51 protein-coding genes (2 of these 51 cut by a window edge) are annotated in these 57671 nt (G+C 42.7%); 31 read left to right on the top strand and 20 right to left on the bottom strand.

Features of this window, described 5'->3' with window-relative positions; all coding sequences use genetic code 11:
• The 4 genes in view from IRJ18_RS14125 to IRJ18_RS14110 are tightly spaced (each overlapping or abutting the next) and all read right to left on the bottom strand, a layout consistent with a single transcriptional unit that may run on beyond the window.
• Positions 1-415, bottom strand: partial view of a hypothetical protein gene (locus IRJ18_RS14125; protein WP_194106968.1) — the 5' portion only. Its footprint begins 200 nt before the window's first position; 415 of the gene's 615 nt are visible here — the first part of the coding sequence; its start codon is at positions 413-415; its stop codon lies beyond the left edge, outside the window.
• On the bottom strand, positions 412-1677 hold the full coding sequence (bioA, locus tag IRJ18_RS14120; RefSeq protein ID WP_194106967.1) for an adenosylmethionine--8-amino-7-oxononanoate transaminase: 1266 nt from the start codon (positions 1675-1677) through the stop codon (positions 412-414). Before bioA ends, IRJ18_RS14125 begins: the two co-directional genes overlap by 4 nt.
• Positions 1674-2114: an NUDIX domain-containing protein gene (locus IRJ18_RS14115; protein ID WP_194106966.1), complete on the bottom strand. Its 441-nt coding sequence runs from the start codon at positions 2112-2114 to the stop codon at positions 1674-1676. Before IRJ18_RS14115 ends, bioA begins: the two co-directional genes overlap by 4 nt.
• A complete protein-coding gene (locus tag IRJ18_RS14110; protein ID WP_194106965.1) occupies positions 2114-3088 on the bottom strand; it encodes a cation diffusion facilitator family transporter in 975 nt (324 codons plus the stop codon). Before IRJ18_RS14110 ends, IRJ18_RS14115 begins: the two co-directional genes overlap by 1 nt.
• A 469-nt stretch (positions 3089-3557) precedes the next feature.
• Here IRJ18_RS14110 and IRJ18_RS14105 point away from each other — a divergent pair, with 469 nt between their 5' ends.
• From IRJ18_RS14105 to IRJ18_RS14015, 19 genes are all read left to right on the top strand, one after another.
• Positions 3558-4817 (top strand): c-type cytochrome, encoded by a 1260-nt coding sequence (locus IRJ18_RS14105; protein WP_194106964.1) that lies wholly within the window; start codon positions 3558-3560, stop codon positions 4815-4817.
• Between the two features lie 43 nt (positions 4818-4860).
• Positions 4861-7917: a TAT-variant-translocated molybdopterin oxidoreductase gene (locus IRJ18_RS14100; protein ID WP_194106963.1), complete on the top strand. Its 3057-nt coding sequence runs from the start codon at positions 4861-4863 to the stop codon at positions 7915-7917.
• A gap of 23 nt (positions 7918-7940) precedes the next feature.
• Positions 7941-9413, top strand: coding sequence for an NrfD/PsrC family molybdoenzyme membrane anchor subunit (gene nrfD, locus IRJ18_RS14095; RefSeq protein WP_194106962.1), 1473 nt, complete (start codon positions 7941-7943; stop codon positions 9411-9413).
• Positions 9414-9420: 7 nt separating this feature from the next.
• Positions 9421-9957, top strand: a complete 537-nt coding sequence (locus tag IRJ18_RS14090) for a DUF3341 domain-containing protein (protein WP_194106961.1) — start codon at positions 9421-9423, stop codon at positions 9955-9957.
• Positions 9941-10525, top strand: a complete 585-nt coding sequence (locus IRJ18_RS14085) for a c-type cytochrome (RefSeq protein WP_194106960.1) — start codon at positions 9941-9943, stop codon at positions 10523-10525. The genes IRJ18_RS14090 and IRJ18_RS14085 overlap by 17 nt, the downstream gene beginning before the upstream one ends.
• 13 nt (positions 10526-10538) lie before the next feature.
• Positions 10539-11804, top strand: a complete 1266-nt coding sequence (locus tag IRJ18_RS14080) for a quinol:cytochrome C oxidoreductase (protein ID WP_194106959.1) — start codon at positions 10539-10541, stop codon at positions 11802-11804.
• A gap of 44 nt (positions 11805-11848) precedes the next feature.
• On the top strand, positions 11849-13054 hold the full coding sequence (locus IRJ18_RS14075; RefSeq protein ID WP_194106958.1) for a cytochrome c oxidase subunit II: 1206 nt from the start codon (positions 11849-11851) through the stop codon (positions 13052-13054).
• A 17-nt stretch (positions 13055-13071) separates the two neighbouring features.
• A complete protein-coding gene (locus IRJ18_RS14070; protein WP_194106957.1) occupies positions 13072-14961 on the top strand; it encodes a cytochrome c oxidase subunit I in 1890 nt (629 codons plus the stop codon).
• A gap of 87 nt (positions 14962-15048) precedes the next feature.
• On the top strand, positions 15049-16110 hold the full coding sequence (locus IRJ18_RS14065; protein ID WP_194106956.1) for a COX15/CtaA family protein: 1062 nt from the start codon (positions 15049-15051) through the stop codon (positions 16108-16110).
• A complete protein-coding gene (gene cyoE / locus IRJ18_RS14060) occupies positions 16107-17000 on the top strand; it encodes a heme o synthase (protein ID WP_194106955.1) in 894 nt (297 codons plus the stop codon). Before IRJ18_RS14065 ends, cyoE begins: the two co-directional genes overlap by 4 nt.
• On the top strand, positions 17000-17584 hold the full coding sequence (locus IRJ18_RS14055) for a cytochrome c oxidase subunit 3 (RefSeq protein ID WP_228072867.1): 585 nt from the start codon (positions 17000-17002) through the stop codon (positions 17582-17584). Before cyoE ends, IRJ18_RS14055 begins: the two co-directional genes overlap by 1 nt.
• A gap of 21 nt (positions 17585-17605) precedes the next feature.
• Positions 17606-18322 carry a cytochrome c oxidase subunit 3 gene (locus tag IRJ18_RS14050; RefSeq protein WP_194106954.1) on the top strand — a complete coding sequence of 239 codons (717 nt, stop codon included), beginning with the start codon at positions 17606-17608 and terminating at the stop codon, positions 18320-18322.
• Positions 18323-18345: 23 nt separating this feature from the next.
• Positions 18346-18684, top strand: coding sequence for a cytochrome C oxidase subunit IV family protein (locus IRJ18_RS14045; protein ID WP_194106953.1), 339 nt, complete (start codon positions 18346-18348; stop codon positions 18682-18684).
• Positions 18685-18686: 2 nt separating this feature from the next.
• A complete protein-coding gene (locus tag IRJ18_RS14040) occupies positions 18687-19379 on the top strand; it encodes an SCO family protein (protein WP_194106952.1) in 693 nt (230 codons plus the stop codon).
• Positions 19380-19495: 116 nt separating this feature from the next.
• Positions 19496-20077, top strand: coding sequence for a DUF420 domain-containing protein (locus IRJ18_RS14035; protein ID WP_194106951.1), 582 nt, complete (start codon positions 19496-19498; stop codon positions 20075-20077).
• Positions 20078-20093: 16 nt separating this feature from the next.
• On the top strand, positions 20094-20369 hold the full coding sequence (locus tag IRJ18_RS14030) for a hypothetical protein (RefSeq protein WP_194106950.1): 276 nt from the start codon (positions 20094-20096) through the stop codon (positions 20367-20369).
• Between the two features lie 39 nt (positions 20370-20408).
• On the top strand, positions 20409-20816 hold the full coding sequence (locus IRJ18_RS14025) for a DUF983 domain-containing protein (protein WP_194106949.1): 408 nt from the start codon (positions 20409-20411) through the stop codon (positions 20814-20816).
• Complete coding sequence (locus tag IRJ18_RS14020) at positions 20794-21456, top strand: DUF2461 domain-containing protein (protein WP_194106948.1); 663 nt, start codon at positions 20794-20796, stop codon at positions 21454-21456. Before IRJ18_RS14025 ends, IRJ18_RS14020 begins: the two co-directional genes overlap by 23 nt.
• Positions 21457-21477: 21 nt before the next feature.
• Positions 21478-22326, top strand: a complete 849-nt coding sequence (locus tag IRJ18_RS14015) for an OmpA/MotB family protein (protein ID WP_194106947.1) — start codon at positions 21478-21480, stop codon at positions 22324-22326.
• A gap of 90 nt (positions 22327-22416) precedes the next feature.
• Here IRJ18_RS14015 and rfbC read toward each other — a convergent pair whose 3' ends face one another.
• The 3 genes from rfbC to IRJ18_RS14000 are packed head-to-tail and all read right to left on the bottom strand — an operon-like array spanning position 22417 to position 25106.
• Positions 22417-22965: a dTDP-4-dehydrorhamnose 3,5-epimerase gene (gene rfbC / locus IRJ18_RS14010; RefSeq protein ID WP_194106946.1), complete on the bottom strand. Its 549-nt coding sequence runs from the start codon at positions 22963-22965 to the stop codon at positions 22417-22419.
• Positions 22962-23270: a DUF4286 family protein gene (locus tag IRJ18_RS14005; protein ID WP_194106945.1), complete on the bottom strand. Its 309-nt coding sequence runs from the start codon at positions 23268-23270 to the stop codon at positions 22962-22964. Before IRJ18_RS14005 ends, rfbC begins: the two co-directional genes overlap by 4 nt.
• Positions 23271-23291: 21 nt before the next feature.
• Complete coding sequence (locus IRJ18_RS14000) at positions 23292-25106, bottom strand: tetratricopeptide repeat protein (protein WP_194106944.1); 1815 nt, start codon at positions 25104-25106, stop codon at positions 23292-23294.
• Positions 25107-25254: 148 nt separating this feature from the next.
• Between IRJ18_RS14000 and IRJ18_RS21225 the strand changes: the two genes are divergently transcribed.
• From IRJ18_RS21225 to IRJ18_RS13985, 3 genes are read left to right on the top strand one after another with little or no spacing between them, the layout of a single operon-like run.
• Positions 25255-27156, top strand: a complete 1902-nt coding sequence (locus tag IRJ18_RS21225) for a S9 family peptidase (protein WP_194106943.1) — start codon at positions 25255-25257, stop codon at positions 27154-27156.
• An 11-nt stretch (positions 27157-27167) separates the two neighbouring features.
• Entirely contained in the window at positions 27168-28811 is a 1644-nt protein-coding gene (locus IRJ18_RS13990; RefSeq protein WP_194106942.1) for a sensor histidine kinase, read from the top strand.
• 3 nt (positions 28812-28814) lie between these two features.
• The gene (locus IRJ18_RS13985) at positions 28815-29501 is read left to right on the top strand and encodes a response regulator transcription factor (RefSeq protein WP_194106941.1); all 687 of its coding nucleotides are present in this window, start codon (positions 28815-28817) and stop codon (positions 29499-29501) included.
• 91 nt (positions 29502-29592) lie between these two features.
• On the opposite strand, the gene IRJ18_RS13980 is transcribed toward IRJ18_RS13985, so the two are convergent.
• The 6 genes from IRJ18_RS13980 to IRJ18_RS13955 form a co-directional block, all read right to left on the bottom strand.
• On the bottom strand, positions 29593-30210 hold the full coding sequence (locus IRJ18_RS13980) for a class I SAM-dependent methyltransferase (protein ID WP_194106940.1): 618 nt from the start codon (positions 30208-30210) through the stop codon (positions 29593-29595).
• 1 nt (position 30211) lies between these two features.
• Positions 30212-31093, bottom strand: coding sequence for a UbiA family prenyltransferase (locus tag IRJ18_RS13975; RefSeq protein ID WP_228072865.1), 882 nt, complete (start codon positions 31091-31093; stop codon positions 30212-30214).
• 29 nt (positions 31094-31122) lie between these two features.
• Complete coding sequence (locus IRJ18_RS13970) at positions 31123-32412, bottom strand: metallophosphoesterase (protein WP_194106939.1); 1290 nt, start codon at positions 32410-32412, stop codon at positions 31123-31125.
• A 15-nt stretch (positions 32413-32427) separates the two neighbouring features.
• Positions 32428-33936: a sigma 54-interacting transcriptional regulator gene (locus IRJ18_RS13965; RefSeq protein WP_194106938.1), complete on the bottom strand. Its 1509-nt coding sequence runs from the start codon at positions 33934-33936 to the stop codon at positions 32428-32430.
• Between the two features lie 88 nt (positions 33937-34024).
• Positions 34025-35122, bottom strand: coding sequence for a vWA domain-containing protein (locus IRJ18_RS13960; protein WP_194106937.1), 1098 nt, complete (start codon positions 35120-35122; stop codon positions 34025-34027).
• Positions 35123-35287: 165 nt separating this feature from the next.
• Positions 35288-36157: a carbohydrate kinase family protein gene (locus IRJ18_RS13955; RefSeq protein WP_194106936.1), complete on the bottom strand. Its 870-nt coding sequence runs from the start codon at positions 36155-36157 to the stop codon at positions 35288-35290.
• A 204-nt stretch (positions 36158-36361) separates the two neighbouring features.
• On the opposite strand from IRJ18_RS13955, the gene IRJ18_RS13950 reads away from it, so the two are divergent.
• Positions 36362-36778 (top strand): hypothetical protein, encoded by a 417-nt coding sequence (locus IRJ18_RS13950; protein ID WP_194106935.1) that lies wholly within the window; start codon positions 36362-36364, stop codon positions 36776-36778.
• A 162-nt stretch (positions 36779-36940) separates the two neighbouring features.
• Here the strand turns inward: IRJ18_RS13950 and IRJ18_RS13945 are convergent, their stop codons facing one another.
• From IRJ18_RS13945 to hemW, 4 genes are all read right to left on the bottom strand, one after another.
• Entirely contained in the window at positions 36941-37816 is an 876-nt protein-coding gene (locus IRJ18_RS13945; RefSeq protein WP_194106934.1) for a cupin-like domain-containing protein, read from the bottom strand.
• Positions 37817-37998: 182 nt separating this feature from the next.
• Entirely contained in the window at positions 37999-38547 is a 549-nt protein-coding gene (locus tag IRJ18_RS13940; protein WP_194106933.1) for a fasciclin domain-containing protein, read from the bottom strand.
• A gap of 265 nt (positions 38548-38812) precedes the next feature.
• Positions 38813-40021, bottom strand: coding sequence for a threonine synthase (locus tag IRJ18_RS13935; RefSeq protein ID WP_194106932.1), 1209 nt, complete (start codon positions 40019-40021; stop codon positions 38813-38815).
• 179 nt (positions 40022-40200) lie between these two features.
• Positions 40201-41322 carry a radical SAM family heme chaperone HemW gene (gene hemW / locus IRJ18_RS13930; protein ID WP_194106931.1) on the bottom strand — a complete coding sequence of 374 codons (1122 nt, stop codon included), beginning with the start codon at positions 41320-41322 and terminating at the stop codon, positions 40201-40203.
• A gap of 178 nt (positions 41323-41500) precedes the next feature.
• On the opposite strand from hemW, the gene IRJ18_RS13925 reads away from it, so the two are divergent.
• From IRJ18_RS13925 to porN, 8 genes are all read left to right on the top strand, one after another.
• Positions 41501-43099, top strand: a complete 1599-nt coding sequence (locus tag IRJ18_RS13925; protein ID WP_194106930.1) for a DUF3943 domain-containing protein — start codon at positions 41501-41503, stop codon at positions 43097-43099.
• A gap of 171 nt (positions 43100-43270) precedes the next feature.
• Positions 43271-44707 (top strand): cardiolipin synthase, encoded by a 1437-nt coding sequence (gene cls, locus IRJ18_RS13920; RefSeq protein ID WP_194106929.1) that lies wholly within the window; start codon positions 43271-43273, stop codon positions 44705-44707.
• Positions 44708-44803: 96 nt separating this feature from the next.
• On the top strand, positions 44804-45766 hold the full coding sequence (locus tag IRJ18_RS13915; RefSeq protein WP_194106928.1) for a DUF4271 domain-containing protein: 963 nt from the start codon (positions 44804-44806) through the stop codon (positions 45764-45766).
• Between the two features lie 32 nt (positions 45767-45798).
• Complete coding sequence (locus IRJ18_RS13910; RefSeq protein WP_194106927.1) at positions 45799-46557, top strand: uroporphyrinogen-III synthase; 759 nt, start codon at positions 45799-45801, stop codon at positions 46555-46557.
• 284 nt (positions 46558-46841) lie between these two features.
• Positions 46842-48161: a T9SS ring complex lipoprotein PorK/GldK gene (gene porK, locus IRJ18_RS13905; protein WP_194106926.1), complete on the top strand. Its 1320-nt coding sequence runs from the start codon at positions 46842-46844 to the stop codon at positions 48159-48161.
• A gap of 70 nt (positions 48162-48231) precedes the next feature.
• Positions 48232-49029 carry a type IX secretion system motor protein PorL/GldL gene (gene porL, locus IRJ18_RS13900; RefSeq protein WP_194106925.1) on the top strand — a complete coding sequence of 266 codons (798 nt, stop codon included), beginning with the start codon at positions 48232-48234 and terminating at the stop codon, positions 49027-49029.
• Between the two features lie 47 nt (positions 49030-49076).
• Complete coding sequence (porM, locus tag IRJ18_RS13895; RefSeq protein ID WP_194106924.1) at positions 49077-50597, top strand: type IX secretion system motor protein PorM/GldM; 1521 nt, start codon at positions 49077-49079, stop codon at positions 50595-50597.
• A gap of 7 nt (positions 50598-50604) precedes the next feature.
• The gene (gene porN / locus IRJ18_RS13890) at positions 50605-51582 is read left to right on the top strand and encodes a type IX secretion system ring subunit PorN/GldN (protein WP_194106923.1); all 978 of its coding nucleotides are present in this window, start codon (positions 50605-50607) and stop codon (positions 51580-51582) included.
• A 193-nt stretch (positions 51583-51775) separates the two neighbouring features.
• Here porN and uvrC read toward each other — a convergent pair whose 3' ends face one another.
• The 3 genes from uvrC to porW all read right to left on the bottom strand — a co-directional run.
• Positions 51776-53581: an excinuclease ABC subunit UvrC gene (uvrC, locus tag IRJ18_RS13885; protein WP_194106922.1), complete on the bottom strand. Its 1806-nt coding sequence runs from the start codon at positions 53579-53581 to the stop codon at positions 51776-51778.
• A gap of 101 nt (positions 53582-53682) precedes the next feature.
• Complete coding sequence (locus tag IRJ18_RS13880; RefSeq protein ID WP_194106921.1) at positions 53683-55926, bottom strand: transglycosylase domain-containing protein; 2244 nt, start codon at positions 55924-55926, stop codon at positions 53683-53685.
• A gap of 3 nt (positions 55927-55929) precedes the next feature.
• Positions 55930-57671: the 3' portion of a type IX secretion system periplasmic lipoprotein PorW/SprE gene (porW, locus tag IRJ18_RS13875; protein WP_194106920.1), read on the bottom strand. It continues 1060 nt past the right edge of the window; only the last 1742 of its 2802 coding nucleotides appear in the window; its start codon lies off the right edge, out of view; the stop codon is at positions 55930-55932.

The raw sequence follows: 57671 nt of genomic DNA, 5'->3' as shown, positions 1-57671 counted from the left end.
AAACCGGGTAAAGTTCATCGGCACGCACTTCAATGGCGTAAGTTACCAGCAGGTAGGCGGCAAAGCGCAGTTCGGCGCCTTTTAGGTTTAACTCAGCTTTTAAATAGCGGCATACCTGTACATCAAGCTGGTTCAAATAATATTTACTGTAAGCCGGGGCCAGTAGGTATTCACCAGAATAAGTTGGACAGCTAATACCCGGGAATTTCTCTATCTGTTTTTTCAGATAAAAGGCGTGGCGGTGCTCCTCGGCGGCATGCTTTAATATAATATAAGTAACTGTGAGCGGGTCTTCACTGGCTGATATTTTGCGTGCGCCGGTGTTTTCCATCAGCGATAGCGTGTTCAGCCACCGCGCATGCAGTGTGTCATTTTTAACTATAGTATTTAAAAGGGTAGGTAGGGTAGCGGTCATATCTCCTCTAAAGCGTCAGTAATTTTGCTGTAAATATAGTTTAGCTGTGCATCAGTAATGCAATATGGCGGTAAAATATAGATCACATTACCCAGCGGGCGCAGTATAATGCCCGCATCCAGAAAGTATTTATAAAGCCTGTCGCGCAGCGAACTGAAATAGTTGGTATCCTCGCCGGTTTGCCATTCCATAGCCAGTATGGTACCTGTTTGCCGGATGGTTTTTATTTTGGCGTGATCTTTAATTTTAGCTGCGAACGCCTGGTGCGCTTTAACAATACGTTGGATGTTAGCTTCCGTTTCGGACGATAAAAAAATATCTAAACTGGCCAGCGATGCCGCACAGGCAATAGGGTTGGCCGTATAAGAGTGCCCGTGAAAAAGCGTTTTCATTTTATCGGTTGATAAAAAAGCATCGTAAATTTTTTGCGTACAGGTAGTCAGGCCAAATGCCATAGTGCCGCCGGTAAGTCCTTTTGAAAAGCACATGATATCAGGCTGTTCGGTAAGGTAATTGCAAGCGAAGTTTTTACCCGTGCGCCCGAAGCCGGTGAACACTTCATCATCAACAGTAAAAATGCCTTCGGCTTTGCAATGCACTATCAGTTCGTTCAAATGTTCTGCTTCATACATGATCATCCCTGCCGAACCCTGCACCAACGGTTCAAAAATAAAGCAGGCCAGTTCACTGCGCAGATAAGATATACGCGATTTTAGCTGTTTCATGTTTTCGGCAGTAGGCAGATCGATAAATTCCACCTCAAACAATAAGCTGTCAAATGCCGCGGTAAAGGCGCTGCGACCGCTTACCGCCATTGCACCAAATGTATCGCCGTGATACGCGTTTTTAAATGCCAGTACTTTGGTACGCTTTACACCCTGGTTGTGCCAGTATTGCAGGCACATTTTTATGGCTACTTCAACGGCGGTCGATCCATTGTCTGAATAAAATACCTTAGCCTGATTATTGGGTAGAATGGTCAGTAACCGCTCGGCCAGTTCGACCGCCGGCTGGTGGGTAAATCCAGCAAATATTACGTGCTCCAGTTGCAGTAATTGCTCGGCTACTTTTTGTGCGATATATTTATTAGCATGTCCATGGATATTGGTCCACCATGATGATACGGCATCAATATATTCCTTGCCATTCTCATCAAACAGCAGTGCGCCATCGCCTCTTAAAATAGGTATAGGGGGCAAGGCTGTCTGCATTTGTGTATACGGGTGCCAGATTACTTTAAGGTCGCGTTCGGTCAATGTCATTTTAATTCATTCAATAATTTCACCACATGTTTATCTGTGGGGAAGGTTACATCATCTTCGGTCAACTCACTCAACTTTTTCCAGCGGAAAGCCTGCATAATATCACTTTGTTCATCAAAATCGTACGGAATAACTTTAAATGATAAGTCGAGCGGTGAGGTATTCTTTACTATATAATATACGCTGATGATCTGGGAATCGTTGAAGTCTGATTTCACAAAAAAATCGGTTGTATAAAAATGGCTAATGATATCTACCTCGGCGTTACACTCTTCCATAAACTCCCGTTTCAAGCCGTCAAGCAATCCTTCACCATATTCCAGCCCTCCGCCAGGGAATTTGATAAAACGATAGCCGTATTCCTGTTCGTCGCTCAGTAATATTTCGTCGCGTTCATTTATAAGCAAGCCATATACCCTTACGTTGAAATTATACATTATTCAAAGTGTTTTTTGTTGCGGGTAAGGTTCTCCATAGTCCAGGGGATATCTACCCGTTTGGCTTCCGACCGGATGGGACAGTTAGGCATGCTACAGTAATGGCAACAATACGGCAGGCAAGGGTCGGTATGGATAAAAAATTCGGTTTTAATATGCGCTTCGTTATTTATCAGTTCATCTACAAGTTTTACTTCTTCGTGCACCCGGTTCAGGTCAAAATAATTGGGTAAGGTCAGGTGACAATCGATATGTAGTTCCGCCCCATATTTCTGTGCGCGCAGATTGTGAATGTCAATCCATTCAGGTTTGCGTTTAGCGTTAAGGATATTGATCACATTGTTTACGATATCAAAATCGGCTTCGTCCATTAAACCGCTTACACTGCGGCGTATCAGTTTATATCCACTAAATACAATATATAAGCCTACACCAATGGATAAGGTGCTATCAAGCCAAAGCAATTTGGTAAAATAAATTAGTGTTAAGCCTGCTACCAAACCGCCGCTGGTCACCATGTCGGCTACCAGGTGCCGGCCATCAGCCTCAAGGGTAATAGAACGGAGGCTTTTGCCCTTGCCTATCATAAAGTAACCCAGTCCGCCATTAATAATGCCTGTTATACCTATTATAATAGCACCCGTTAGTAGTTGATGTACATGGTTGGGATAAAACAGGCTATAGGTTGATTTAACCAATATGCCAATACCCGCCATGCTAATTAATATGCCTTCAATAAACACAGAGAAGAACTCCACCTTGCCGTGGCCGTAGGGGTGGTTTACATCGCGGGGTTGCGAAGTAAGGTATATGCTGTAAAAAGCGAATGCGCTTGCAATAACGTTCACAATACTCTCGGCCGCATCGGTTAGCACAAAATTTGACCCCGTGATGAAGTAGGCTGTAAACTTTGCCGCCATCAGTATCACGCTTACAATAAGCGCTACCAGGATAATGTTTTTCTTGTCGTTCAAACTTTCAGATGTATAAGCGAGGCGAATTTACCAATAATGCGCAAAGGTGAAAGCTTTGATTCTATATATAAACGTCTTACACTATTACACCTTATATAGTATTGAAAAAATTATATACTTAATACTTAACGAGCGATTTTTTTGTAATTAATGATTATAGTGTATCAAATACATTAACAAAGCCATAAATAACCTGATGTTATAACAGATATTAACAACTTTTGTGAAATTGGGATAGATGTGGAGAAAAATAAGTTACTATGCTTTTTAATAAAAACTGTGTTTAAAGCAAATTTAGGCAGTTTTTAATACTTATTTAGAACAATTATAAATTATAGTTTACTGTCATTAATTTGTCAGCGATACTGTAATAAATTATACTTTTGTGGACTGAAATAAGCGGGTATTCCATACATCTGCCCTTGGTTTCAAATTAAAAAATAGAAATTATTAAGCACAAATACACTTTATGAGAAGTATCTCATTGATTCTTAAACAATTTTCCAGGTCGGTTTTACTGATTGCCGGATTGGCAGTAGTGGGCTTTGCTGCCCATGCACAAGGAGATGCGGCTAAAGGTGAGGCATTGTTCAAAGCAAAATGTACAGCCTGTCACAAGCTGGACGTTCGTATGACTGGTCCGGCGCTTGGCCCAACTATTCAATCTGAAACAGATGATAAATGGCTGACCAAATGGATCCAGAACAACCAGGCACTGATTGCAGCTAAAGACCCTAAAGCTTTAGCTATCTATAATCAGTATAACCAGGCAGCAATGACGCCTTTTCCCGACCTGAGTGAAGGTGATATAGCTAATATTATAGCTTATGCCCGCGCTTGGAAACCAGCCGCCGCCCCTGTTGCGGGCGCTGCGGGTGCAACTGCAGCAGATAACGGCCCAAGTAATATGGTAATCTTCGGATTGATCGGGGTTATCATCATTGCCTTTATTATTATCCTGGTATTAAATAAAGCTATTGGCAGCCTAGAGCGTTTACTATTAAAAAGAACAGGTTTATTAACTGTTGAGGAAGAGGTAACCGCGGTTGAAAAAGCTGACCGTACTGCCAAAATTAAGGAACTGGCAAAAAACAAAAAATTTGTATTTTTTGTGGTGCTATGCGGCGTTATCGCTTTATCGGTATGGCAGTTTGAAGTATTGTGGAATACTAACGTTCACCAGGGTTATCAACCGGTACAACCTATCAAATACTCGCACGAGTTACACGCCGGCGTAATGAAAATTGATTGCCAGTATTGCCACTCGGGCGCGTACAAATCTAAAAACGCTACCATCCCGTCATTAAACATCTGTATGAACTGTCACAAATCAGTTAAAACAGAATCACCTGAAATTCATAAAATTTATGATGCATTAGGGTACGATCCGGCCACTGCGAAATATGACAGCACTAAAGCCAGGCCTATTCAGTGGGTGCGTGTACATAATCTGCCTGATCTGGTTTACTTTAACCACTCGCAGCACGTAAAAGTTGGTAAAATTATTTGCCAAACCTGCCACGGCCCAATCCAAACCATGAAAGAGGTGTACCAATATTCGCCGCTTACCATGAAATGGTGTATCCAGTGCCACAAACGCACCGATGTTAATTATAAAGGCAACGCTTATTATACTAAGATGGTGGCTGTGCATGATATGATAAAGAGAGGCGAGAAAGTTACCGCGGCAGCAATGGGCGGTATAGAATGCGGCAAGTGCCACTATTAATATTAAAAAAAAGAACTTAGCAATTACAGTTTATATAGCTTAAATGGACAGCAATAAAAAATACTGGAAAGGTTTAGAAGAACTAAACAACACACCGGAATTTGTTGAGAAAAATAAACACGAATTCGCGGAGCCTATCCCTATTGAGGATGTGCTGAGCGGATCGGGCTTATCAGCTAAAACACCGCGCCGCGACTTTTTAAAAGCGCTGGGCTTTGGTGTTGGCGCAGTTACTTTGGCAGCTTGCCAAAAAGTGCCTGTGCATAAATCTATCCCTTACCTTATTAAACCTGAAGAGGTTACTCCGGGTATAGCCAACTACTATGTTTCCAGCTTTGAAGGCCAGCCTATATTGGTGAAAACCCGTGAAGGCCGTCCTATTAAAATAGAAGGTAACCCGGGCGATATCTTAACCAAAGGGGGTATCAGCGCGCAAGGCCAGGCGTCGGTGCTTGATCTATACAACTCAGGCCGCTTAAAAGGTCCTGAAAAAGATGGGGGTGAAACCACCTGGGATGCAGTTGATTCATTTGTGAAAAATGAACTGGCTGCTATTAAAGCAGGCGGTAAAAAAATACGTATCATATCATCAACTGTATATAGCCCATCAACATTAGCGGTTATTAACGGTTTTATAGCTGCTTTCCCTAACACTAAACATATTAATTACGATTCGGTATCATATACCGGTATTATCCAGGCTAACCAAAATAGCTTTGGTAAAGCTGTTGTACCACGCTACCGTTTTGATAAAGCTGACGTGATTGTAAGCTTCGGCGCCGATTTCCTGGGTACCTGGGTATCGCCTGAAGAACATACACTGCAATACGTATCAAACCGTAACGCAAAATCGCTGGAAAGCAAAAAAATGTCGCGCCACATCCAGTTCGAAGCTGGTATGAGCATGACCGGTACCAATGCCGATACCCGTGTACCTGTAAAACCATCGCAGGAAGGTTTGGCGCTGATAGCTTTATACAACGAACTTTCAGGTACTTCGCTGCCGGGTTCAGGCAAACTGGACAGCAACGTTGTGGCTAACGCTATTAAAGTTGTGGCCAAAGAACTGATGGCTGCCAAAGGCAAAGCCCTGGTAGTTGCCGGTACAAATGATGTTGCCGCGCAGGTATTAGTAAATGCCATCAACTCTTTATTGGGCAGCTACGGTACTACTATCGATCTGGATACTGCTAACAACAAGTATGCAGGTAACGATGCCGAGTTCACTGACTTCATTGCAGAAATGAACAGGGGCGAGGTTGACGCGGTATTTTTCCTGAATGCCAACCCTGCTTACGATTACTATAAGCAAAAGGAATTTACCGACGCGCTGGCTAAAGTAAAACTGAAAGTAACTTTTGCCGATCAGAAAGATGAAACAGCGGCCTTATGCTCTGTTTTAGCACCAAACCATCATTATTTGGAATCATGGGGCGATGCACAGGTAATGGAAGGTTACTACGCTATTGTACAGCCAACCATTAACCCGGTATATAATACCCGCCAGGCTGAACAAAGCTTATTACATTGGAGCGATAGCCCGGTAAAAGATTACTACACTTTTGTACGTAACACCTGGGATACCACTATATTCCCTAAATCAGGGATGGGTTCGGGCCAAAAAGCATGGGAAGCATTATTGCAAACCGGCTTTGTAAAATTGGCTGATAAACCAGCAGGTACTTATACCTTCAGCAAAGACCTGAACGCTGTAGCACAAACTATAGCTAACGCCAGCGCTAAATTAGCCGCCGGTAACGGCCAGGTTGAATTGGCACTGTATGTAAACAACGGTGTTGGCGATGGTAAAAAAGCAAACAATCCATGGTTACAGGAAATGCCTGATCCGGTATCGAAAGTTACGTGGGAAAACTTCGCGGCAGTTTCTGAGAAATTTGGCCGTGATGTATTAAAAGCTGAAGAAGGCGATGTGGTTGAAGTGAAGGTTGACGGTTACAGCATTAAATTGCCGTTATTGTTCCAACCTGGCCAGGCACAAGGTTCTGTATCAATTGCTTTAGGTTATGGCCGTACCGCCAGCGGTAAAGTAGGCGATGGTGTAGGTGCAAATGCTTATCCATTCTACAGCTTCCGCAATGGTACTTTCCAAACCACCGGTTTGGTTACTTTAAGCCTTACAGGTGAAAAATCGCCTTTGGCACAAACACAAACACACCATAGCTATGAAGGCCGTAGCGTTATTCGCGAGGCTTCATTTGCAGCATATGTGAAAAACCCGGCAGCAGGCAGCGGCAGGGGCGAAGAGAAAAAAGATTACAATGCCACCAGCCTTTGGGACGATTACGATCGCCCGCAATACAACTGGGTTATGGCGATAGATTTGAACGCTTGTACTGGTTGCGGTGCCTGCGTGGTAGCTTGTAACGCTGAAAATAACGTACCGGTTGTGGGTAAAGACGAAGTTCGTCGTCGCCGCGAAATGCACTGGATCCGTATCGACCGTTACTACAGCTTTAACGATAACGGCACAACAGCTGTTACCAAAGAAGATGAAATAGTTAAACTGCAGGATTTTGATAACGTATCGGTTGTTCACCAGCCAATGCTTTGCCAGCACTGCGACCATGCACCTTGCGAAACAGTTTGCCCGGTATTGGCCACCGTACACTCAAGCGAAGGCTTGAACCACATGGCTTACAACCGTTGCATAGGTACACGTTACTGTGCTAACAACTGTCCGTTTAAAGTGCGCCGTTTCAACTGGTTCAACTACTGGAACGATTCTCGTTTCGAGAACTACATGCAAAATGAATACACTCAATTAGTATTGAACCCTGATGTTACCACCCGTTTCCGTGGGGTAATGGAAAAATGTTCAATGTGTATCCAGCGTATACAAGCAGGTAAACTGAAAGCCAAAATGGAAAAACGTCCGTTAAAGGATGGTGAAGTAAAAGTGGCCTGTCAGCAAACCTGTACCGCTAACGCGATCGTGTTTGGTAATGCTAACGATCCGGAATCGGAAGTATCAAAAGCGCTGAAAAGCGAACGTACTTACTATGTACTGGAAGAATTGAACATTCAGCCGGGTATTGGTTACCAGGTTAAAGTGAGAAATACAAACGAACAAGTGGCTTAATTTTATTATAACAGAGATTATATATGGCATCTCATAATGAATCAATAATCAGGGAACCGTTAATTACCGGCAAGGACATTACCTATGCTAAAATTACCGATGACGTTTTACGCCCTGTAGAAAATATGCCTACCAAGGCCTGGTGGATAGGTTTCACCGTGGCTTCGCTTGGTGCTTTGCTTTGGGTGTTTGCAGTTAGTTACACCTTTTGGTATGGTATCGGCTCGTGGGGCTTAAACAAAACAGTTGGCTGGGCCTGGGATATCACCGGTTTCGTGTGGTGGGTAGGTATCGGTCATGCCGGAACGCTGATCTCGGCGGTATTGTTATTGTTCCGTCAAAACTGGCGTAACTCTATTAACCGGTCGGCAGAAGCGATGACCATCTTCGCGGTAATTTGCGCCGCCACCTACATCGTGGCACACATGGGCCGCCCATGGATGGCTATCTATTCTTTACCTATCCCTAACCAGTACGGTTCACTATGGGTTAACTTTAACTCACCGCTGATCTGGGACGTATTCGCAATCTCGACTTATTTCTCGGTATCGTTAGTATTCTGGTATTGCGGTTTATTACCCGATATCGCGTCAATCCGCGACCGTGCTACTGGCCTGCGCCGTAAAATATATTCCATTTGTTCATTCGGCTGGACCGGTTCGGTAAAAACCTGGCAGCGTTTTGAAACCATATCATTAATATTAGCCGGTATTGCTACGCCACTGGTACTTTCGGTACACACCATCGTATCTATGGACTTTGCTACTTCGCTTGAACCGGGCTGGCATACTACTATCTTCCCGCCATACTTCGTTGCGGGTGCAATCTTCTCGGGTTTCGCGATGGTGCAAACACTACTGCTGGTTACCCGTAAAGTATTAGCGTTGGAGAACTATATCACCATGTTCCACATTGAAGCGATGAATAAGATCATCCTGGTAACAGGTTCAATTGTAGGTGTGGCTTATATTACCGAGTTCTTTATCGCTTACTATTCAGGCGGTGAATACGAACAATATACTTTCCTTAACAGGTTTATTGGCCCGTACTGGTGGGCAGGTTGTATGATGTATGGCTGTAACGTGCTAATGACCCAGTTAATGTGGTTCAAAAGGGTACGTACTAATATTCAGATATCATGGGCTTTATCAATTGTGGTAAATATTGGTATGTGGTTCGAACGTTTTGTAATTATCGTAACCTCGTTACACCGCGATTACATCCCATCAAGCTGGGCTATGTTTTACCCAACCTGGATAGATGTAAGCGTATTCATCGGGTCGATAGGTGTATTCTTTACCTTGTTCCTGTTATTCATCAGGGTGCTGCCTTCAGTAGCGATGGCCGAGGTGAAACTGTTACTGAAAGGTTCGAGCGAGCAGGCTAAGAAGAAACTGATTGCTGAAGGTCACCAGGATCCTGAAGAAGTTGAGTTTTATAAAGAGGCGTTAACGAAATTTGACAGTGTTGAGCTGGCTGATTACCAAAAAGCATAATTAAACGATGAGCAGTACTAAATTTATATTGGGCCTTTTTGATGATCCGGATGATATGATGCACGGGATCGAAAAACTGCAAAAGAACAGTGTGCCTATTTATGATGTATATACCCCAATGCCTATTCACGGTATCGAGGATAAATTAGGTGTTAAAGCATCACGCTTGGGTTACGCCGCATTCATGTTTGGTTGTTTAGGTGGCAGCACCATATTCGCCATCATTTATTACACCATGGTGCATGATTGGCCAATGAATATTGGTGGCAAAAACCACTTTGCTATACCCGATTTTATTCCAATCACTTTTGAGTGGACCGTATTATTTACCGCGTTTGGTATGGTGGCTACCTTCTTTTATGCCACACACCTTTTCCCGGGCCGTACGCCACGTGTAATGGACTACAGGGCAACCGACGACAGGTTTGTAATAGCAATTGACGCAAAAGGTAATATCCCACATGATGATATTACCAATATATTAAAAGACGCAGGAGCGGTAGAAATTAAGCATAACGACAGAAAATATGTTAGCTATGAATAAGTTTAGAATATTGGGCGCAGCGGTTGTTGCCGTTGCTGCAACGGTACTTTCATCATCATGTAATGATAAAAGGAGCACCGGTTGGGAATACGCCCCCAATATGTACGAGCACATTGCATACGATCCGGATCAGAAAAATCCGAACTTTGCAGATGGTAAGACAGCCCAGGTACCACCGGCAGGTACTATACCTGTAGGCTTTGTGAAATTTGATTATCCAAATAACAAAGATGGCTATGAACTAGCTGGTACGGAAGTGAAAACGATGTTACCACAAACACAAAACAACTATGCTGAAGGTAAAGTACTTTATATGCACTTTTGCTCGCCTTGTCACGGTGAAACAGGCCAGGGCGATGGTACGGTGGTAGCGCACGGTTTCCCGCCGCCGCCATCCTATTCAAAAGGGCAATCATCGCGCGGTGGCGCTATGAAAGACCTTACAGATGGTAAAATATACCACACCATCACTTACGGTGTAAACGCAATGGGTTCATACGCGTCGCAATTATCACCAGAAGAGCGTTGGAAGGTAATTATGTACGTTCACCATTTACAAACTTTATAAGAATTAAATTTTGATGAAGACTCATATTAATTTTGACGAGCGTTTTGAATTTACAGGTAAAGCAAAAACCTGGAGTTTAGCCGCTATTGTAATAGGTGTTATTGTTGTACTTGCGGGCTTTTTAACAGGTAACGCCGAGCGCACCTTTGCCAACCTATTAATAATGGGCTATTATTTAACCTGTGTGTGCATTTGTGGTGCTTTCTTTTGCGGCTTGCAGTATGTGGCGCAGGCAGGCTGGTCGGCTTCAATGCTGCGCGTACCACAGGCTTTTGCTAAGGTATTGCCCATAGCCGCAGTAATATTAATTGTAATAATTGCTGCAGGTTTATCATTTACCCATACTGCTTTAAACGAAGAACATAAACAGGTAACCGTTCCTTATTTATATACCTGGGCTGCCAAAGGCACCACTACACCAGGTTCTGAAACATTCGATGCGGTTGTTGTGAAGAAATCAGGCTACCTGAATGTGCCTTTCTTCCTGATCCGTATTGCAGGCCTGCTGGCTTTTTATAGCGTATTTGGCTGGTTGCTGGTTAAATATTCAGAGAACGAGGATGAAGTTGGCGGTATGTATAATTACAAAAAAAGCTTTAATGTTTCGGCAGCGTTCTTAACCATTTTAGGCTTTACATTTCCTCTGTTCTCTTTCGATGCTATCATGTCGTTAGAATCACATTGGTTCTCTACCATGTTCGGCTGGTACAACTTTGCCGCCATGTGGGTAGGCGGGCTATCGGTAATGACTTTGGTAATGATCTATCTGCGTAAGCAAGGTTATTTACCTTGGTTAACAGAAAACCATATGCATAATATGGGCTTGTTCATGTTCGCTTTCTCAATTTTCTGGACTTATACCTGGTTTGCACAGTTCCTGTTAATGTACTATGCTAACATCCCGGAAGAGGCTGAATATTTTTACCGCAGGTGGGAACCTGAATTTAAACCATGGTTTTGGTTAGATCTTGTGTTAAACTTTGTAGCGCCGCTATTCGTAATCATGTCGCGCGATTCAAAAAGGATGACCCGTGTATTAACTGTAATTGCTACTATCCTGGTAATTGGCCACTGGCTGGATTATTTTGTGATGGTAATGCCTGGCAGTGTTGGCCCGCAGGCAAACTGGTATAGCGAGATCGGTTGGATTGAAATAGGTACCTTCTTAGGTTTTGCAGGTTTGTTCACGTTCATGGTACTGACCGCTGTAAGCAAGTTCAAATCATTAATTCCAAAGAAGCACCCGTTCCTGCAGGAGAGCCTGCACCACCATATATAATTACTAATTTTGTAAATTAAAGAGAATACCAAAAGAACACAATAATGGGATTCAGAAATTTGATAAATTCTAAAAAAATAGCTGCGCTGCTGGCCATGTTACTATTGGGCGGCACACAAGTGCTACTGGCGCAGGCACCAACGCAATCGGCTACTGCGGCAGGCGATGCCAGTGCTATTGATGATACCGCCAAAGCAACCATGTGGGCAGGCGTTGAGTACTATGTACTGCTTTTTGTATTGGTTTGCATAGGCGTTGCCATTGTAGGCCGTATATTAAAAGTGTATGATCTGACCAACCAGTTGAATGGTAAGAAACCCATGAACTGGAACAATATCATGGGGGTGATATGTATTCTGTTTTTAGTGATAGGTGGCGCTGCAGCCTACTGGTCGTTTACTGTACAGGGCAGCATGACCTTGCCTGAAGCAGCATCAATACATGGTGTGAAAATTGATGAAATGTTCCTGACCACTACGGTACTTACCATGATCGTATTTGTAATTACGCAAATACTTTTATTCTGGTTCCTGTTCCGCTACCGTTATTCAGAAAAACGCCGCGCTTACTTCCTGCCACACAATAATACTATTGAAAAGGTATGGACTATTATTCCGGCTATCGTATTAACTATATTGGTGGTATTCGGTTTCTTCACCTGGAGGACGGTTACCAATACAGTTAACGTTAAAGGCGATATCAATATCGATGTAACCGGTCACCAGTTTGAATGGTTAATTCGTTACCCGGGTAAAGATGGTAAATTGGGTAATAAAAATTACCAGCTGGTTAGTGGTACAAATAGCTTAGGCGTTAACTTTAAAGATCGTAACAGTTTCGACGATTTGAAAGCCGATACCTTAGTTATCCCTGTAGGTAAATCTATCCGTATCAATATCTTTGCACAGGATGTTATTCATAGTCTTTATATGCCTTACTTCCGCGTACAAATGAATGCGGTACCTGGCTTACCAACCTACTTCAAATTTGTGCCTACGCTAACTACAGATCAGATGCGGGCCAAAGAGGAAAATCCGAAATTTGAGTACCTGTTATATTGCAATAAAATATGCGGCGGTGGCCACTACAACATGCAAAAGGTCGTAAGAGTGGTTACTATGGCCGAGTACACCGACTGGCTGTCTAAACAAAAGCCTTACCTGACAGACGGTTTAAGAAAAGAATTGAAATTGGCTGACGCTGGCCAACAGACAAGTGGCGTAACAAACAGGTTAGCATTAAATAATTAATATTTCAGATAGCAATTATGTCAACATTAGCAGTTCAAGATCACGGAGTTCATCATCATGACCACGACCATGATCACGAGCATCACCATGATACTTTCCTGACTAAATATATCTTCAGTCAGGACCATAAGATGATTGCCAAGCAATTCCTTATTACAGGGATCACTATGGCCGTTATCGCAATGATCTTATCTATCTTATTCAGGATCCAACTGGCTTACCCTGAAAAAAGCTTCCCTTTACTGGAAACTTTATTAGGCCGTTTTGCCCCGGGTGGTCGTTTAGATACTAACTTTTACCTGTCGCTGGTTACCATCCACGGTACCATCATGGTATTCTTTGTGTTGACAGCAGGCTTAAGCGGTACTTTTAGTAACCTGCTTATCCCGTTGCAGTTAGGTGCCCGCGATATGGCTTCGCCATTTATGAATATGCTTTCTTACTGGTTCTTCTTTACGGCCAGTGTGATTATGCTTAGTTCATTCTTTATCCAAAAAGGCCCTGCCGGCGGTGGCTGGACTATCTATCCGCCGCTATCTGCTTTACCAAAAGCAATGCCGGGATCTGATTTGGGTATGACTTTATGGCTTATCAGTATGGTGTGTTTCATTGCATCGTCACTGTTAGGCGGTATTAACTATGTAAGTACTGTATTAAATATGCGTACCAAAGGTATGGACCTGTGGAAAATGCCTTTGACTATCTGGGCGTTCTTCCTGACAGCTATACTGGGTGTATTAGCATTCCCTGTATTAGTTGCAGGTGTGGTATTGTTAATATTCGACCGTAGCTTTGGTACCAGTTTCTACCTATCAGACATTGTACTGAATGGTAAAGTAATGTCATTCCAGGGGGGGAGCCCAATATTATTCCAGCACTTGTTCTGGTTCCTTGGTCACCCCGAAGTATATATCGTAATTATGCCGGCCATGGGTATCTCTTCAGAGATCATGTCGGTAAATTCACGCAAACCTATCTTTGGTTACCATGCCATGGTTTACTCACTGATCGGTATCACTGTATTATCGTTTATTGTATGGGGTCACCACATGTTCGTTACGGGTATGAACCCGTTCCTGGGCGGTGTGTTCATGATCACTACGCTGATCATCGCGGTACCATCGGCGGTAAAAACATTTAACTGGCTGGCCACGTTGTGGCGTGGTAATATCAGGTTTACACCTGCCATGCTGTTCGCTATCGGTATGGTATCGTTCTTCATCTCTGGTGGTTTAACCGGTATTTTCCTGGGTAATGCCGCTTTAGATATTAACCTGCACGATACATACTTTGTGGTTGCCCACTTCCACCTGGTAATGGGCTCGGCTGCTATATTTGGTATGTTGGCCGGTGTATATCACTGGTTCCCTAAAATGTTTGGTAAACTAATGGACGAAAAATTAGGCTATCTGCACTTCTGGATCACCTTTATCGGTGCTTACCTGGTATTCTTCCCGATGCACTTTATGGGCCTTGATGGTGTACCACGCCGTTACTATGCCTTTACCGAGTTTGAATCAATGAAACGTTGGTTATCGGTAAATATGTTTATCACTTGGGCGGCTATCATGTCGGCTGTGGCCCAGGTAGCATTCCTGTTTAACTTTATATACTCTATATTCTGGGGCAAAAAATCAAGCCAAAACCCTTGGCATGCAAACACCCTGGAATGGACTGCGCCTGTTGAACACCTACACGGTAACTGGCCTGGCGAAATTCCAACTGTATATCGTTGGCCATATGATTACAGCAAACCTGGAGCTGAAGAGGATTTCATCCCGCAAACTGTGCCTTTGTCTGAAACCATGAGCTCGAATACACACCATGACTTCGAAGACAACGAGGCTGGCCTGCACGAGTACGAAAAATGGGTAGTTGCCAACAAAACAAACGAAGAAGTAAAATAAACAGATCGTCCCTGATCTGATCTTTTTAGGGTATCTGTTACGGGCAATTTTGCCTTGACAGATACCCTAAGTTTTTAAAAGCATTAAATGAGCATATCACCGGCAAAAAAGAAATTTCAGTTTTTTAACCTTACTGCAATTGTTTTGCTATTTATTTTGATACTGGCAGGCGGCGTAGTGCGCAGTACAGGATCGGGTATGGGGTGTCCGGATTGGCCAAAATGCTTTGGTGGATATATCCCACCCACTAATGCTTCACAATTACCGGCCGATTATAAACAGAAGTATGTAGCTGGCCGAATGAAAAAGAACGAACGCTTTGCCAAAACCCTCGACTTATTTGGCTACAGCGATTTGGCAACACGCATCCGCGAGGATCGATCTATTTTGGTTCCTGAAGACTTTAATGCTGGTAAAACCTGGACGGAATATATTAACCGGTTAATCGGGGTGCTTTCGGGCTTTGCCCTGTTACTTACCGCTATTTATTCTTTTAGCTATAAAGGTGTGAATAATGGCATTGTGATAGCAAGTGTTGCGAACCTAATTTTAGTTGGCTTTCAGGGCTGGCTAGGTTCTATTGTGGTATCAACCAACTTGGTAGCCTGGATAGTAACGGTACATATGCTATTGGCGCTGGCTATTTTGGCGCTGGCCATTTATAGTTATCATGCCGCTAAAGTACAGGGTAGGCCCAAATTGACTGTAAAAGGTTTTGTATACCTGCTGACTATTATAGTGATATTATTAAGCGTTGTACAAATAAGCATGGGTACATCGGTACGAGAGAAGATAGACGAAATATCGACACACCTGCAAGGTGGCTACCGCCAGGATTGGGTAGGCAGGGCAGGAGAGATATTCACCCATCATCGCGACCTGGCTTTAGCCGTATTTGTATTGAATGTGATGCTTTATGGTTTGGTGCGTAAAAGCTATAGCCGCCATTCTATCCATCAGCAATTAATGAGTTTTACGTTTTTGATGATCGTGCTGCAAATTGGCACCGGGATAGCATTATCCTATTTCGCGCTGCCGCCGTTTGCGCAAACACTACATATTTTATTAGCCAGCCTGGTATTTGGGGCGCAGTTTTATTTGCTGCTTAATTTATCGCGGTCGGCGAACGCGAGGGAGGTACGTGTATGAAGATGAGCGATTTCTCTAAACTGATCAAATTCAGGCTTACTTTCCTGGTGGTGTTTTCAGCTTCCATATCTTTTATCATCGCCGTAAAGGCTAATGGTGGTAATACCTGGGGCTCGCTGTATAGCTCAACTATGTGGATAAACTGGCTGAAACTGGTTGCCGGAGGCTTTTTAGTTACCGGCGCAGCCAATTGCTTTAACGAGATTATTGAAGTTGACCTTGACAGGTTAATGAAACGCACCATGGACCGCCCAATGCCCGCCGGGCGTATGACCACCGGGCAGGGATTAGTACTTGGCTTAGCCATGGGGATGGCTGGGACTTATATTTTAGGTACATTGAACTTACTTACAGGCTTACTGTCCGTTTTCTCGATATTGTTATACGCGTTTGCTTACACACCATTAAAACGGAAATCGCCTATAGCGGTATTTGTTGGTGCTATTCCAGGGGCTTTGCCACCGCTTATTGGTTATGTAGCCGGTCAACCACACGGGCGTATTGATGAAATTGCATTGATTTTATTTGCCATACAGTTTGTTTGGCAGTTTCCGCACTTTTGGGCCATTGCCTGGGTGCTGGATGATGATTATAAGTTGGCAGGCTTCCGCCTGTTACCTACAGGTCAGCGCGATAAACCGAGCGCGGCTATTACTTTTTTATTTACAATGATATTGTTACCGGTAAGTTTATTACCAACAATTTACGGTCATGCTGGTTGGTATTTATTTGGTGTATCATTAGTATGCAGCCTGGTATTTTTATACCAGGGATTTGTACTTTTGCGCACCACAGAAATAAAGGCAGCCCGGTCTTTAATGTTCGGTTCTTTCTTTTATTTGCCGGTGGTGCAGTTAATGTTTTTATTTGATTTTATCGCTAAAGCGTAATGATGGCACAGATACAACAAGATAGGGATAAAATAAACCTGAATGCCAAGCGGTTCAACATGTGGATATTCGTTTTTGTATCCTTTATGTTGTTCGCAGCTTTCAGCAGCGGGTTTATAGTTTACGCCGGTGGTAAAGGCCACGGCTTAAATGTAATTTTACCAAAATCGTTTTTATACAGTACACTTGTATTGGTAACCAGCAGTATAACACTGTTTGCAGCATCAAGAGCTGCCAAGCAACTCAATCTTGGCATGCAGCAATTAATGCTATGGCTTACTATCGGGCTGGGTATTGTGTTTTTTGCCTTGCAGGTATACGGCTGGTACATCCTGTCGTACAAAATGCAGGTATATCTTACCGATCCTAACGCCTCGCGATCGTTTGTTTATGTAATTACTATGGCACACCTGCTGCACATTATTGGCGGTCTGATATGGCTGGGCAGCGCGTTAAGGGGCAGCATAAAAAGTATACCACAGGTTAAGAATTTATATAGAATGGAAATGGCATCTATTTTTTGGCATTTCTTAGATATTATATGGATTTATCTCTATGTTTTTTTACTTTTGAACCAAATTTAAACATCTCTTATTTTAGTACAGATGAGTACAACAGCATCAAAAATTGACGAAGTAAAGACCACAGCATGGGCCGGCGGCCGATCACCATTCTCGGTTGAGTATGGTAAGATGATGATGTGGTTCTTCCTGCTTTCCGACGCGTTTACATTTTCAAGTTTATTGATCTCTTACGGCGCATTGCGTTTCAGCTCACCAAGCTGGCCTGCACCCGATCTGGTTTTCCAATCTGTACCTTTCCTGGTAGAGCATGGCCAGCCACTGGTATTTGTGGGTATCATGACCTTTATCCTCATTATGAGCTCGGTAACCATGGTATTAGCTGTTGAGGCAGGACATCGTAATTCTAAAAAAGAAGTTGTTTCCTGGATGATATTAACCATTATAGGTGGTTTTATGTTCCTTGGTTGCCAGGCCTTAGAGTGGACACACTTACATAGCGAGGGCTTCTGGTGGGGACATATCCCTAATTCAGAAGAGTTGAAAGAGTTCTTCCATAAAGATACGCCTGTTAATGCAGCTTATACCCAGCAGTTCGCTAACCTGTTTTTTACCATTACCGGTTTCCACGGTTTCCACGTATTTAGCGGGGTTGTTATTAATATCGTTATTACTATAAACGTATTATTGGGTACCTACCAAAAACGAGGCAGTTACCTGATGATTGAAAAAGTAGGCCTTTACTGGCACTTTGTAGACCTTGTTTGGGTATTCGTATTTACATTCTTCTATTTAGTTTAAAAACATTTTTAAGATATATTATCATGTCAGAACATTCACACGATATACACACTGAAGGCGACCACGAAGGAATGTCCAAAAAGAAAATTTGGAACGTATTCTTTGTATTGCTGGGTATCACTGTAATTGAGTTTATTATAGCATTATACATGGTGCCGCATGGTATTATTGGATACCATATGGCTAACCCAATCTATATTGTACTTACATTAGCTAAAGCTTTCTTTATTGTTGCATACTTTATGCACTTAAAATTTGAAAAGGTAGCCATGGTTTACACCATCATAGTACCTATTTTATTCATCATCGGTCTAATTCTGGTATTGACCAACGAAAGTCACCACTGGGTTGACCTAAGATAATAATGAGCAAAATAAAAAAGATAATAGTCCTGGTACTGATATTAGCGGTACCGGGATTTTTATATTATTTACTAACCAGTCAGGGCAAAAACAGGTATAAACCGCTCCCTTTTTTTGGCCCGAAACCGTTATCGGGCACCTTCCATACTTTCCACGGTAAAAAGATACCGGATACGCTTTACCATACAGTAGCCGATTTTAATTTGCAGGATCAGAACGGCAAGCCCGTATCGTTTAAAACCATTGGCCCGCAAATATTGGTAATCAGTTTTTTTTATACCCACTGCCCAAATACTTGTAACCAGGTAAATGCGGGTATGGATAGCCTGGCTAAATATTACGGAAAGAATAAACTGGTTACCTTTGCTTCAATAACTGTAGATCCCGATAGGGATAAACCAGCTGTTTTAAAGGCTTATGCCGCACGGTACCATCAGCCTGAAAACAAATGGTTGTTTTTGACAGGCGATACTTCGCAAATTTACCCGCTGGCCCGGAAAGGCTTACTGGTAGATGCCCTGCAAAACGGTAAGGATGATTTTATTTACAGCAACAAGCTGATACTGCTTGACCCTGAACACCGTATCCGTGGCTATTATGACGGCACTTTGCCAACCGATGTAGCACGACTGGCTGATGAATTGAAAGTACAGATATCGGAAGAATTGCGGAAGAAGGATAAACCGCTCTATTAAGAGAATCACGAGATACGGATCAGGATTCAAGAATAGAGGGAAGGTATAAATGATTTAATAAGTATCAGAGAAGGTTTAATCCTGACTCTTGACTCTTGACTCTTGACTCAAAAACAATGACAGATAAATTCATATTTCGCTTTGTAGCCGCCGTTTCCATCTTTGTTTTTTTGGTGGTGTTATTGCTTAACCGTAAAGTGCTGCCGCCGCCGGCACACCTGCCATCATTTATTTACTTTTTGCCAAAACTGAATGCTATTTTAAATGGTACTTGCGCGGTATTGCTGGTTATATCCTTAATGTTTATCCGGAGAGGTAATATCACCATGCATAAGCGCATAAATATCACCGCATTTTGCCTTTCAGCATTGTTCCTGGTATCATACATTAGCTTTCATTATATGGCTCCTGAAACCATTTTTGGCGATCTAAGCGGCGATGGCGTTTTGGACGCCGAAGAGAAGGCGGCCATTGGTGGCGTGCGCACCATTTACCTGGTGATTTTGATATCGCACATTATACTGGCCGCCGGCGTTTTACCGTTAATATTATTGAGCTTTTACCGCGGCCTGCAAATGCAGGTAGAAAAGCACCGCAAGCTGGTACGCTGGACATTCCCCATATGGTTATATGTTACGGTGACCGGCGTGGTAGTTTATATTTTGATATCGCCTTATTATCACTTTGTAATTAAATAATAAATAAATTTGCAGCATGAAGGGCCTGAGATTGTTTTTAACCATTTTTGTATTCGCGGTAATATTTTGCAGTGTTAAAACTGCTAATGCGCAGTGTGCGCAATGTGCCGCCACTGTCGAAACTAATAACAAAAGTGGTGCAAGTACTACCCGTGGTTTAAACAATGGTATTTTGTTTTTGCTGGCAGCCCCTTATTTGGCTGTAGGCATTGCAGGGTATGTGTGGTATAGGAAGTATCGCCGCAAAAACGTGAATATAAAAATGCGCGGCGAAAAGCTGCATTTGAATTAGAAAATAGGCCTGCTATTGCAGGCTTTTATATAAAGTACAATGGCCGAAACACCAAAATCATGGGCAATGCTGCACGGCAAATGCCCGCGCTGCCGCCGTGGCAATATGTTTGTAGGCGCCACTTATAGTTGGAAGGGTAACCAAATGCACGAAAAATGCCCGCAATGCAACCTGACTTTTGAGATTGAACCCGGTTATTTTTATGCGGCTATGTATGTAAGTTATGCCATGAATGTAGCCGAGGCAGTTACACTTGCTGTAGCCACTTATATGTTTAGTCACAACATGGATTCGCCATGGCTTTATTTGAGTATAATTTTAGGTGGCTGTATTTTGCTGGCGCCCTTTAATTATCGATATTCGCGCATATTAATGTTATACTGGCTGTCGCCGAAAATACATTACCAGCCATATTTAGATACCGATGATCAGCAAAAGCACGCTTGACTTTATAGGAAACCTGAAGGAAAATAATAACCGCGATTGGTTTTTAGATCATAAAGACGACTACGAGGCCGCCCGCGAAAACATCAGTGATTTTACAGCCGCAGTACTAAAAGAATTAAGCCAGATAGACCCACTGGTTGACGCCCATACCGATCCTAAAAAATGTATGATGCGCATTTACCGCGATGTGCGCTTCAGTAAAGATAAAACCCCATATAAAAGCTGGTTTGGGATACATAAATTCAGCCAGGGCAGATACGCCGGCGGGACAGGTTACTATATCCATATAGAGCCTGGCCATTCGTTTGTTGGCGGCGGTAACTGGATGCCCGAAGGCGACCATCTGAAAGCCATTAGACAAGAGATAGATTATAATGCTGCCGAGTTTAAAGCCATCATTGACGCGCCCTCATTTAAAAAAGTATTTGGCGAATTCCGTGATCAGGAGCAACTGAAAACCATCCCTAAAGGCTATGAACCGGATAATGAAAATATTGACCTGCTGAAATTGAAAAGCTTTGCGGCGATGCACCAAATTTCCGATGCCGATTTGATGAAGAAGGATGTAGCCGTACGTGTAGGCAAAGTATTTAAAGAACTATACCCGCTGCTTGGTTTTATCCAAAACGCGTTAACCTGATAATTAAACCCAATCCATACCATGAAAATAAAATATTTGTTATTTGCCCTTATTGTGGGTGTCGTGCTGCAATCGTGCGTAGTAATGTCGCCTAAAAAGTATAAAGCCTTACTGGCCGAACGCGATTCGCTGTCTTCGCGTACCTTGAGTTTGGAGGGCGAGCGTACACGTTTGCAAAGCGATACCGCGAGGCTGCACCACGAGATAGCCGAATTGAAAAAGAATTATAACGATTTGAATGAGAACTATAACGTGGCCAATAAAAACCTGGGCGAGTTAAATAATAAGCTGAACAGCACTTCATCAAGGGTAAGCCAGTTATCCGGCGATCTGGCCAAACGTGAGGCGCGTTTAAAAGAGGTAGAGGATATTTTGCGTAAACGCGATGAGGCTACCAACGCGCTGAAGGAAAAACTACAAAAAGCGTTGTTAGGCTTTACCCAAAATGGCCTTTCGGTTGATATTCGCAATGGCAAGGTGTACGTTTCGCTAACCGATAAGCTACTATTTCCTTCGGGCAGTATTGTGATTGACGAAAAAGGAAAACAGGCCTTAAAACAGCTGGCAGCGGTGTTAAATAAAGAACCTGATATTAATATGGCGGTTGAAGGTCACACCGATAATAAAAAAGTGAAAAACCTGGGCCAGATAAAAGATAACTGGGACCTGAGCGTATTACGCGCAACTTCGGTAACCCGCTATTTAACTGAAGAGGAAAAGATAGATCCAAAACGACTGACCGCTACCGGGAAAAGCGAGTATCAGCCGATTGATAACGGGAATACTCCGGAAGCATTAGCCAAAAACCGCCGCATTGAAATTGTGCTTTCGCCTAAACTGGACGAATTGTATAACTTGATTACGAAGTAACTCTGATATACTTTATTGCGGGCAATATATTAAAAGGGGGATGAGTGTTTACTCATCCCCCTTTTTAATTCCCACTAATGACTAATCAGTTTAAAAAGGACTTACAAAATCCTTAAATGCTGGTAATACTTCGTCTTTTGGTGAGATAATAGCTTCCCTTTCATCTATGCCCCAGCCAATGGCTAAGGCAGGGTCGTTCCATATTACGCCAATCTCTGATGCTTTATCGTAAACGTTGGTAACCTTATAGGTAAAAATGGTATCGTCTTCAAGCGTTACAAATCCGTGCAGGAAGCCTGGCGGTACCCAAAATTGTAAATGGTTTTCGCCGCTTAATTCAATGCTTACATGCTGGCCGTAAGTAGGCGAGTTTTTGCGGATATCAACCGCTACATCTAAAACCCGGCCTTGTATCACCCTCACCAATTTACCTTGTGCAAACGGATCGGCTTGCCCGTGTAAGCCGCGTAGCGCGCCTTTTTGCGAGAACGATTGATTGTCCTGTACAAAATCAGCCGTGATGCCAGCTTCATGGTATTTTGGCTTGTTATAGCTTTCGTAGAAATAGCCGCGATCATCTGGAAATATACGTGGCTCTATAATTAGCAATCCTTCAATTGCGGTGGTAGTTACTTTCATTTTTCTCCAATAAGTTCCATCAGGGTGTTAAACAACACAAATCTATTCTCAAACTTTTGATTATGTAACTGGTGGAACCAGTTTAAATGCTTGTTTTTAAAATAGGTGTAATCTTCGCGTTTATCGGTAAGGAATTGCACACAATAGGTTACCCCTTCATTAGGTGAATCGAGCACGCTTAATATTTTGTATGATTTGAACCAGCCGGTCTTCATAATAGCGGGGATCTGGTTGGTCTGCATCCAGTCCAGCCATTCCTCGCGGATGCCTTCGTCCATTACATACGTTTCGTTGTAGATAATCATCAGGCAAAAATAGTCATTTTATCATGACTGACCATCCAATTTATCACCCCTTAATATCCTGAAACGTTTGCGTGCCTCGTTTATATACAGGCTGCCCGGATAATCGGTTATGATCTTTTGGTAATAGGTTTTAGCCTTCTCTTTATCCTGTAACTGGTTCTCGTAAATATCGCCTAGCATAAAAACAGCATCGTCCGCCCAAAGGTCAAATTTATGCTCGTCGGCTATTGTTTTTAACAGTGGTATTGCTCCGTTATAATCTTTTTGCTGGATGAGTATACGTGCTTTGGACATCAAAATATCATCGGCCAGGGAATTGTTCGGGAATTTTTTATCAATACTATCCAGCGTCATTACCGCTTTTTCAGGTTGCTCCTTAAATATCCATAGATCGGCCCGTGCATACATTTTTAGTGCCCCCCCGGTACTGTCCTCGGCCAGGTTGTCTTTAATCAGCAACGATAGGTTCAATGCATCGTTAGCTATTAACTGGGTAGTAGCGGCTTTTAATACATCAAGCTGCCCTTTGGCCCAGGTAAAATCGCCCGAATAATAGGCTAATTTAGCATTACGGAGTTTTGCATCCTGGGTAATCGTAACATCGCCATTAGCTTTTTCAACCTGACTATAAAGCAGGGTAGCCTCCCACGGCTGGTTGCTCATCACATAAACATCCCCTAAATCAAGCTTGCATGATAACAGCATGCCGGTATTTAGGTTGGGGATTTTAATAATATCTTCCAGTAACTTTTGCGCTTCGGCAAATTTATGCAGTTTAAATGCCTGTAAACGGGCAAGTTTTTGCATAGCAAAGGCGGTACTTGCGCTTCGGCCAAATTCGGTTAGCAGGTCAAGATAGTCTTTCTCCAACCCCTCAAGATCGGCCTGAGTATATTTGTTAGCCGTAATTTTTAAATTTTTGGTATTGATCAGCTCAACCTTGGCACTTACATACATTTGCTGATCTTTAGTACCCTTACCTATCAGGTATTCATACCCGCGGATAGCTTCATCATAGGCTCCATTGGCCGTAAGCGTTTGGCATAGCTCAAATATGCTGTTACCGTCATCGTTGCGGCGACGGCTTAACGCCAGCGCCTGGTTCAGTGCCTGTTCAAAATCTTTTTGCTGCAGGTATTGCCAGGTCAGTAATTCGGGATAGACAAACTGTTGTGGGTCTTGCTGTATACGTTTTAATATTTCGGTGCGCAATAAATCATAATCTGCCGAACCATCTAATACAGCCGACATGGTATTCTCGGCTGCGTTTATATAACCAGGGTTACGTGGTAAAAAGTTAAGATATTCGTTTATCAGCGCAGCCTTTTCGTGCTTGTAGCGGTACAAGCTGATCAGTTCCATGGCAAAAGCCATTTCGTTATGCAGGTTTTTACGTCCTTGCAAAAATATTCGTATAGCTATATCTGTATTCTCGGCCTGGTAAAACTGGGTGGCGAGGCTCACAATACTATTATAGTCGCCGGGAAGGTTTTTTAACAGATCATTATAAACGTTCTCGGCTTTATCGGCATGGCCTTCTTCGCGATAAACTTTGCCAAGGGCTATGGCATATTGAAAGTCGCCGGGATGCTTTTTTACCATTTTTTTGGCAATGCTTTCGGCCTCATCCAGTTTCTTTAAGTTAAGCAGGCTATTAAAATAGTTAGGAAAGTAGGCATCGGCGTTCTGCTTGTATAAACGCCGGTATATTTCAAGCGCTTTTGGCTCCTCACCGTTGGCGCTGAATTGCTGTGCCAGTTGCAGGTCGGTGTTTTGTGCCAGCAGCCGCGTGCAGTTTATAAAAAGCAGAAAAAAAAAGGTTTTAAAATATTTCATTCAAATCAAAAATAATTAATAAAAGCCATTATTTTAGCCTGCAATCTATATAAATAGTATAACGGAATAAACGGGTAAAATTGTAGTGACATGTTGTTTCGATTAAAGTATTTATCTAATTTGACCTGGTTAATAAAGAGAGCGCTAAGTGTATCATCGAATCAAGTATAAACCTTTCGCGGTTATTATTTTACTGGTTTTTGCTTTACAAGCCTGCAAGCAACAGCAGGTGAGGGAAATACCCGTCCGTGATTTTTTTAAGACACCCGAAAAAAGCTCATTTAAGATCTCCCCCGACGGAAAGTACATATCATACCTAAAGCCTTTTAAAGAAAAGCAAAACCTGTTTGTTCAGGATCTTAGCAATGGTAAGGAACGCCGTGTAACATCGTTTACCGACTATGCTGTGCGCCGGGATTATGCCTGGACAATTAACGATCAATTGGTGTTCTCGCAGGACCTGATCTCCTTTAAACAAATTAAACTTTATGCGCTTAATCTGGCTACTATGCAAATGCGCACCCTGCTGTCGCAGGATAAAGCCAGCATGCAACTGATACTGACAAAGAACAAACAGCAGCCGGATGTGATCACCATCAGCATGAATAAGCGCGACTCGGCTACATTTGATATTTATCGTTTGAATATCCGCACCGGCGAGTTGAAAACATATGTGATAAACCCGGGTAATATTACCGATTGGTTTCCCGATCCGGATGGAAAGATACGCCTGGCAAAATCATCAGATGGAGTAGATGAATCCATTCTTTACCGCGCCAATGATTTCGCATCTTTTAAGCCCATTATTAAAAATAATTTTAAAAATTCGGTACAGCCGATTGCTTTTACCGGCGATAAAAATTATTTCTACGCCGTATCAAATGTCAACCGCGACAAGAGCGCCCTGGTGAAAATAAATGCCGAGAACAGCAAGGATGAGACAGTAGTGTTTGCCAGTGACAAAGCAGATATATCCGACGTTGGCTATGCAAAATATAAACACCGTATCGAATCGGTTAGCTGGGAGGGCGCTAAGCAGCAAACCCACTTTTTAGATAAAGATATTGAACATATTTATAACGATTTAAGCAACCAGCTAAAGGGTAGTAAGATCAGGATAACTGATCGTGATAGTGCAGAAAAGAAATTCATTATCAATACCTATACCGACCGCGATCCCGGATCATATTATCTATGCGAACCGGCTATTAAAAAGCTGACCAAAATTGGAGAGACTAACCCCGGTATTAGTCCTGATGAATTGTGCGCGATGCAGCCCATAGCATTTAAGGCTCGCGACGGCATGCTGATAAACGGTTATTTAACCCTGCCCCAAAATAAAGATAAAACCAATTTACCGGTTGTGGTATTACCGCATGATGGCCCATGGAACCGTGATAGCTGGCGTTATAGCAGCGAAGTGCAGTTTTTAGCCAATCGTGGTTATGCGGTATTTCAGGTGAATTACCGTGGCTCTACAGGATATGGTAAGGCCTTTTATAGCGCGGGCTTTAAACAGGTAGGCGGTAAGATACAGGACGATATTACCGATGGCGTGAAATGGCTGATAGCCCAGAAGATTGCCAACCCCAAAAAAATAGCCATTATGGGTGGTGGTTTTGGAGGTTTCTCGGCTTTATATGGTGCATCATTCCATCCCGAACTATACAATTGCGTTATAGTGCAGCACGCGCTTATTAACTTTTTCACTTACATGAAAGATGTGCCGCCGTTTTTTAAATCGCGTATACAAATGATGTATGAAAAGGTAGGGAACCCCGAAACAGATGCCAACCAATTCAGGGCTATTTCGCCGGTATTCCACCCTGACAAGATCAAACTACCTTTATTAATTATACAGGGCGGACGAGACCCCAGGGCAAACATTAGCGAGATAAAACAATTTGTAAGTGAATTGCAGCACCGAAAAGTGCCGGTAACCTTTATGTTCAAGGAAAACGAAAAAGCGTTTTTTAGTGAACGAAACCGTATGCTGATGTACACCGAGATTGAAAAGTTCCTGGATAATAATATGCGGGTTAAACCGTAGGTTTGTTAGGCATGCAGGTTACTCAAAACGTTTACCGGAAAAATCTTTTACTGATCAGCGCTTTTTTGATCATGATTTCGGTAACGCTGGTTGTTGCCCTTATTATTACTTACGACTTTACTTCCAAATACGTTTTGAATGAGTTTTACTCGCAAAAGAGCGATATTATGGAGCAAACCACTAAGCCGTATGCCGATTTTTTTCAAAACAGGATACCGCAAATAACCTCTTACAACGGCTTTCTCGATTCGGCCTCGGCCGCCAGCTATGCATCGGACGTGTTTAACGATTACCCCTTCGTGAAAAAAATAGTTTTTTACGACATAGCCATAGGTAACCAAACAGCCCAGCATACCAAAGGCAAACTGGGTATTGCTGCAAAAGCGGTTTATCAATATACCCAAAATGATGGGGTTACTAGTGGTATCCGCAAATATGGCACCGCTGAAGAAGGCGATTTTAAGCTGATGGTAGACAAGCTAAGCAATTACATAGCTGCTGCTGATACTACCCGTGGCCCAACCGGCGATGAGCTGTTTAAAACGTTTTACGATATTAAACCGGGTAAGATCAGCTATATGAATATCCCCCGGGCGGCCGAAATCAGGACTTATCGTGAACTACAGCGCAGCGGGCGCCCATCAACCTTTTCAAGGCAAAATATGATGACCTTTTTCCTTGATCCTTACCAACTCGATGTAACCAACATCCATAAGGAATTATACAAGGATATATCCATACAGCCGGTAGTTTATGATCCCCTGGATAACAGCAGCGACAAACTTTTTACCGAGGCGGCCTTTCCGGGTGCTTTTGCAGATTATAAGCTGTATTTTAAATCGGATAAAAATTATTTGAACGATGAGATAAGGCGAAGGTTTATGCCAACTGCTGGAATTGTACTGCTGATCTATATTTTTTTGGTAGTGATAGGCTGGTTGATTTATCGTAACCTGAATATTAATATAAAGCTATTTAAGCTGCAATACGATTTCATTAACAATTTTACCCACGAATTCAAAACTCCGGTGAGCGTAATAAAAATTGCCGGATCGAACCTGCGTAGCGAGGCTGAACTAACCGAGCGCCAACGGAAACATTACGGTAAAATATTAGACGAGGAAGCCGATAAATTAAACGATTTAATGAACAAACTGCTATCGTTCACGCAGATAGAGAACCGGTCGATTAAGATAAAAGAGGAAGAAATAGATTTAGAAGATTTTGTGATGAAGTATGTGGATACCTTCAGTATAAAACATCCCGACCTCAAATTAACCTATAAAATTCAGCCTGGGATAAAAACCCTTTATACCGACCCGGTGTTGCTGGGCAGTATATTCCAAAACCTGATAGAGAATGCTTACAAATATTCGCACCCGGATAAAAAGGAAGTTTTGATCACTATTTTGACAGAGAAGCGAAATATTGTATTTTCATTTGCTGATAAAGGTATCGGTATACCCAAAAGTGAAATTTCTAACGTATTTAAAAAGTTTTACCGTATAGAAAATAAATATAACCAAAATGGTAGTGTTGGCCTTGGTTTGGCATTCTGCAAAGAACTGGCTAATTTTATGGACGGACAGATTACCGTTAAAAGCAAGGTAAATGAAGGATCGGAGTTTATTGTAACGCTCCCTTATGAAAATTAAACTATGAACAAAGAAATAAAAATTGCCCTGGTTGAAGATGATGAAAACCTTCGTTTCCTGGTAGCCGAACGCTTACATACTGAAGGTTATAAAGTATTTGAAGCAGCCAATGGCGATGAAGCCGAAAAAATGATAATAGCCGAGCAGCCCGATATTGTATTACTGGATTGGATGCTGCCTGGCAAACAAGGCTCGGATGTATGCGCAAGCATACGCGAGCGGGGTTTTGACAAGCTGATTATTATGATGACGGCCAAGGCGCAGGATATTGATAAGATAGAAGCCTATAACTTTGGCGTATCTGATTATATTACCAAGCCATACAACATGGATGTACTGGTGGCGCTGATTGACAACAAGATCAAATTCTCGCTGAATAGTGAAAAGTCAGAATCGTACAAGTTTGCAAATATGGAACATCAGCCTAATACCCATATCCTGATAAAGGACGGGAAAAAAGTGGAACTGACCATATTGGAGAACCGCATATTACTATATTTCCTGAAGAATAAAAACAAGGTAATTAACCGCGAAGAACTGATGATGGAAGTATGGGGTTACAACGCCGATGTAAACACCCGCACGCTGGATATGCACATTGTGCGCCTGCGTAAAAAGATAGAGGATAACCCTGATTCACCTAAATATCTGCAAACGGTGAGAGGTATTGGGTATAAGTTTGCGCTGTAGTATTGCTCACTCCGTCATGCCGAACTTGTTTCGGCATCCCATCATAAAGGCCACTTAGCAAGTGGGATCCCGAAACAAGTTCGGGATGACGCTATTTCTTATATATTGTCGCCGCAACAAATTCCCTAAAAAAGGTTTGCTCATCAATAGTTAGGTAGCCATAATCAGCAAAATGCTTTTTAATTAAAGGCAGGTCAACGTTCTCAACGCAACCAATCGTTTTGAAAAATAAATACATGCTTTTTAACAATAGTGGCTGCCACCATTTGTCGGTTAGCTGGAAATCTGTGTTGAGCCACAGGCCCGCTGGTTTTAGCAATTGATGAAGATGTCTAAATACTTCATCAAAACTAACTGGTGGGATACTGTCCAATAAAAATGGGGTGATAATTACATCAAAACCTGATGATAAAATAGCCGCCTCAATAGGGGAGTTAACGTAGGTGATTATGTTTTTCCCCACATTGCGTTTCCTGGCCTGCGCCATCATCTTTTCAGATATTTCTACATAACTGATATGCAAACCTGAGGGATGAACTTTAGCAATTTCTTCGAGCAGCCAGCCTGTACCACCACCAGCTATTAAAACATTAGCATTTGCCGGGATATAGTGTAGGAAATGCGTTTGTGCCTTAACTAAAGCATCGCCATAAATCATCCGCGAAAGACGGTCGTAAAACCAGGCGGCGTTATTGTAATTAGATGACAACTTATTTAAATATGAGATTAAAAGCTACTAATATCAGGTACTGTAAAATCAGCACGCCGTCCATATACAGGAAATAGTAATACTCATCCTTTTCCCATTTTGATTTAAAGATGAGCCAACCGGTTAGAATAATAGTAGACGCCAGCGCTGCAAAATCGAGCGTAAAGCCGTTATTCCTAAACATAAAAAGCAGTACAAGGTAACCCGCCAGCAGGAACTGGCAAAACAGGTAGGCGTTCTTTTCGCCCCAGGCCACCGGGATGGTTTTAAGCCCTGTTTTCTGATCGTGAAAAAGATCGCGGATATCAAAGGGTATGGTAAGCGCACCAATAAACAAGAAGCGTTTTGCCAGCAATATGGTTGTATCGCGCATGTTAATGGTGGTTTGGTGCATATCCTGCGCTTCAAGCACAGGTAACAGTACACAACTCATAGTCCATACCAGGGTAATAAGAAATGGCTTTAAGCCAGGTATATGGCGCAAGCCGAATTTATGATCGCCTATACTAAATATCGGCATGCTGTAACCAACGCATAATACCGCTAAAAAAACAAGTAATATACGCGATTCGATAGAGATCAGAAAGAACAAAGGGATCAGCGCCAGCACGGAAACGATAGTAAACGTAACCATTAACCTGTGATGGGCGAAAAACCATCTGACACGGGCATGTATAGACTTTTGCGGCTGTTTGGGCTTACTAACAAGTATGCTGAAGTTATACTCGACCAAAGTGCCTGCGAACAATAAACCCAATACCGAATATACAGGCTTAGCGTCAATTAAATGAAAAGTGAGCAAGGCTTGTGCTACACCGCACAATGCCATAAAAACATTGCTGAAAAGAATAAAATCAAGAACCGGCTTAAACAGTTTTTTCATTTACTGGTAATGTACAGGCAGCTACCGGTTTATGCCTGGTTTTTTGATAAAGGATCGGCAGCTGATTTTAATGTAAATATCGTAATCTCCGGCAATATTCCAATTCGGCCGGGATACCCTACATAGCCAAAGCCTACATTTACATATATCTGCTGATGCGCTTCGCGGTACAGGCCTGCCCATTCCTGGTACAGATATTCAATTGGGCTCCATTGAAAACGCTCGGTTTGTACGCCAAACTGCATGCCGTGGGTATGCCCGGCAAAAACAGCGTCAATTTGCGGGTATTTAGCCACAACCTCTGCCCGCCAGTGCGAGGGGTCGTGCGATAGCAATAACTTTACAGGCAAGTCATCCGTGTTTTTAACCGCCTGGTCCATACGACCATATTTAGGAAAACGGCTAAGCTTACCCCAATTCTCGACACCCAAAATACCTATTTCCTCACCTTCAATTTTTAGCCGCCTGTTTTCGTTCAGCAGCAAATTCCAACCATAGTTTTTGTGGATCTGCAGCATATGCTCACGGTTTTTTTGGCGTGGCAGGCCGGTTAAATGTGAATAGTCGCCGTAATCATGGTTGCCCAGACATGAAAATACACCCAACGGCGCTTTAATGCCGGTAAAACAATCATAAACCGATTCAATATCCGATGCTTTATCGTTTACCAAATCACCAGTGAAGAATATCAGGTCGGGTTTTTCTTTCATCAGCATTTCAACTCCGCCGCGTATACGCACACGGTCCCTTTTATGGAAACTGCCCGAATGGATATCAGAAATTTGCCCCAGGCGTAACCCGTCAAATTTTTTAGGCAGATTAGGCAGGTATAGGTTAACCCGCTTAACGTGATAGTCAAATATACCAATGCGAGATGCCATACCTGCACCTAATCCAATAACTGGTATAGCCGTAGCGGCAATCCCGGCTTTCATTAAAAACTCTGAGCGACTAATGTTTAAATTGCCTTCGGTGTTTTCTTCCGCACGCGTTTGGGCTTTTGATTTTTTACTGGTTAAATTGATAATAAGCCTGCGGATATCATCAATTAGCATGAATGGTAAAAAACACAATTTTGCTACCTGGGCAACAAAAAAGAACATCATAAATGACGCACGAAATCCTACACTCAGCTTAAAATATACGCAGCACAATAATCCCGTTACCATCCCTACACAAAATACCCAATAAAAAATGTTGAAGTAGGGTTTACGGATGATGGCTATTTTTGCCAGCGCGGTACGAAGCCCATGCAGTAAATAAGCATCAATTAGTAGCAGTATCGCAGCAACAAAAATTAAAAACGCCGGGCCATGCATAGGAGTATCTGTTGTTTAATAGCGGTCATTATCCAGATCTAACTCATCGTCGTCATCGGGCTGCAAATTAAACAAACTGTCAAACATATCCGAGAAGGCGAAGCCATTATCCAGGAAGCCTTTATTCAACTGCGAAAATTCGGATAACCCGTGCAGGATAAACTCCATTAATAACAACTGCTGGTTTTCGCTCAGTTGCGGATGGAAAGCTTTCACCAGATCTTTTAACCCGGTTACCGAGTTCAGCGCTTTCTTATATTCCTGGAAAGGTAACCCATCAATAAGCGATAAGTTATTGGCATCGCTAAACCAGGCAATCACAGCGGCATAAGGATTTCCTTTTTTTGATTTTTTAGCTTTCTCAGGATCAGGAAAATATTGGAGCATGAGGCTCTTTATAGCTTTGCCTACCAATATGTTCGCTACTTTGGCGGGGCCTTCCAGTTCGCCCTCGTAAACCAGTTCTATTTTGCCCGTAATGGCCGGAATAACGCCCAGGAAATCGGAAATGCGCACAAACGTGCTCTTCTCCCCATTGATGATCATTCTGCGCTCAGCATTACTGATCAGGTTCTCGTAAGCAGATATAGTTAAACGGGCAGATACACCTGATTTTTTATCGATGTATTCCGAGTTGCGGGCTTCAAAAGCTATCTGTTCTACCAGGTCTTTTACCAGTCCATCCGCTTCAACAGTTTCGCGTTGTTGGGAAGTTAATGATGCCTCCTGCTGGGTTATCTTGCGCGAGATTTCAACCGAACGCGGATAATGGGTTAATATCTGGCTTTCTATACGGTCTTTCAACGGAGTTACAATAGAACCACGATTGGTGTAATCTTCGGGGTTGGCCGTAAATACAAATTGGATATCTAATGGCAAACGCAATTTAAAACCGCGTATCTGGATATCTTTTTCCTGTAAGATATTGAACAGCGATACCTGTATACGCGCCTGCAGATCGGGTAATTCGTTGATCACAAATATGCCGCGGTGTGCACGTGGTATCAGGCCAAAGTGCAGTACCCGCTCGTCTGAGTAGGTCAGTTTTAAGGTAGCCGCTTTTATCGGGTCAACGTCGCCAATCAGGTCGGCAACGGTAACATCCGGTGTGGCCAGTTTTTCGGTATAACGTTCATTGCGGTGCATCCAGGCAATAGGCGTGTTATCGCCATGTATCTCTATTTGATTATGGCCATACCACGAAATAGGCGCCAACGGATCATCGTACAGTTCCGACCCTTCAATATAAGGTACATACTCATCAAGCAGGTTAACCAGCAAGCGGGCTATACGCGTTTTAGCCTGGCCGCGTAGGCCCAGTAACAAAATATTATGGCGCGACAGGATAGCAGTTTGCAGATCGGGGATAACTGTATCCTCATAACCCACAATGCCTTCAAAGCCACCTTCGTGTTTTTGTAACTGTGCAATCAGGTTCTCGCGTAACTCATCTTTAACCGAGCGGCTGCGATAGCCGGTTTTCTTTAATTCGCCTAATGTTTTTATCGTTAGTAATTTACTCATGTCATTCGTTGATTTCACCGATTGGTTTCGATTCCATCGATGTCGTATTTTTTCATTTGCACATTTGCGTATATCCGCATCTGCACATTTACCTAACCGTCTTTCTACGGTTCCTGATATAGTCTTCAAAAATATATTCGCCCAACCCGTTTAGCGAGCTGTAGAACGCTTTGCCGCCGTTGGTTTCGGTAAACTTGCGGACAAACTGTTGCAGGTAGGGATCTTTAGCTATCATAAACGTGGTGATGGGTATTTTCAGGCGTTTACATTGTGCCGCCATGTTCAGTGTTTTATTCACCACCTTGCGGTCGAGCCCAATGCTGTTTTTATAATATTTGGTGCCCTCCTTTAAGCAGGTTGGCTTACCATCGGTGATCATAAATATTTGCTTGTTATGCGTTTTACGGCGGCGCAGCAAGTCGGTAGCTAATTCAAGCCCCGCGTAGGTATTGGTGTGGTAAGGGCCAACTTGCAGGTATGGTAAATCCTGTAAAGTTATCGGCCAGGCATCGTTACCAAACACTACAATATCTAAAGTATCCTTAGGATATTTGGTGCGGATAAGTTCCGCCAGCGCCATCGCTACTTTTTTAGCAGGGGTAATACGGTCTTCGCCGTATAAGATCATAGAGTGCGATATGTCTATCATCAACACGGTAGAGGTGAGGGTCTTGAAGTCCATTTCCTCTACTTCCAGGTCCTTCTCGGTCATCATAAAATCGCCGATGCCATGATTAACCTGCGCGTTATGGATAGACTGCGTCATATCTATCTGATCTAAGCTATCACCAAACTCAAATTCGCGGCGTTCGGCATTTTTCTCATCACCCTGACCCGACTGCGGCGAACGGTGATTGCCACGCCCTGATTTTTTTAACTTGCCAAATATTTCTTCAAGTGCCGACTGGCGGATGCTTTGCTCGGTTTTGGCCGTAATGCTGAAGTTGCCATTTTGATTGTCCTCGTTCAGATAACCTTTTTGCTTCAACTCGTCAATAAAATCACCCATGCCATAATCGTCATTGGTGAGGTTGTATTGCTTGTCCAGCTCGTTCATCCAGGCCAACGCTTCGCCTGCATCGCCGGCCGTATAGTTCAGCAATTCTAAAAATAGCTTTAATAATTCGTCAAAACCGCCTTTTTGAATTTGGCGGGGTATAAACTTCGAAAATTCGTAACCGCGCATGTAAGCCTTTCTTGTATAAAGGAACGGATATTTTTATTGAAAAGTTTGCTGCCTAAAGGGTAAAAGTTGAATTGTTAGGCAGATATGACAATCAGCCGAAGGCTTAAAGCCAAAAGCGTAAAGCCAAAGACAATTAAGAAGCTTTCAGCTTCAATCTTTTCGCTTTTAGTCCAATAGCCCTTTGGGGTAAACCGGGTTTGCTCCGCGCTGGGTAGTTACATAAGCGCTGATATGGCAGGCCTTAGCTAATATTTGCGGAATAGGTTGCCCTGCCAACATACCTGCAATAAATGTAGCCAGGAATGAGTCGCCGGCGCCCACAGTATCCACTGTTTCAACTTTAACACCCGGATGTTCATAAAACTGCTCATCGTGCCAAACCATAGCCCCTTCGGGGCCACGTGTAATAATAATGGTATGATTATGATACGTTTTTTGGAACTCAATAATTTTTTGCTGTAGCTTTTTGCCCCTGCCGCCCCCAATTAATAACGATGCCTCTGCTTCGTTCATTTTTATTACGTCTGCTGTAGCCGCCAGTAATTCAATAGTGGCCAGTTCATAATGCGGGTCGCGCAGGTTTACATCAAATATTTTGGTGGCATTGCTTTCTTCAAGCAGGGTTCGTAGTGTATTACGTGTTACATCGCCGCGGTTGGCCAAACTGCCGAATACAATAACATCGGTATTGTTAGCTGCGTTTATAAAGGCGTCGTCAACCTGGATATTGTCCCACGATACCGGTTTGGGGATAATGTAGCTGGCTTGTTTATTAGCATCTAATTCAACAGTAACCTCGCAAGTGGGTAATTTCTCGTCAACCTGTATCAGCTCGTCAAAATACAACCGCCTGTCCTGCAAATTCAATATCAACTCCCTGCCCGACCTATCGTTACCTACACGGCTGGCAAACTGGGCTTTTACGCCTTGTTGTATTAGGTGGTTAGCCACATTCATTGGTGCGCCGCCCGCCGTTTTCTCGTAACCGAACGCATCCCACAAGACCTCGCCAAAGCATAAAACCTGTTTTTCCATATGATGAAGTAAAGCTAAATGTTTTTGGTTAAATTAATGTTATACTTTGTACGGTTGCCGGGGTGAGTATAAAATCATGGTTTACATGGTTTACAAAATTTGGGCGTTTTTGTTATTTAATTAGCTGTTATTAAGATAATTAAGATTTTTTTAGACGAAAATGTGTAAACCATAAAAATGAAAGCTTTTACCTACTTTTGCTGCATGAAGATAGTTCCCTTTCAATCCGTTGGCGATTTAAATTTTACCGATACAAGGCAAATGCTGCGCGATAAAATTAACCAGGATTATCAAAGCGGTGCTGATGATTTTGAAGGGATAAAGGAGTATTATGACTTTTATCCGCAACGCGATATGCTGATCTATTTTGACGCTAATGATCGGGTAAATGCTTTCGAATTTTTCTCACCCGAACCGGAATTCAGGGACATAGATATGTTAGCCGAAACCTACACCAAACTAATTGAACTGTTTACGGTGTTTGATATGGAATTAATAGCGGATGATAGCGGTTTCGATTCCCCCACATTCGGTATCACCGTGCATGCGCCTTATGAAGATAGTAAAGACGATATGCCTGAATCGGTACTGGTATACCGCGAGGGATATTATGATGAATAGGTTCAGAGGGTTAAAATACCTCAGAGATCACCAAAATGTCATTTCGAACGAGCTGAAGCGGTTGTGTAAGGGGCGAGGAGAAATCTTATACACGTAAATAAGCATTATGCAGAAGATTTCTCCTCGTTCCTCGTTCGAAATGACAAAAGGAAACTTCAGACTTCAGACTTTCGACTTCAAACTTTTCTCCGCCCGTTTCACAGCCAGCTCTTCTTTCCAGTTCATATATTTCGCCCGGAAGTTCTTTTTCATAAAATCGTCAAATTTACGTTGGATGGTTAGATTATAAAGGCTTTTAGCTTTAATGCCCCATGATTTGTCCCAGGCGCGCAGCGAAATAGAGAACGAGCCATCCAGATATTTCATCCAATGCCAGTAGCCTGTAGGCATAAACAAGGTGTCGCCGTGTTCCAAAATAATTTCTTGCCCTTCTACGCCATTCAAGGCGGGGAATTTTTCAAAATCCGGCTGTTCAATATCATAATCCTCCAGCGCGTAAGTAGCGTACGGGATCTTATATAGTCGTTCGCTCCATTTGTTATCAAAAAGTATTACGTGTTTGCGCCCGTTGAAGTGGGTATGGAAGATATGCGCCAAATCAATATCATAATGTAAAAACGTGACTGAACCTGCGCCGCCGAAAAACATATTGGGGTATTTATCCAGGAAACCTCCCATTAAATCGGTAGGTGAACGATAATCGTCCAGCAAACCCGGCGCTTGTTTTATGGGATCGAACAAAAAGATACGCAGATCGGTAGGTTGCGACTGTATCAAGTCAATATAATCGGCAAACTTCATTTCAGATGCCGCCGCGTTGATAGGTTTTGATGGATCGGCTTTAGAGCTATCATACAGCGGTACAGTTTTATCGCCTACAACTTCTTTTAAATAATCGAAGGTCCATTTTTGCAGGGCGGGCCAGCTTTCAGTTGCTTTCCGTATAACCAGCGGTTTACGTGGCTCCAGATAATTTTTAACAAAATCATCTTTAGTGATATGGTCAACCCTATCAATTGATGTCAGCTTTAATGCCATAGTAATGTTAATTTAACGCTACAAAAATATTTGATATTGCCGGCCAGCAAAATGTAATATAGTTTTTGATGCCTGCCTGACAAACAAAAGTCCCGGCGCACTACACACCGGGACTTTTGACTGATGGCATACAGCATACCAATCACCAATCGTTGCCACTTTATATCGCGACTACCTGCAAATTATTTAGGCATTAATACGGTGTTAACCACATGTATCACCCCGTTCTTTTGGAATACATCGGCAATAGTGATCCACGATTTGCCGCCTTTTTCGTCAACCAGGTAAAGTTTTTTGCCTTGTTGCATTACCCATAATTTACCGCCCTGAACGGTAGTTAATTCGGTTTTGCCCATACCTGCTTTAACTTTAGCCATCAAATCTTCGGCACTTAAGCGACCGGCAATTACATGGTAAGTTAAAATTTTGGTCAATGTGCTTTTGTTTTCAGGTTTCAGCAGGGTCGGTACGGTTTCTTTTGGCAGCTTATTAAAAGCTTCGTTAGTTGGCGCAAAAACAGTGAATGGCCCAGCCCCTTTAAGGGTTTCAACAAGTCCGGCTGCTTTAACTGCAGCCACCAATGTGGTGTGATCTTTCGAGTTAACTGCATTATCAATAATATCCTTTGTGGGATACATGGCAGCGCCTCCAACCATTTTAGTTTGCGCATAAGTTTTAGGAGCAATCGCGATAGCTACTAAAGCAATTGTTGTGATAAATAATTTTTTCATTAGTGTATGTTTTTCTATTTGTAGCCATTAACGAGAATTTGATTTAGGCGGATTTTATAAAATATCGAACTTTAATTAAATAATTGATTTTTAAATTATTAGGTATTAATAATTCGTATAGCTAAATGGAGTAGCCTTGTTTTTTGGATAAAAACAACAGGGATAAACTAATAACTAAGTGTAACGAGTGCGGCAAAAAAAAACACCCGCCAAATAATTTGGCGGGTGCTCACATAACGTGTCTATTTAACTAAGTATGGGGTATTCAGGATAAATTCTCCAGGTATTTGTAACCGCTGCCGGTATTTAGCAGCAATACGGTTTGGCCATTGTGCAGCCAGCCTGTACTTTTTAATTGTTTAAACGCATGCCACAAAGCGGCGCCTTCGGGTGCTATCAGCATACCTTCATGGCAGGCTATTTCTTTTAAAGCTATGGCCATGTCAGCATCGCTTACGCTGATAGCGTTACCATGGCTTTTACGTAAAACTTTTAAAATAAGTTTGTCTGCATAAGGTTTTGGTACACGCAGCCCGTTTGCTATGGTAAAACCACCATCGGTAAACTCCGAAACATTCAATTCGGTGTGAAAGGCTTTTACTATACCATTGCAGCTATCAGATTGTACAGCCACCATTTTTGGCCTGTGGTTATCGATCCAGCCCAGGCACTCCATTTCGTCAAAAGCCTTCCATATCCCCAGCAAGCCTGTGCCGCCACCGGTAGGGTATAAAATGACATCGGGCAGTTGCCAGTTAAACTGCTCGGCAATTTCATAGCCCATGGTTTTCTTGCCTTCAAGGCGATAAGGTTCTTTTAAAGTTGATACCTCGAACCAGCCATTTTTAACAGCATCGGCATGGGCAAGTTTACCGCAATCGCTAATGCTGCCATCAACCTCTATCAGTTGTGCCCCATACAAACGGCATTCATCTTTAAATAGCTTAGGGGTAAGCGCTGGCATGTAAACCACTGCTTTTATATCCGCCCTTGCGGCATAAGCTGCCAAAGCACCGCCCGCGTTGCCGGCAGTTGGCGTAACTATCGTATCGATACCTAATTCCTTTGCTTTTGACACTGCCGCGCTGATGCCGCGGGCCTTAAACGAGCCAGTTGGGTTGCCTGATTCATCTTTCCAGTAAACCTGAATATCGCCTGCTATAGCTTGCAGGTTTTGTAAAGGCAGGATAGGGGTAAACCCTTCGCCCAGGGTAACAATATTTTCGGGTTCTGTCACCGGCATAAATTCGCGGTAACGCCACATATTAGCAGGGCGACCGATCAATATGTCTTTAGATAGCGCGTCGTCAAGGTTATATTCCGCAAAAAGCGACGAGTCACACTCGCCATTATTGCATACCGTTTGTACAACCGAAGCATCGTATATCTTACCACACTCGGGGCAGCGCAAATGCGTTAATAATGATTTAGATTCCAGGTCGAAAGGCGATAATAATGTATGGGCTGATATCATGGGGTATTAATTAAAATAATAATGGCAGTAAGAGTACAAGGCAATTTTAGTTAACCAAAACTTCAGTTATGCTATAGATAACATCAATTTTACACTATTGGAGCACGAAATTTTTTAATAGGTTATAACGTTGTTTTATAATGAAATGCCATACCGATGCAGTATAGCCAATTACAACATTAAAAAAACAACTCGCCCGCTATATGGTCCGCGTATAGTTTTCCGCTTTGGGTAAGCGTTAAAATTCCTCCATTCTGAAACAACCAGCCTTTATCAAAAAACAGGTGTGCCTCTTTTAACAATAGGTGTTTTGTGCCCGCGGCAATGTTTTCTAATTTATTTAGGTCAAGCCCCCACATGGTCCGCAGGGAAGTCATAATGTATTCGTTCAGGCGGTTCTCTTCGGTTAGTATCTCGGTTTCGGCAGGCACAAGGCCGGTAGCTAATCCGGCAAGGTATTTGGCGTTATTGGGAATATTCCATTGCCGGGTATCACCGTTAAAGCTATGTGCCGAGGGGCCTATGCCCAGGTATTTTACACCACGCCAGTAATTGGTGTTATGGCGCGAATATTGGCCGGGTTTACTAAAGTTGGATATCTCGTAATGCTCAAAACCCTGTTGCTGCATCGCGTCCATTAGCATTATAAATTGATCGGCGCTTTGCTGATCGCTTACGGGCGGTTGCTTTTTATTTTTAATGAATGATGCTAATGCCGTACGTGGTTCTACCGTAAGCGAATAGGCGGATAGGTGCGGCACTTCCAGCGCGAAGGCCATAGCTGTATTTTGTTGCCATTTAGCGTCCGTCAACAAGGGGTAGCCGTAAATCAGGTCGATGGTGATATTCTCAAAACCAGCATCCTGCGCGCGTTTTACCGATGCTTCGGCTTCATGACTGCGATGGGCACGGTTCATCCATTGCAGGTCGTCATCAAAAAAAGATTGTATCCCTATACTGAAACGGTTTACAGGTGTCTGGCGTAAAGCCTGTATGGCTTGCTGGTTCAGGTCATCGGGATTGGCTTCCAGCGTTATTTCAGCATTCGCAGCCACTGTATGTAAACCGGTTATGGTATTAATGATCTGATCGATCTCCTCTGCTTTGAGCAAAGATGGCGTACCGCCGCCAAAGTAAATGGTTTCAATGGTTTCATTATCAAGGTAATTCTTTTGCAAGCGGATCTCTTTCAAAATAGCCTGCACCATTTCATCGCGGTATTTCAACGAGGTGCTGAAATGAAAATCGCAATAATGACAAGCCTGTTTACAAAAAGGGATGTGGATGTAGATGCCGGCCATTATAAATTAATATCGATTGGTATGCAAACATGGGGATAATAGTTAATAAACGCTATCAGGGGCAAACAATTACTTATAATTTATAGTTCCCTTTTTACTGGTGTTGATTGCCGGCAAACGGTTTATCCACATAGTTTAAGTGCTGATGGCGTAATAAATTCACTAATAGGTAAGTATCATGTATCCTAATACTTTTACTAATGGCCCGGTTTCATATCTGCTTCGCAAACAAAAGGCATTAATGTGTTTAACCATCCTGTTAATTACATGTAATTGCTTATTTGCTCAAATAAAGCCACTGGCAACCGATACCATTGTACCGGGACAAGGGGCCCGTAAGCAGCAATTGAAAGAGATAAAAGAAACCAAAAAGAAATTACTTACCGACTCTGTGAACGAGCCTCCAAAAAGCCCGTTGATAGATACAACCATCCAAAATAAATATGGCGATTTACTGAATGACGATCCGAAGTATAACCTGAAATACCCTATCTGGAAACCGGCCGTTGAAGTTGTAGGGATAAATGCATTCACCTGGTCGTTAGACAGGTTTATCCTTAACCAGGATTTTTCGCACATTGGCCCAACAACATGGAAATATAATATACAGCAAGGCTGGGAATGGGATTCAGACCGTTTTGGTATCAATTTCATTGGGCACCCATATACCGGGTCTATGTATTTTAATGCAGCGCGTTCGCAGGGCTACAACTATGTGCAATCCATCCCTTTTGCAATAGGCGGCAGCCTGATGTGGGAATACTTTGGCGAGAATACGCGCCCATCTTATAACGATGTGATCAATACGCCCCTTAACGGCGCCTTTTTGGGCGAAATTTTTTACCGGTTAAGCTCGAATATTTTAGATGACCGTACTACAGGCGGCGAAAGGGTATTCAGGGAAATTGCTGCGGGTCTTGTTGATCCGGTTAGGGGACTTAACAGGCTGTTACAAGGAAAATCTTTTAGAAAAACCACTAAGGAGGTATACCAGAAAGAACCTCTTAATATCACCATGTTTACCGGGGTGCATAAAATTAACGTAGATAATAAAACGGTTTTTGGTAAAGGGCCTACCGAGATGCTGTATAACCTGCAGCTTGACTATGGAAACCCCTTTGAAGAACGGTACCGTAAACCATTCGACTTTTTTAGGCTACGTACTGAGTTTAGTTTTGGCTCGGGCCGTAAGTTGTTGGATAATTTAACCGGTTACGGGATATTGATAGGAGATAATACCCATTGGGGTAAGTTATCTATGCTATATGGCGCTTTTCAGTATGACGATTATTGGGACAACAAAACTTTTGAGTTAGGTGCACTTGGTTTTGGCGGTGGCGTATTCACTAAATATCCAATAAGCAAAGCAATTAATGTTTATACCAATGCTCATTTTGCATTGGTGCCTTTAGCCGGATATAGCACCCGCTTTGGGCCGGATACCTCGCAGGTTAGGGATTATACCTACAATAATGGTATGGAAGCAAAGGTTGAAAGCACCATAAATTTTGGCAAATATGCCAGTGCATCGCTGGTTTATTACTATTTTTTGCTGCACACCACAGTTGGTGCGGCAGGTATCAATCATATGAGTATTTTAAAACCCCGCATAACCGTACAGATAATAAAAAATGTGAACTTAGGGTTTGAACACTTTATCTATTACGATGACAGGTATTTAAAAGGCCTCCCGGGAATCCATTCTGTACGGACCGAACAAAAAATATTTGTTTCGCTTTTTCTTGAAGACCCACAACGCAAAGGGCGCTATAATTAATTGAAAATAAGCATTAAAAAACCGGGCAAAATCAGACCGGGCGCATAAAAGTATCTCCAGCTATGCAAAGTGGTAGAATGCTTTCGGCATTTGTTTCTTATATTCATCCGCAGTTATTTTATAGGCACAGTTGTGCACAAACCTTAGCCCATTACCGCAAATAAACCTAAAATGCATTGGTATATCCTCACCGCTTTATATGTTCTGCTGGTTGTTTTTGTTTGTTTGAAGGTGTTGTATGATATCCGTTCGACCAGTAAAACATTTGCTTACCTGCTGGTGGTTATTTTTTTACCGGGAATTGGTATCATCATATATTTTGCTGTTGGGGCCAATTATCGTAAAAACAAAATTTATAGTAAAAAGATAATCAACGACAGTAAATTACTTGATGATATACGAGAAAATATCAAAAATGAATCTGAAAAAGCATGGAACAATGGCAACCCCCAGGTAAAGCGGCATCAAAAACTGGCACGGCTGCTGCTTAGGGACAATAGTCCGTTAACAGGCAGTAATACCGTTAAGCTACTGCTGAACGGCGAAGAAAAATTTCCTGAAGTGATCAAAGCATTGCAAGCAGCAAAGCACCATATCCATATGGAATACTACATTTTCGAGAATGGGGATATCGGCAATCAGATTAAAGATATTTTAATTCAAAAAGCGGCCGAAGGGGTGGCAGTCCGCTTAATTTATGATGATTTTGGCAGCCGGTCTATACGTAAACAATTTGTACAGGAACTGATAGACGGCGGGGTGGAGGCTTATCCGTTTTACAAGATATGGTTCATTGCGCTATCTAACCGTACCAACTACCGTAACCACCGCAAAATTATTGTTATTGATGGTTGTACCGGCTTTGTAGGCGGGATAAATGTGAGTGACAGGTATATCAATACCGGTAAAAAGCAGGTGTATTGGCGCGATACCCACGTAATGATCAATGGCCCGGGGATGGCCTACCTGCAAAATGTTTTTATTTGCGACTGGAACTTTTGCGCCGGTAAGCGATTGCCTATAGTGCCCGAGTATTTTTGCACTAAAAAAACAAGCGGTAAAGCTATTGTACAAATAGCCGCCAGCGGCCCCGACTCGGACACGCCCACCATTATGTTTTCCTTGCTGGAAACTATTGCCCTGGCGCAAGAGGAGTTATTGATCACCTCGCCTTATTTTATACCAGGCGAAAGTGTGCTCGACGCGCTTTGTATTGCAGCAATGAGTGGGGTTAAGGTGAAATTACTGGTACCGGCTGTAGCCGATTCGGCTTTGGTTAATGCTGCCGCGCGGTCTTACTATGGCGAGATCCTGGCTGCCGGCGCCGAGGTTTACCTTTATCAAAAAGGGTTTGTACATGCCAAAACCGTTGTATCCGATGGGCAGTTGGCCATTATTGGCACCGCCAATATGGACCACCGTAGCTTTGAACTCAATTTTGAGGTAAACAGCCTCATTTACGATAATGAGATTGCCGGTCAGTTACGCGATGTATTTTATAACGACCTGAAAAACGCGCGCCAAATTAACCCTAAAACCTGGGCCAGGCGCACTATGTTTAAACAATTGCCCGAAAAGTTGTGCAGGCTGTTGTCGCCGCTTTTATAAAGGGTTGGTCCCAAAATCCTATAAATTCTGCCGGGGGCTATAAAACAGTAAAATATTAAGGTATTTTTGTAAAAATTTAAAGGCTGGTAGTAGCGTATGCGATTAATTGTGCTGTGTTTTGTTTGTTTGATGTTTTATCTGCAGGCTTTCGCCTTTCAGGATACATCGGCACTTAGGCGCCCGGATACCAACCGTTATAACCAGGTAAACGTAATAGACTCGGTTGCGGCTGCTATGGCGGCACGGCAAAAATTTGTGGAAGATTCGCTTTCCATGCAATATATCCGCTACCCCGATTCGACCCGTGTAAACATGTTTGCCGTGCAAATGATGCACGATACCACCCTTTTTTATACAGGTTATGGGTTTCTTGATATCCATTTAAAAGCTAAAAGTGTAGTGCGCGAGGGTAGCGCAAGGGTTAAACGCGAGCAGTGGACCATTGGCATTATTATATTGCTGCTGCTGTATGCAGGTATCCTAAACCTGGTAATGGATAAGGATATTGAAATTGTTTTTCGATCGTTCTATAATAAACGGTCGGTACAGGCAGGTAAAGAAGAAAGCTTACTAAATTCGCGGGCCTTTATAGCGCTTTTTGTACTGTTCGGGTTAACATCAGGGCTGTTTATTTACCAGGTATCAGCCGCGTACGATAAATTTTACAGTATAACAGGTTTCCAGTTGTTCGTATCATTATCGGTAATAATTGTGGTGCTTTTCGCGCTTAAGTTACTGGTACTAAGGTTTATTGGTTTTATTTTTAACGTTAACAAGGTAGTGGGTGAATATATCTCCATCCTGTACCTTACCTACTTTAATATCGCCTTTGTTTTTTTACCGTTAACGCTTTGTTTTTGCTTGCTGCCCACACAATATAGTAAAGCGATATTAATTGTGGCGCTTATTTTAGCCATTGTGGTTTTTGTTTGGCAATACCTGCGCAGCAGTGTAAACATAATTTCGAATTTTAGATTTCATAAATTTTATTTATTTATCTATCTTTGTGCCCTCGAAATTTGCCCTGTTTTAATATTAATAAAGGCACTGAATATATAGTACTTAAGGTAAATAGTTAGAACGATTATAAGTTGGAAGATAGAAAGAAAAAGGTAAAAAGCATATTGGTTACCCTGCCCAAACCAGAGAACGACAAGAACCCATATGCCGAACTGGCAAAAAAATACAATCTAAAGATTGATTTTCGCTCGTTCATCCACGTAGAGGGGGTACCTGCAAGTGTTTTCCGCAAGGAAAAAATAAACCTGGCCGATTTCACCGCGGTGATCTTTACCAGCCGTAACTCGGCCGATCATTTTTTCCGCATTTGTGAGGAAATGCGTTTTGAGGTGCCTGTGGAAATGAAATACTTCTGCTTAACAGAAAATATAGCATTATACCTTCAAAAGTATATCCAATACCGTAAGCGTAAAATATTTTTCGGCAAACAAACAGCTGCCGATTTAGCTGAAGTTTTGAAAAAGCACAATGCCGAAAAGTTCCTGTACCCATGTTCGGATGTGGCGGCCGAGGAAACCCAGAAATTTTTGCTGGATAACGGCTACAATTTTACCCCGGCGGTATTATTCCGCACCGTTTGCAGCGATCTTTCCGACCTGCGCGAGGTGTTTTATGATATTATCGCTTTCTTTAGCCCCTCAAGCATACAATCATTATATAAAAACTTCCCCGATTTTCAGCAAAACAATACCCGTTTAGCTGCATTTGGCGCCACAACGCACAAAGCGCTACTGGAGGCTGGCCTGATATTGGATATACCTGCACCTACGCCTAACGCCCCGTCTATGACAATGGCTATTGAACAATACATTAAGCAGGTAAACAAATAATAAATAATTGATACATTGGCACTTTGTGCCAATTTTTATATAAATTACAATAGCCGAAACTTTATTTCGGCTATTTTCGTATAAAGCTTATTTCGGATTCAATACGAATACCATTTGAGAAAAATTAAAGTAAAAGAACCAATGTGCAACAAAAAGTTGTTTATTTGGTTATTATAGCAATAGTGTGTTTATTACAAAAACATTTTTGCAATTTAATTACTCAAAAATTAATATATTCGAAGACTAATTAAGACTATTGTGGATTTAACCGATTTGAATAAACGATGAAGCAGATATACTTTCTATTGGTGCTATTGGCTTGTGGTGTGATATACGGTTGCGGGTCAACCAGTGATAGCAGGGGGGAACTTAAACCTCCTCCGCGCAAAGCTTTTCGTGCTGAAATACCTTATGGGATGGTTTATATCCCTGGCGGCTCATTTCTGATGGGACAGACTGATCAGGATGTAACCTTCGCGCAAATTACCCAGAACAAACAGGTTACCATTCCTCCATTTTTTATGGACCAGACCGAGATAACCAATAGCCAATATAAAATGTTTGTGAATTGGGTGCGCGATTCCATAGCCATCACCAACTATTTAAACGACGATAAATATTATTACAAACCCAAAGGTGCGGCAGCTAATCCTAATGGCCGTAAATATATCGACTGGGCTAAAGTGCAGCGTATGCCTATATGGAGCAACACTTCTCGTGGAAAAGCCAATCCAAATGCGTCGAAATTACAGGGGATGTTTTACCAGGGCGACGACCGCGTGTTTGATCGTGACGAACTGGATGTGCGTATGTTAAAATACAATTACAGCAGCCTTTCACTGCGTGAAGCTGCCAACGGTCGTAACGACAAGACAAAAAAACGTTCGGACTTTATTTTACGGGATACTGTTCCTGTTTACCCGGATACATTGGTTTGGTTAAGCGATTTTTCGTACGCCGCTAACGAGCCAATGGTGCAAGGATACTTCTCGCATCCGGCTTACCGGAACTATCCTGTTGTAGGTGTTACCTGGCGCCAGGCTAATGCGTTTAACAACTGGCGCTCACGTTTTAACGATGCTTATAAAGATAAAATAAAACAACCCCACCGTCAGCCCTATGCGCTGCCTACGGATGCCGAGTTTGAATATGCGGCACGTGGTGGCCGTATCGGTACCGATTATCCATGGGGAGGGCCATATATTAAAAACGCCAAGGGATGCCTGATGGCCAACTTTAAACCTGGCCGTGGTAACTATGCTGATGACGGCGGATACTATACCGTAAACGTACGCTCATATTTCCCTAACGATTATGGTTTGTATAATATGGCTGGTAACGTAGCCGAATGGACAAATTCGGCTTATGACGAATCTGCATCATCGTTTGTGCACGATTTGGCCCCAACGTTTAATTACAATGCTAAATCAACGGATCCTGAAGTGGTGAAAAGGAAAGTGATAAAAGGCGGATCATGGAAAGATATCGGCTATTTTCTGCAAAACTCATCCAAATCATTTGAATACCAGGATTCTGCAAAATCGTACATCGGTTTCCGTAGCGTAACCAGCTATCTTGGCCGTGATATTAAAGACAAACGATAACCTTGTATCAATAATCAAAAATTAATCATTTTTTTAAAACTCTTTTTCTAAAGGACCATTTAAATCTATTATGGCAGGCAAAAAAAAACCATTCGGTCTTGGTAACGTAATTTCAATTGGCGCTACCGTTGTTATTGTTGGATTGTTATTTAAAATTCAGCACTGGAATTATGCATCAACCTTTATTACCGTGGGCTTAGGGGCCGAAGCAGTATTGTTCTTGTTAATTGGAGTGTTTCAAAGAGAAGATGTAGATATCGACTGGACGCGTGCCTATCCTGAATTGGCCGAGGATTATAAAGGTGAATTAAAAGAGCGCTCAGTTGGCGGCGGGTCTGGTGTTTCAAGTACTGCGGCATTAGATAAAATGCTGGCCGATGCTAAAATTGGTCCCGAACTGATTGGCAGCCTGGGCGAAGGGTTACGCACCTTTGGCGATAAAGTAGCCAATATTTCAAAAGTAGCCGACGCCGGCGCTGCAACTAATGAATTTACAGCAAGTATAAAATCGGCCACTGCCAGCTACCAGGGTTTAAGCACTGCTTTTGATAAGGCATCGGCTAATCTTGTAGAAATGGCTAATTCAAATATTGATTCAAAAGCCTATCACGATCAAATAAATAACCTGGCCAAAAACCTATCGGCACTTAACGCGGTATACGAACTGGAGTTGCAGGATTCAAGCGCCCACCTGAAATCAATGAATAAGTTTTATTCAAACCTTTCTTCAACCATGCAAAATTTCAATGAAAGCATGGAAGATTCAAAACAGTTTAAAGAAGAAGTGGGCCGTTTAGCTAAAAATCTGGCATCTTTAAACGCGGTGTATGGCAATATGCTATCGGCTATGAACCAGCCACGTACTTAATATTAGTTTTTCGATAAATAATTTAGAAAAAAGAAATTTTATAGCAGATGGCCGGAGGTAAAGAAACCCCAAGACAACGAATGATCGGTATCCTATACCTGGTACTTTTAGGCTTAATTGCGTTAAACGTACCGGATAGTTTACTTGATTCATTTAGAAATATAACTAATAGTTTAAATCAGTCTACAAACAACGTAAGCACCAGTTTAGAGAGCACCTATGCCGCTTTTAAGGCTACTAAACTTAAAGAGCAACCCGAAAAAGCCCGGATGCTGTTAACAAGGGCTGAAGCGGCAAGCAAAACCGCTGCCGAACTAAACACATATATTGAAAAGCTAAAAGCAGAGCTAACTGCAGCAGGCGGCGGGTTTAATCCCGAGATTGGTGATGTTGATGCCAGGGATAACCTTGATATCTCTCCGCGTATTATGATAACCAATAAAAAAGCTGATGTACTACGGGATAAGATATTAGAAACAAGAAGTAAGCTTATTAAGCTGTTAGACCCAAAAGATCAGAAAGTAGCAAACTTTTCATTGAATATAACTGAACCTGTACAAAGGAAAGGCACACCCACCAAAACATGGCAGGAAGCTTATTTTGGCGATGGTATTCCGTTAGGGGCTACCTTAACCACACTTGCTAAAATACAAGCGGACAATAAAAATGCGGAAAACGAGGTGGTAAAAAAGATCTTAGGTAAAATAGATCAGGCACAAATTACTTTAAATGAATTTGTACCTGTTGTAGCTGCGCCAAGCAGTTATATTATACAAGGTCAGCCTTATACTGCTAAAATATATTTAACAGCTTACGATTCGCACTCGAACCCAACGATAACTGTGGGTGGGGCATCTGTGCCAACAAGCGGTGGTGTAGGTACTTTTACAACTATTGCCAGTGGCGAAGGTGTGCATACCATAACAGGTAATTTAAGTGTTAAACAGGTTGATGGTCCTAATAAGAATTATCCTTTTACAACTACTTACACGGTATCGCGCCCATCGGCTGTAGTATCGCCCGATAAAATGAATGTATTTTATATTGGTGTACCTAACCCGGTATCAGTATCTGCACCAGGTGTACCAAAAGAAAGCATCCGCGTAAATATTGAGGGCGGCGAGATATCTGGTTCGGCCGGTCATTATATAGTAAAAGTAAGGTCTATAGGTACATCTAAAGTTACGGTTACAGGCGATAAGGGAATGGTGTTAGGTACAGCTATGTTCCGTACTAAACGTATACCACCACCTAAAGCAGTATTTGCCGGCAAAACCAGCGGTAGCACCAGTGCAGCTAACCTGAAAGCACAGGACAGAATATTTGCCAGACTGGACGGGTTTGATTTTGACGCCAAATTTAATGTTACACATTTTACATTGGTAGTTGCCAAGCCACGCCAGGATGTAATTATAAAAACAGCTTCGGGTAATGTACTGAGTGGTGAAATGCATTCAGCCTTAAACACCATAACCCCGGGATCGACAGTAGTATTCAGAGATATTACAGCTGTTGGCCCCGACGGTGTGCAGCAGGAAATTGACCCTATAGTATTCTCAGTTAATTAAGAGGTATATGAAAACGAAACTTTTAATTATTTTGCTTTGTACACTTAGCGTTACAGCATTTGCACAAAGGCGTACTGCGGCTAAAAAAGGCGCGGGCACTAAAAATGGAGCTGTTAAAAAACCGGCGGCCACACCGGTTAATACACCACCAGTGCAACAGCCATCGGTAACAGATACCACTAAAAAACAGGCAGCGTTACCGGCAAAACCTTTTGACCGCCCGCTGGATGGTTACTTCAAAAAAACCAATATCCTGGCTGCTAAGGTAACCCCATATGCGCCATTACGTGAAGCCGACATCGTATTCCAAAAACGTGTTTGGGAAGAGTTTGACCTGCGGGAAAAAGCAAATACCTACATGGCGTCGCCAAAATCACGCCTGATTGATATTTTAATGAGCGCTATCGACGCTGGTGAGTTAACCGCTTATGATCCTATCCCAAGCAAAGATGACCCGGATGGCGATGCTTTTTCGAAACCATTAAAACCCGGTGAAGCAAAAACCAAACTGGCCGATAGTTCATTAGTAAGTAAAGTAGATACCGCGGGAAATGTTATCAGTACCGCACGGGTAGCTGGTGAGTTTAACCCGGATAGTATTGTTAGATACCGTATTAAAGAGGATTGGATGTTTGATAAACAGCGTTCGGTTTACGAGGTACGCATTATCGGTATCGCCCCGCTGATCAAGCCAAAAGTTGCCGCCGGCATTGATGCCGACCTGCAACCTGCCTTTTGGATCTATTTCCCTGAAGCACGACAGGTGCTGGCTACCAAAGAAGCGATTAACCGCGATAACGATGCCACGGGATTAAGCTATGACGACGTGTTTATGAAACGCCTGTTTACTGCCTATGTTGTTAAACAATCTAACAATAAAGACGAACGTATTAAGGATTATGCGCAAGGGATAGATCGTTTGTATGAATCGCAACGCATAAAGAAATCCCTGATGGATTGGGAACTTGATTTGTGGCAATATTAAGTTAGTGATTAGAGATTGGTTAATAGAGATTAGCCCGATAGAAGAAGCCCCATGATGTATCATGGGGCTTCTTCATTTTACTTAATGTCATTTCGAACCAGAGGGAGAAATCTTATACGAATGACAAGTATTCCGTATAAGATTTCTCCTCGTACCTCGTTCGAAATGACAAAAAATTAGGCTTGTTTTTCTGTCATTGAGCTTGCGCCTGCGCAAAATAAGCTTTAATTGCTTTAGCCTGTTTTAAATTCACCATTTCCAGCAGTTCCTCTTCGGTAGCTTCTTTTATCTTTTTAACCGATTTGAAATACTTTAACAGTTTATCAGCAGTTGCTTTGCCAATGCCAGGGATAATATGCAATTCGGTAACCAGCGTGCCTTTATCACGTTTTTTGCGGTGGGCGGTAATACCAAAACGGTGGGCTTCATCGCGTAGTTGCTGAATGATCTTCAGCGTTTCCGATTTCTTATCCAGGTACATAGGGTATTGATCGCCGGGGTAAAAAAGTTCTTCCAGGCGTTTGGCAATACCTATAACAGTTACCTGCGTTTCTATCCCAAGCAATTTTAAACTTTTTAATGCCGATGATAGCTGGCCCTTACCACCGTCGATAATGATCAGTTGGGGCAGTTCCGTACCTTCGTCCAGCATGCGCCTGTAGCGGCGGAAAACGGCCTCTTCCATGGTGGCAAAATCGTTAGGACCCTCTACTGTTTTAACATTAAAAAAGCGATAATCTTTTTTAGATGGTTTAGCATTTTTGAAAACCACAATAGCCGAAACCGGGTACTTGCCCTGGAAGTTTGAATTATCAAAACATTCAATATGCCGCGGTAATTGGTTCATGCGCAAATCTTTCATCATCTGCGTAAGCAGGCGGTCAATGCGCACGTCGGGGTTTAGTTTTTCGTATTGGTCTATCCGCTCGGTTTTAAAGAAGATGACATTCTTTTGCGATAGATCTAACAACTTCTTTTTCTCGCCAAGCTTCGGCACCGTAAACCTGATGGATGGGTCATCCAGTTCTATTTCAAACGGTACAACTATCTCGCGCGAGTGGCTGTTAAAGCGTGTCCTGAATTCAGTGATCGCGAAGCTAAGAAGTTCCTCGTCACTTTCATCCAGTTTCTTTTTAAGCTCGATAGTTTGGGTTTGGGTAATGGTACCATTCATTACCTTCAGGAAGTTTACAAAGGCGTACTTTTCTTCAGAAGCGATGCTGAATACATCAACATCGGTAATAGATGAATTAACTACCGTTGATTTACTTTGGTAGTTCTCCAACACATCAAACTTGCGTTTTAAACGGTGTGCAGTTTCAAAATCAAGATTTGCCACCGCGGCTTCTATCTCGCTTTTTAAATTACGTACTACCGCGCCGGTTTTACCATTAAGGATGTTAATGATCTCCTCGAGGTTATGGTTATAATCATCTTCCGACTGGTAGTTTTGGCAAGGGCCCTTGCAATTGCCCAATTGATATTCCAAACACACCTTAAATTTCCCTGCATCAATATTTTGCCGGGTTAACGGCAGGTTGCATGTGCGCAGGGGGTAGGTTTCGCGTATAAGGTTGAGGATGGTGTGCATCATACCTACCGAGCCGTAGGGCCCCAGGTACTTAGAGCCATCGCGGATGATCTTGCGTGTCCAGAATATGCGCGGAAAATTCTCGTTTTTAATAATGATCCACGGGTATGTTTTATCATCCTTTAGGTTGATGTTATATCGCGGCTGATGTTTTTTGATCAGGCTGTTTTCCAGCAACCAGGCATCAATCTCGGTATCAACCAGCGTGAAGGTAATATTACGTATTTTAGATACCAGCATGCGGGTTTTGCCGTTATGCTGAATGTCTTTATTAAAATAGGAGGCTACCCGGTTACGCAGGTCTTTAGCCTTACCAATATACATCAGCTCGTTATTGCTGTCCCAGTATTGGTAAACGCCCGGTTTATGCGGTATTTTCTTTAAAGCTTCCCTGTAATCAAATGTCATTGGTCATTTAGTCATTGGTCATTAGTCAAATCATTGTTCATTAGTTTGAGTTAGATAAGACCAAATGACTAATGACAGCAAAGCGAAATGACTAATGACTTTTAGAACCCTAATTTCTTATCTGGTGCGGCAGGCGAGGTTTGCTGCTGCTGGTTATACACACTGCAGTCGGTCACAATATCTACATTTTCAGGTTTCACAAAGTCAACGTTCTTTTTAATGCCCAGCGCCGGGTTCGCATATACCTTTTGCATATACAATGCAAATATAGGTAATGCCGAGTTGGCGCCTTCACCCATACGGGTGCTCCGGAAGTGGATATCCCTATCTTCGCACCCTGTCCATACACCGGTAACCAGTTGCGGGGTGATACCGATAAACCAACCGTCGGAGTTATCGTTGGTGGTACCCGTTTTACCGCCGATGGGGTTAGTTAAACCATACTTCCAGGTGAGGCGTGTGCCCGTTCCTTCCTGTATAACGCCTTTTAACATATAGGTCATTACATAGGCGGTCTGTGGGTTCAGTACCTGTTTTACACCGGTATGATGGGTATATAGTATATTGCCATTTTTATCTTCAATCCGTAACAAATAGGTTGGCTGTGTCCATATACCCTGGTTTGCAAATATGCCATAAGCCCCGGTCATGTCAAAAATACTGGCATCAAATGTCCCCAGGCAAATGGAAGGATAAGGCGGTACATTTGTAGTAATACCTGCTTTTTTTATTAATTGCATTACAGGTATCGGTGTAACATCTTTCATTACGTGTGCGGTAACCCAGTTTTGCGACCGTGCAAGTGCTGTACGCAAAGTGATCATTCCCGGTACGGTCTCACTGGGACTTGAACGCGGGCACCATGCTGTGCCATCATAATAAATAGTATCGGGCACATTGTTAATTTGCATGCACGGCGAATAACCCGCTTGCTCTATAGCAACCGCATAGGTAAAAGGTTTAGCTGTTGAACCCACCTGCCTTGCACCCTGTACCACCTGGTCGTACTTAAAATGCTCGAAGTTGATGCCGCCTACCCAGGCTTTAATATAACCGGTAGTTGGGTCCATGCTCATCATGGCGTTGCGCAGTAATAATTTATTATACACAATAGAATCGATAGGCTTCATTACCGTATCGATCTTTCCTTTCCAGGTAAACAGCTCCAAGGTATCAGGTGTATTAAAGTTCTCCTGTATCTCGTCGTCGCTCATGTTTTGCAGTTTCAGCGATTTATATCTGTCCGATAATTTCATTCCACGGTCTAACAGTGATTTGAAAGTGGGTATACTTTTATATAAGTTCACCCCTTTCCACTGACCGTTAAACTGACCCTGCAGGTCGCGCATGTATTTAGCTTGCGCTTCTTCTGCATACTGCTGCATTTGCGGGTTAATGGTAGTATAAATTTTTAAGCCGTCACGGTCAAGATCGTAAGGTGTGCCATCCGATTTGGTGAACCCGCCATCGGCCAGGATTTTTTGAATATCTTTTTTAATAGATGCCCTGAAATACGGCGCAATACCCTCGTTATGGTCTATCCTGTGGAATTTCAGGCCTAAAGGTTTTGCCTGGTATTCCTGTACCTGGCCTTCGGTTAAAAACCCCTCGGTTGCCATACGGGCCAATACAAAATTGCGGCGGTGCAAAGCATTATCGGGGTGGCGGATAGGTGAATATAAGCCGGGGCCGTTTACCATAGCAACAAGTACGGCTGCCTGGTCGGGTGTTAGTTTATCAGGTGTAGTACTGAAGTAAGTTTGCGCCGCAGATTTGATACCATAGGTATTATAAGCGCCAAAATCAACCGTGTTAAAGTACATAGTGATGATCTCGTCTTTGGTATAATGCCTTTCCAGCTTTACGGCAGTTATCCATTCCTGCATTTTTTGGACGAAGCGCTTTAACTTATTATGCGCCCTTTCATGAAATAAATTTAAAGCCAGCTGCTGCGTAATGGTACTACCGCCTTGTTTTTTACCCACAAGGTTATACAGCACAATAGTGAACATACGGCTAAAATCGACACCCGAGTGATTGTAGAAACGGCTATCTTCTGTAGCCACCAGTGCATTTACCAGGTTTGGCGATAATTGTTTATAGGTAACCGGGGAACGATTTTGTATGTAATAACTACCCAGCGGCGTATGCCCGTCATCGCCTATAACTTCAGAGGCCTGGTTGCTTTTAGGGTTTTCCAGGTCGCGGAAGGTTGGCAGTGCGCCGAACAGGCCCATGCCCACTGAAACAAAAAGCAGAATTAATATAACGAAACCACCAATAACCACCTTCCAAATATTGCGGTTATATCTTTTTATATCTTGTTGCGTAAGCTTAACAGTCATGTGCTAATAGGTTTTTTGGTAGAAGTCAATATAGCTATCTAACGTTTTTTTGTCGGCTAATTTATCCAGATTTTCCTTGGTTATGATAAAAAACGTGTATTTATCTGCCGGCACCTTCATTATCTGGGGCATTAAAGGAATAATGGCACGTGCATATTCCTTTACAGCACCCAGACTATTAAAGCGCCCGATATATATCAACTGGTTATCATTGCCCACGTTTGTTAACTGGTGCGATATAGTACCGCCCTGGTAATTAGCCCGGTTAAATTGCCCGATACCAAAACGCGACGATGATAAATTAGTTGTGCCCGTGGCTACATTTATCACAAAGTAATAATTAGTGCTATCGCGCAGGCTGAAGATGCTTTTTACAACCGGCGGTTGGTTGGGCAAAGGTGCAGTGTTTGCTTGTGGGGCAGTTACGGGTTTATTATTGCTAACTGCTGGCGTAACCTGCGGCTGTACCGGCTTATTTTGCAATGCCGGTTTATTCTGTAGCGGTGCCTGGGCAATTGTTTGTTGCTGTACGGTTGCCGGGACAAATGGCTCTTCGTTAGGGTCGTTATCCAGCAATGCAAATTCGCGGGCGCTCATTTTTTCCTTATTGGCCTCGATATATACAATGTGCTGGTTAACCAGCGGTACAATTAGCTGATCGGATGGGTATTTTGTGGTAATGGCCAATAGCTCATCTTTAAAAGGCGCATATTTTTCCTGGTGGCCGTTGGCAATGGTGCGCAGGTAAGCCAGTTGGGCGGCCAGTTTGTTGTTAGGATATATCTGTAATAAGCTGTCGGCTTTAGTAACTACAGCGGCATATTTGCGTGCAGCATACAAATCGTACACCTGATTGTACAGCGCGTTAAATTCGGCATCCTTATCATCCATACGGCGGCTGTAATCGGGATCTAATATTATTTTTGCGTATACAGTGCCTGAAAAATCTTTTAATAGCAGGTTTTTATAGATATCGGCTTTGGCAACATCACCCGTTTCGCTGTATAAGCGGTACAGGTTATAATATATAGCAGGTTTATTTGGGTCGTCGGGGTAACGCGACAGGATGGACAGGTACGATTCAATAGCTTCTTTCTTATCATCCAAAATATCGCGGTAAAAGCCTGCTATATCTACATAGGCATTATAAATACGCTGATTTGACTGTGCCAGCTTTTGTGCATTTAGCGGAAGGTTATCGATCAAACTTTGGCGGTAGTTCCCGGCTGATACCTCATTTATTTTTTGCTGAACAGGCGAGGTCACTGCATCGGGATCTGTGTTTTGAGAGAAATTGGTTGAATTAGCAGTAGCATCGCCGCCAATGTGTTTGCTGCGCCGCCAGTTATCTTCCAGTTTACGGTTACCCCAAACCCGTTTAAAATCGGCGTAGCCTTGCCCAACGGCGGCAGAATTATAAAAGTAAAAGCTGCTTGTCCCTGCCGCTGTAGCCCGCCCGCCCGATACATTATTGAAACTGTTGTTCAACGGATCGGGGCCTGCGCTGTTGGCTGCGGCCTGCAATTGCAAAGTATGGCGCGTCACCATTTCATCAATGCGGATGTTGCGTTCTTTTTCATCCAGTTTGGCCAACGTTTGTAGAGTGTCTTCGTGACCAATGATCTGCAGCCTATCGGCTAATATTTGCAAGTTGTTGCTCTTCTTTTGTATCTGGGTATAATTAGGGTAGGTAGGCGATAGGTTGGTTAGCGTGCTGTCATAATACTTTTTCGCCTGTACATAGT

The organism is Mucilaginibacter boryungensis (genome assembly GCF_015221995.1).
In the GTDB taxonomy this organism is placed as follows: Bacteria; Bacteroidota; Bacteroidia; order Sphingobacteriales; family Sphingobacteriaceae; genus Mucilaginibacter; species Mucilaginibacter boryungensis.
The sequence above is the reverse complement of the archived record's forward strand: the minus strand, read 5'-3'. Positions and strand labels throughout refer to the sequence as shown.

Coding starts and splice junctions, on each gene's coding strand:
- bioA (WP_194106967.1), bottom strand. CDS start 1,677: ATGACATTGACCGAACGCGACCTTAAAGTAATCTGGCACCCGTATACA.
- IRJ18_RS14115 (WP_194106966.1), bottom strand. CDS start 2,114: ATGTATAATTTCAACGTAAGGGTATATGGCTTGCTTATAAATGAACGC.
- IRJ18_RS14105 (WP_194106964.1), top strand. CDS start 3,558: ATGAGAAGTATCTCATTGATTCTTAAACAATTTTCCAGGTCGGTTTTA.
- IRJ18_RS14100 (WP_194106963.1), top strand. CDS start 4,861: ATGGACAGCAATAAAAAATACTGGAAAGGTTTAGAAGAACTAAACAAC.
- nrfD (WP_194106962.1), top strand. CDS start 7,941: ATGGCATCTCATAATGAATCAATAATCAGGGAACCGTTAATTACCGGC.
- IRJ18_RS14090 (WP_194106961.1), top strand. CDS start 9,421: ATGAGCAGTACTAAATTTATATTGGGCCTTTTTGATGATCCGGATGAT.
- IRJ18_RS14085 (WP_194106960.1), top strand. CDS start 9,941: ATGTTAGCTATGAATAAGTTTAGAATATTGGGCGCAGCGGTTGTTGCC.
- IRJ18_RS14080 (WP_194106959.1), top strand. CDS start 10,539: ATGAAGACTCATATTAATTTTGACGAGCGTTTTGAATTTACAGGTAAA.
- IRJ18_RS14075 (WP_194106958.1), top strand. CDS start 11,849: ATGGGATTCAGAAATTTGATAAATTCTAAAAAAATAGCTGCGCTGCTG.
- IRJ18_RS14070 (WP_194106957.1), top strand. CDS start 13,072: ATGTCAACATTAGCAGTTCAAGATCACGGAGTTCATCATCATGACCAC.
- IRJ18_RS14065 (WP_194106956.1), top strand. CDS start 15,049: ATGAGCATATCACCGGCAAAAAAGAAATTTCAGTTTTTTAACCTTACT.
- cyoE (WP_194106955.1), top strand. CDS start 16,107: ATGAAGATGAGCGATTTCTCTAAACTGATCAAATTCAGGCTTACTTTC.
- IRJ18_RS14055 (WP_228072867.1), top strand. CDS start 17,000: ATGATGGCACAGATACAACAAGATAGGGATAAAATAAACCTGAATGCC.
- IRJ18_RS14050 (WP_194106954.1), top strand. CDS start 17,606: ATGAGTACAACAGCATCAAAAATTGACGAAGTAAAGACCACAGCATGG.
- IRJ18_RS14045 (WP_194106953.1), top strand. CDS start 18,346: ATGTCAGAACATTCACACGATATACACACTGAAGGCGACCACGAAGGA.
- IRJ18_RS14040 (WP_194106952.1), top strand. CDS start 18,687: ATGAGCAAAATAAAAAAGATAATAGTCCTGGTACTGATATTAGCGGTA.
- IRJ18_RS14035 (WP_194106951.1), top strand. CDS start 19,496: ATGACAGATAAATTCATATTTCGCTTTGTAGCCGCCGTTTCCATCTTT.
- IRJ18_RS14030 (WP_194106950.1), top strand. CDS start 20,094: ATGAAGGGCCTGAGATTGTTTTTAACCATTTTTGTATTCGCGGTAATA.
- IRJ18_RS14025 (WP_194106949.1), top strand. CDS start 20,409: ATGGCCGAAACACCAAAATCATGGGCAATGCTGCACGGCAAATGCCCG.
- IRJ18_RS14020 (WP_194106948.1), top strand. CDS start 20,794: ATGATCAGCAAAAGCACGCTTGACTTTATAGGAAACCTGAAGGAAAAT.
- IRJ18_RS14015 (WP_194106947.1), top strand. CDS start 21,478: ATGAAAATAAAATATTTGTTATTTGCCCTTATTGTGGGTGTCGTGCTG.
- rfbC (WP_194106946.1), bottom strand. CDS start 22,965: ATGAAAGTAACTACCACCGCAATTGAAGGATTGCTAATTATAGAGCCA.
- IRJ18_RS14005 (WP_194106945.1), bottom strand. CDS start 23,270: ATGATTATCTACAACGAAACGTATGTAATGGACGAAGGCATCCGCGAG.
- IRJ18_RS14000 (WP_194106944.1), bottom strand. CDS start 25,106: ATGAAATATTTTAAAACCTTTTTTTTTCTGCTTTTTATAAACTGCACG.
- IRJ18_RS13990 (WP_194106942.1), top strand. CDS start 27,168: ATGCAGGTTACTCAAAACGTTTACCGGAAAAATCTTTTACTGATCAGC.
- IRJ18_RS13985 (WP_194106941.1), top strand. CDS start 28,815: ATGAACAAAGAAATAAAAATTGCCCTGGTTGAAGATGATGAAAACCTT.
- IRJ18_RS13975 (WP_228072865.1), bottom strand. CDS start 31,093: ATGAAAAAACTGTTTAAGCCGGTTCTTGATTTTATTCTTTTCAGCAAT.
- IRJ18_RS13970 (WP_194106939.1), bottom strand. CDS start 32,412: ATGCATGGCCCGGCGTTTTTAATTTTTGTTGCTGCGATACTGCTACTA.
- IRJ18_RS13965 (WP_194106938.1), bottom strand. CDS start 33,936: ATGAGTAAATTACTAACGATAAAAACATTAGGCGAATTAAAGAAAACC.
- IRJ18_RS13960 (WP_194106937.1), bottom strand. CDS start 35,122: ATGCGCGGTTACGAATTTTCGAAGTTTATACCCCGCCAAATTCAAAAA.
- IRJ18_RS13955 (WP_194106936.1), bottom strand. CDS start 36,157: ATGGAAAAACAGGTTTTATGCTTTGGCGAGGTCTTGTGGGATGCGTTC.
- IRJ18_RS13950 (WP_194106935.1), top strand. CDS start 36,362: ATGAAGATAGTTCCCTTTCAATCCGTTGGCGATTTAAATTTTACCGAT.
- IRJ18_RS13945 (WP_194106934.1), bottom strand. CDS start 37,816: ATGGCATTAAAGCTGACATCAATTGATAGGGTTGACCATATCACTAAA.
- IRJ18_RS13940 (WP_194106933.1), bottom strand. CDS start 38,547: ATGAAAAAATTATTTATCACAACAATTGCTTTAGTAGCTATCGCGATT.
- IRJ18_RS13935 (WP_194106932.1), bottom strand. CDS start 40,021: ATGATATCAGCCCATACATTATTATCGCCTTTCGACCTGGAATCTAAA.
- hemW (WP_194106931.1), bottom strand. CDS start 41,322: ATGGCCGGCATCTACATCCACATCCCTTTTTGTAAACAGGCTTGTCAT.
- IRJ18_RS13925 (WP_194106930.1), top strand. CDS start 41,501: ATGTATCCTAATACTTTTACTAATGGCCCGGTTTCATATCTGCTTCGC.
- cls (WP_194106929.1), top strand. CDS start 43,271: ATGCATTGGTATATCCTCACCGCTTTATATGTTCTGCTGGTTGTTTTT.
- IRJ18_RS13915 (WP_194106928.1), top strand. CDS start 44,804: ATGCGATTAATTGTGCTGTGTTTTGTTTGTTTGATGTTTTATCTGCAG.
- porK (WP_194106926.1), top strand. CDS start 46,842: ATGAAGCAGATATACTTTCTATTGGTGCTATTGGCTTGTGGTGTGATA.
- porL (WP_194106925.1), top strand. CDS start 48,232: ATGGCAGGCAAAAAAAAACCATTCGGTCTTGGTAACGTAATTTCAATT.
- porM (WP_194106924.1), top strand. CDS start 49,077: ATGGCCGGAGGTAAAGAAACCCCAAGACAACGAATGATCGGTATCCTA.
- porN (WP_194106923.1), top strand. CDS start 50,605: ATGAAAACGAAACTTTTAATTATTTTGCTTTGTACACTTAGCGTTACA.
- uvrC (WP_194106922.1), bottom strand. CDS start 53,581: ATGACATTTGATTACAGGGAAGCTTTAAAGAAAATACCGCATAAACCG.
- IRJ18_RS13880 (WP_194106921.1), bottom strand. CDS start 55,926: ATGACTGTTAAGCTTACGCAACAAGATATAAAAAGATATAACCGCAAT.